The following is a 57,671-nucleotide window of genomic DNA, read 5'->3' on the forward strand; positions in this document are numbered from 1 at the left end:
AATTGTTGTTGAGAATAACTCRCTAAGYGGTGATMRGGCCCGMGAAGCGGCRAAACRGGCTGCTGAATCCCTGAAAAATCAGGTCAGGGAAAAGCTGGGTGAAGGCGGAACTGTCCTGCGCTGATTACGTTCGCAGGTGAATACTTGCCGTACCTGTCAGCCTACTGTGCCGAGGGAAAGCGGTTTTTTGCGTAGTAACTCGTGGTTTTACGGGGCATCTGGTGAAACACCTGAATATGCCTGGGCAACGGCGGGTTCTGGCATAAAATTTGTGTCAGCGATAATCAGCTTCTTGTAAGTTGTCATGTATTAAGCGGAATAAAGGTGTTTGTGCCCCTTTGCTACTACACTATTTAACCTATGGCTATCACACCGTACTTAATAAAACTGTCGTCATTTAAAAATGGCATATTTATTAAATGCGAAGCGGCTCCAGAAAATAGTGTTGATATATGTAATGTGTAACAGCCAATAAAACAGATCGCGAACTATGAAATAAGAATGCTATCATTCACATCAGACGCGGCAGACAACTGCTGGCACACGCATTCACCCCGGAGCACCTCATGAATAACGACATTCCGCTAAAATATTATGATATCGCCGACGAGTACGCGACCGAAGCCGCAAAGCCGGTAAACGATGCCGAACGCGATGCGCTGGCGCACTACTTCCAGCAACTGATCACCCGTTTAATGAACAACGAAGAGATTAGCGAAGAAGCGCAGCAGGAGATGGCAACCGTGGCCGGTGTCGACGCGCAGCGTATCGACGATATCGCGGAGTTCCTCAATCGCTGGGGTAACGAGTAGCCAAAGACGTGGTCTGTGTTTTACACTGCGCGCAAATTCAGTAGATATACTCTGCGAGTATTAGATTTAATCAGGTGGAAACAGCAATGAACGGAACAATCACAACGTGGTTTAAAGATAAAGGCTTTGGATTTATCAAAGATGAAAATGGCGATAACCGCTATTTTCATGTGATTAAGGTTGCTAATCCTGAGCTAATCAAGAAAGACGCGGCGGTAACCTTTGAACCGACCACCAACAACAAAGGTCTGTCTGCCTATGCGGTGAAAGTCATACCAGACAGCAAATACATCTATATCGCGGGCGAGCGTCTGAAGCTCACGGCGATCAAGTCGTACCTGGTATACAGTGAAGAAGTTCCTGTCGAAACCCGTATTGATAAAGAAAACGCGGTGCTGTCTGTCGGCGTACTGATGAACAGCATCCGGCCGAAATCAGAGGTGAAGCCAGGCGAAATGCGTAAGCTGAAAAAACTGGCTATCACCACTTTCCAGGGCACGACGCTGATCTTCTCCGAAGATGAAATCGACATCGATGCGACAGTAAAATTGCTTAAGGTCTGAAGCTCTTCAGACTGATAAGTGCCGCAACTCTGTTATTCATTGCCCCATGCGGATAGTGTTGCTCTGAGCGCTGAGGATGCAAGAAACCGCTCGCCCAGAGCAGAACACTTTATGTAATTGCTGAAGCCGCCGCTGGCTTCGCGTCCTTATTATTACTGTGGTCCAATTAGTTAGGATAAAAACAAAAGAACCAGCAGGGAGTCTGGTAATAACCTATTCATAATGTTAATTATTAATTAAATAAAAGTAGCAGCTCATGAAGTTTTGATATTTTCATTTCTCATAGACGAGAATTTACACATCATGATATAATATGGTGGAGAAAACTCGCGGTTTATTAATCTGCGCGTAATGTAAATAAATTTTCGGGGAGTGTATTCCAGTGGGACGTAAATGGGCCAATATTGTTGGTAAAAAAACGGCTAAAGACGGTGCAACGTCTAAAGTATATTCAAAATTCGGTGTGGAAATCTATGCTGCCGCTAAACAAGGTGATCCAGACCCAGAATTAAACACAGCTTTAAAATTCGTTATTGAACGTGCGAAACAAGCCCAGGTTCCCAAGCACGTTATTGATAAAGCTATTGATAAAGCCAAAGGTGGCAGCGACGAAACGTTCATGCAAGGGCGTTATGAAGGTTTTGGCCCAAGCGGTTCCATGATTATCGCTGAAACCCTGACATCAAACGTTAACCGCACGATTGCTAATATTCGCTCAATCTTCAATAAAAAAGGCGGGAATATCGGGGCGGCAGGTTCTGTCAGCTACATGTTTGACAATACTGGTGTAATCGTATTTAAAGGCACTGACCCTGACCATGTTTTTGAAATTTTGCTTGAAGCTGAAGTTGATGTTCGTGATGTCACCGAAGACGAAGGAAATATCATTATTTATACTGAGTCTACCGACCTTCACAAAGGCATTGCAGCGTTAAAAGCAGCGGGAATTACAGAGTTTTCAACAACAGAATTAGAAATGATTGCTCAATCAGAAATTGAACTGTCGCCAGAAGATTTAGAAATCTTTGCAGGGCTTGTTGATGCTCTTGAAGATGACGACGATGTTCAAAAAGTATATCATAACGTTGCAAATCTCTAATTCTAAATTAAAGAAATCTGTCATTGTGGCAGATTTTTTTAACGATTAGATTTGTTATAAAAAGTATATCTGGCCTGACAGTACGGCAGAAAATAAAATTAAATATCTGCTGGCTCAATTCTGGCTCTGTCTCGCCAGCCACTGACCGACGATAGGCCATAATTTATCCGCACTCCGCGTTCGAAAAAAGCCCATGTGTCCAACTGAAGAAAGACCATAATCTGCGTGCCGAATTTCGCGATGTTCGATTTTTGCGTTTTGCACTGGCTCCATCAGGGATGCAATGGCTTCAGGGTTAGCCCACGGGTCGTCATCAAAACCCATCACCAGTAAAGGCAAGGTTATCTCACTTGCCCGTTGGCGTGCATCCCAGTCGGGATCGTCGTAGAAATAACCCGGCATTGCGCTCCAGCGTCCCCACTGAAGCATCACTGGAGCTGGCAAATCTTCGCCCAGCCCAAGGCGCCTGGCAGGCATATACCCGAAGATACGGCAAAGAACCGGGGCCAGAACACGCAGCAGGCACCAGACCCGCACTTTCTCTGCCGTTTGTTTTATTGTGCTCGTTACCCCGGCATGGGAGGCCACAATGACGGCCGCGTGCAGGGCGGAAGTGGCCGTGGAAAGCAGAACCGCATGCCCGCCGACACTGTGTCCTACCGCCAGCAGGTTAAGTCCGGGAAAACGCGTTTTAGCCCAGGCAGTAATGCAGCCCACGTCCTGCTCGATCCAGTCTGACATTGAGATGCTGTAGCTACGGAGCTTCCCGGATTTCGAGCGGCCCGTTCCCCGATAATCGTAAGTGACGACACTGAATCCCTGGTTAAAAAGGTACTCTGCGAACCCCTTATAAAACGCCTGTACAACCGCCGTGGCTGGATGAAGAATAACGATCGCTTTGGCATCGCTTCTTTCCCAAATCGTGGCGGACAGAAATCCGCCTTCATTTACGGGTATTATTATTGAATTCATTCATTGAGCCTTATCTGTGTGGTCATACCAGTTGGTTCTGAATTCAATGTAGCTTTAACTAGCGAATCTGGCGATTTTTTTGTTCTGTATCCCGGTCTCGTTAAAGGAGACCGGGAATGCGGAAGGTTATTTAAGCTTTGGATAATCCGCCAACAAATGTGATCTACTTCACCTCCCGGTAACCAAAATCTCTTGTGACTCCACGCCGTCCTCTATCTGTTTCGCCACTTTTTGTAAGGCCGGAAGATGCTTTTCCGCTGCCTGCTCGATGGTCATGGCGCTGGCCATATACACCAGGTTCAGGCAACCAATAACCCGCTGTTCGCTGCGGATGGGAACGGCGATGGAGGCGATTTTTTCTTCCTGATCCCACCCGCGATAGTTCTGTCCAAAGCCGTCTTTACGTGCGCGGGCCAGAATAGCGTCGAGCTTTAGCGGTTCGCGGGCTAACTGGAACTCTTCTCCTGGTCTTGAGGCCAGCATTTCAATCAGTTGCTGACGTTCATTCTCCGGGCAAAATGCCAGCCAGGTCAGGCCGGATGCGGTTTTTAATAGCGGTAAACGACGTCCGACCATTGCCCGGTGAAACGACAGGCGGCTGAAGCGGTGGGTGGTTTCACGCACTACCATCGCGTCAACGTCCAGCGTGGACACGTCGGTCGGCCAGATGACTTCGCGCAGCAAATCCCCCAACAGCGGGGCGGCGAGCGCAGAAATCCACTGCTCGTCACGAAATCCCTCACTGAGCTGACGGACTTTTATGGTTAAGCGAAAGCTGTCATCGGACAGGCTGCGCCGGACGTAACCCTCATCCTGCAACGTTTCCAGCAGACGTCTGACCGTGGTGCGGTGCAGGCCGCTCAGCTCTGCCAGCAGGCCAACGCTGGCCCCGCCGTCAAGCCGATTTAACATATTTAATAACATTAACCCGCGCGTTAACCCGCGCACGGTTTTGTATTCGGTACCGTCGTCACTTTTCATATTCATTGACAAATATATAGGTAAAACAACGTTGTGCACTTAGTGCACATCCAGGCATGTTTTGATTGTAGCGCAAAAACTCACTTCTATACTGACCGCACAATAAAAATTATTCACATATTTTTAACAAAACAAATTGCGCCTCACCAGGGCCTGCAATTGCGTTTTGTCCGAGTAGTGAGGTTCTGAAATGACAACTATAAATCCTGATATCCAACCCGCAGTGCAGCACACCGCGCAGGTAGCGATTGCTGGAGCCGGCCCGGTAGGGCTGATGATGGCGAACTATCTTGGCCAGATGGGCATTGAGGTGCTGGTGGTAGAGAAGCTCGACACGCTGATCGACTATCCCCGCGCCATCGGTATTGACGATGAAGCGCTGCGCACCATGCAGTCCGTTGGTCTGGTCGAGAACGTTTTGCCACATACCACGCCGTGGCACGCGATGCGCTTTCTTACCCCGAAAGGCCGCTGCTTTGCCGATATCCAGCCGATGACCGACGAATTTGGCTGGTCGCGCCGCAATGCGTTCATTCAGCCGCAGGTGGATGCGGTGATGCTGGAAGGGCTGTCGCGTTTCCCCAACGTGCGTTGCCTGTTTTCTCGCGAACTGGAAGCCTTCAGCCAGCAAAATGGTGAAGTGACGCTGAACCTGAAAGCGCCGGACGGCCAGCGGGAAACGGTGAAGGCCCAGTGGCTGGTGGCCTGCGACGGTGGCGCCAGCAACGTCAGGCGCTCGCTGAATGTGCCATTTGAAGGTAAAACCGCGCCGAATCAGTGGATTGTAGTGGATATCGCCAACGATCCGCTGAGTACGCCGCATGTGTACCTGTGCTGCGATCCGGTGCGCCCGTATGTTTCTGCCGCGCTGCCGCATGCGGTGCGCCGCTTTGAATTTATGGTGATGCCGGGGGAAACCGAAGCCCAGCTTAGCGAGCCGCAGAATATGCGCCAACTCTTGAGCAAAGTGCTGCCGAACCCGGATAACGTCGAGCTGATCCGCCAGCGCGTGTACACCCATAACGCCCGGCTGGCCGAACGCTTTCGTATTGACCGTGTGCTGCTGGCGGGCGACGCGGCGCACATTATGCCGGTCTGGCAGGGGCAGGGGTACAACAGCGGTATGCGCGATGCCTTCAATCTGGCGTGGAAACTGGCGCTGGTGATTAATGGCAAAGCCGGTGATGCGCTGCTGGATACCTACCAGCAGGAGCGCCGCGATCATGCCAAAGCGATGATCGATTTGTCGGTTACCGCAGGCAACGTGCTGGCGCCGCCAAAACGCTGGCACGGCGCGGTGCGCGACGGAGTTTCCTGGCTGTTGAACTACATTCCGCCGGTCAAACGTTACTTCCTTGAAATGCGATTTAAGCCGATGCCGCAGTACCACATCGGGGCGTTGGTGCGTGAAGGTGACGCGAAAACCTCGCCAGTCGGCAAGATGTTTATCCAGCCGAAGGTCACGCTGGAAACCGGCGAAGTGACGTTGCTCGATAACGTCATTGGCCCGAATTTCGCGGTGATTGGCTGGGGCTGTAATCCGCTATGGGGCATGAGTGAAGCGCAGATCCAGCAGTGGCAGGCGCTGGGGACGCGGTTTATCCAGGTGGTGCCGGATACGCAGATACATATCGATCAGGATAACCATGACGGCGTTACCCGCATTGGCGATACGCAAAACCGTCTGCGCGCGTGGTTTGCCCAACACAATGCCGCGCTGGTGGTGATGCGCCCGGACCGCTTTGTCGCCGCCATCGCTATTCCGCAAACCCTGGGCAACACCCTGAATAAACTGGCGTCGGTGATGACGCTCACCCGCGTAAATACCGATCTTCCTGTTGAAAAGGTAGCCTGATATGCACGCTTATCTTCACTGTCTTTCCCACTCGCCGCTGGTGGGCTATGTCGACCCGGCGCAGGCCGTGCTCGATGAAGTTAACGGCGTGATCGCCAGCGCCCGCGCACGTATTGCGGCGTTCGATCCTGAGCTGGTGGTGCTGTTTGCCCCCGATCACTACAACGGTTTTTTCTACGATGTGATGCCGCCGTTTTGTTTAGGCGTAGGAGCCACCGCAATCGGCGATTTCGGCAGCGCGGCCGGGGAACTGCCGGTGCCCACCGATCTCGCTGAGGCCTGCGCCCATGCGGTGATGAAAAGCGGTATCGATCTTGCCGTTTCCTACAACATGCAGGTCGATCACGGCTTTGCGCAGCCGCTGGAGTTTTTGCTCGGCGGTCTGGATAAGGTCCCGGTGTTACCGGTGTTTATTAACGGCGTTGCCACGCCGCTGCCGGGCTTTCAGCGTACCCGCATGCTCGGTGAAGCCATTGGTCGTTTCGCCAGTTCGCTGAATAAACGCGTGTTGTTTTTAGGTTCCGGCGGCCTGTCGCATCAGCCACCGGTGCCGGAGCTGGCGAAGGCCGATGCCCATATGCGCGACCGCCTGCTCGGCAGCGGCAAACAGTTACCCGAAAACGAGCGTGAATTGCGCCAGCAGCGAGTGATCAGTGCCGCCGAGAAATTTGTGCAAGACCAGCACACGTTGCACCCGCTTAACCCCGTCTGGGATAACCGCTTTATGACCCTGCTTGAGCAGGGGCGTTTGCAGGAGCTGGACGCGGTCAGCAATGAAGAGCTATCCGCGATGGCGGGCAAATCAACGCACGAAGTGAAAACCTGGGTTGCCGCCTTCGCCGCCATTTCTGCCTTTGGCAACTGGCGCAGCGAAGGTCGTTATTATCGCCCGATCCCGGAGTGGATCGCCGGATTCGGCTCCCTGAGCGCCACCACACAGAACTGAAACAGAACTGAATATGCAGGAGAAGATCATGACTTACCAACCGCAAACCGAAGCCGCCACCAGCCGTTTTCTGGAGGTGCAGGAAGCAGGCGAAACCTTACGCGTGCATTTCAATGACTGTGGGCAGGGCGAAGAGACCGTGGTGCTACTGCACGGCTCAGGTCCTGGCGCGACGGGCTGGGCGAACTTCAGCCGCAACATCGATCCGCTGGTTGAGGCCGGATACCGGGTGATCCTGCTGGATTGTCCTGGCTGGGGGAAAAGCGATGGGATCGTTAACCGCGGGTCACGATCCGATCTCAACGCTCGCATTCTGAAAAGCGTGGTCGATCAACTGGATATTCAGAAAATTCACTTGCTGGGCAACTCAATGGGTGGCCACAGTGCAGTGGCGTTTACTTTGAGCTGGCCGGAGCGCGTGGGCAAGCTGGTGCTGATGGGCGGTGGAACGGGCGGCATGAGCCTGTTTACCCCAATGCCGACCGAAGGCATCAAGCGTCTGAATCAGCTATATCGTGAGCCGACCATCGAAAATCTGAAGCTGATGATGGAGATTTTTGTCTTCGACACCAGTGACCTGACTGAAGCGCTGTTTGAGGCGCGCCTGAATAACATGCTGTCGCGCCGCGATCACTTGGACAACTTTGTCCAGAGTCTGGAAGCCAACCCGAAACAGTTCCCTGACTTCAGCCCGCGTCTGGGTGAAATCAAGGCCCAGACCCTGATTGTCTGGGGCCGCAACGACCGGTTCGTGCCGATGGACGCCGGTCTGCGCCTGCTCTCCGGGATTGCCGGTTCTGAACTGCACATCTACCGCGACTGCGGGCACTGGGCGCAGTGGGAACATGCGGATGCCTTTAACCAACTGGTGCTGAACTTCCTCGCACGCCCTTAAGGAACGGACATGACGAATCTTAATCTTGAGCAGTTAGCCGCCGATTTACGCCTGGCAGAGGAAAAAGGAGAAGCTATCGCCCCGCTGCGTGAACTGATTGGCGTGGACAATGCCGAAGCGGCCTATGCCATTCAGCGCATCAACGTGCAGGACAACGTGGCGCGCGGGCGGCGCGTGGTTGGGCGCAAAGTGGGGCTGACGCACCCGAAAGTGCAACAGCAATTGGGGGTCGATCAGCCGGATTTCGGCACGCTGTTTGCCGACATGTGCTACGGCGATAACGACACCATTCCGTTTTCACGTGTACTGCAACCGCGTATTGAAGCGGAAATTGCGCTGGTGCTGAACCGCGATCTACCCAATGCCGACACCACTTTTGATGAGCTATATAACGCCATCGAGTGGGTGCTGCCCGCGCTCGAAGTGGTCGGCAGTCGTATCCGCGACTGGTCAATAAAGTTTGTTGATACCGTGGCGGATAATGCCTCCTGCGGTGTGTATGTGGTCGGCGGGCCGGCGCAGCGTCCGGCCGGGTTAGATCTGAAAAATTGCGCAATGAAAATGACGCGCAATAACGAAGAGGTCTCCAGTGGGCGCGGCAGCGAATGTCTGGGGCATCCGATCAACGCCGCCGTCTGGCTGGCGCGCAAAATGGCCAGCCTCGGCGAGCCTCTGCGTGCGGGGGACATCATTCTCACCGGGGCGTTAGGCCCGATGGTGGCGGTGAATGCGGGCGATCGTTTTGAAGCCCATATCGACGGTATTGGTTCAGTTGCCGCCACTTTTTCAGCGGCGGTTACAAAAGGAAGTCAGTCATGAGTAAGCGTAAAGTCGCCATTATCGGCTCCGGCAACATCGGCACCGATTTGATGATTAAAATTCTGCGCCACGGCGTGCATCTGGAGATGGCGGTGATGGTCGGTATTGACCCGCAATCCGATGGTCTGGCGCGCGCCAGACGTATGGGTGTTGCCACCACCCATGAAGGGGTGACAGGGCTTATCGCCATGCCGGAATTTGCCGATATCGACATCGTGTTTGATGCCACCAGCGCGGGCGCACATGTGAAGAACGACGCCGCGCTGCGCGCCATTAAACCGGGGATCCGCCTGATCGACCTGACGCCCGCGGCGATCGGTCCATACTGCGTGCCGGTGGTGAATCTGGAGGCTAACGTTGATCAGCAGAACGTCAATATGGTGACTTGCGGCGGGCAGGCGACCATCCCGATGGTGGCGGCTGTCTCTCGCGTGGCAAAAGTCCATTACGCCGAAATTATTGCCTCTATCGCCAGTAAATCTGCGGGACCGGGCACTCGCGCCAATATTGATGAGTTCACCGAAACCACCTCAAAGGCGATTGAAGTGGTCGGCGGCACCGAAAAAGGTAAAGCCATCATTGTGCTCAACCCGGCCGAACCGCCGCTGATGATGCGTGACACGGTGTATGTGCTAAGCGAAGCGGCCTCCGAGATTGAAGTTGAAGCGTCTATCAACGAGATGGCGGCGGCGGTACAGGCCTATGTGCCGGGTTATCGCCTGAAACAGCGCGTACAGTTTGAAGTTATCCCGCAGGATAAACCGGTGAATCTGCCGGGTATCGGCCAGTTTTCCGGGCTCAAAACCGCGGTATATCTGGAAGTGGAAGGCGCGGCGCACTATTTACCTGCCTATGCGGGCAACCTCGATATAATGACCTCCAGCGCGCTGGCGACCGCTGAGAAGATGGCGCAGTCACTCACCCGTCAGTCAGGAGAAGCAGCATGAACGGTAAAAAACTCTATATCTCTGACGTGACCCTGCGTGACGGTATGCACGCCATTCGTCACCAGTATTCGCTGGAAAACGTGCGCCAGATTGCGAAAGCGCTGGACGATGCGCGGGTCGATTCTATTGAAGTGGCGCATGGCGACGGTTTACAAGGTTCCAGCTTTAACTACGGCTTTGGCGCGCACAGCGATCTCGAGTGGATTGAAGCGGCGGCAGACGTGGTGCAGCACGCTAAGATCGCCACGCTGTTACTGCCGGGGATCGGTACTATTCACGACCTGAAAAATGCATATCAGGCCGGGGCGCGGGTGGTTCGCGTGGCGACCCACTGCACCGAAGCGGACGTGTCGGCCCAGCATATTCAGTATGCGCGCGAGCTGGGTATGGATACCGTCGGCTTTCTGATGATGAGCCACATGACCACGCCGGAAAATCTGGCGCAGCAGGCGAAGCTGATGGAAAGCTACGGCGCGACTTGTATCTACGTGGTCGATTCCGGCGGGGCGATGAACATGAGTGATATTCGCGCCCGCTTCCGCGCCCTGAAAGCGGTACTGAAGCCGGAGACGGAAACCGGAATGCATGCGCACCACAACCTCAGTCTCGGTGTGGCGAACTCGATTGCTGCGGTGGAAGAGGGCTGCGATCGTATCGACGCCAGCCTGGCGGGGATGGGCGCAGGCGCGGGCAATGCGCCGCTGGAAGTGTTTATCGCTGCAGCGGATAAGCTCGGCTGGCAGCATGGCACCGATCTGTATGCGCTGATGGATGCTGCCGACGATCTGGTGCGTCCGCTGCAGGACCGCCCGGTGCGGGTGGATCGCGAAACGCTGGCGCTGGGCTATGCCGGGGTGTACTCCAGCTTCCTGCGTCATTGTGAAGTGGCGGCGGCGCGTTATGGCCTGAGCGCGGTTGATATTCTGGTTGAACTGGGCAAGCGCCGAATGGTGGGTGGCCAGGAAGATATGATCGTCGACGTGGCGCTGGATCTGCGCCACAGCAAATAAAAATGATTACGCGGCTGGCAACGTATCAGCCGCGATTCACCTGCATCGTGACCTCAGAGGTACATCTTATGACTACCCGTACCCCCGCATCCTGGCGCCTGACGTTGACCGTCGGGCTGTGTTTTTTAGTCGCCCTGATGGAAGGGCTGGATCTCCAGGCCGCCGGGATCGCTGCCGTCGGTATCGCTCAGGCGTTTGCGCTGGATAAAATGCAGATGGGCTGGATCTTCAGCGCCGGTATTCTCGGGCTGCTGCCCGGCGCGTTGGTGGGCGGTATGCTGGCCGATCGCTATGGCCGCAAGCGCATTCTCATTGCCTCCGTGGCGCTGTTCGGCCTGTTCTCGCTGGCGACGGCGATTTCCTGGGATTTCTCGTCGCTGGTATTTGCCCGTCTGATGACCGGCGTCGGGCTGGGCGCGGCATTGCCGAATCTGATCGCGCTGACCTCCGAAGCGGCGGGGCCACGTTTTCGCGGCACGGCGGTGAGCCTGATGTACTGCGGCGTGCCGATTGGCGCGGCGTTAGCGGCGGCGCTTGGGTTTAGCGGTCTCGCCTCCGCCTGGCAAACGGTGTTCTGGGTTGGCGGGGTGATCCCGCTGCTGCTGGTTCCGCTGTTGATGCGCTGGTTGCCGGAATCGCAGGTTTATACCCAACAAACGCAGGTAGCTGCCGCGCCGTTGCGCGCCCTGTTTGCGCCAGCAGCAGCGAGCGCTACGCTGCTGCTGTGGCTGTGCTATTTCTTCACCCTGCTGGTGGTGTATATGCTGATCAACTGGCTGCCGATGCTGCTGGTGGAGCAGGGATTTCAACCCTCGCAGGCGGCAGGCGTGATGTTTGCTCTGCAAATCGGCGCAGCCAGCGGGACGTTAATTCTCGGGGCGTTGATGGACAAACTGCGTCCGGTGGTGATGTCGCTGCTGATCTACACCGGGATGTTGGCTTCGCTGCTGGCGCTGGGGACGGTGTCGACATTCAGCGGCATGCTGATGGCGGGATTTGTGGCGGGGATGTTTGCCACTGGTGGGCAAAGCGTGTTGTATGCGCTGGCGCCGTTATTTTACAACACGCAGATTCGCGCCACAGGTGTGGGCACCGCCGTCGCTGTCGGACGTTTGGGCGCGATGAGCGGCCCGCTGCTGGCCGGGAAAATGTTAGCGCTGGGCACTGGAACGGTGGGCGTGATGGCGGCGTCTGCGCCGGGGATTTTGCTGGCGGGCCTGGCGGTATTTATTCTGATGAGCCGTAAATCGCAGATGTCGATCCCGGCTAACGGTGCTTAAGCGACCGTCTGGTGCAGAGTTGACGCATCGCCATAATTGCGGGTGAGCGCGGAGCCTTGCGGGTATGGCTGTGATAGTGTGAGGGCTTATTTCCATCAAAACAGGAGCCAGAACATGTCGCAGAATAATCCGTTAAGCGCCATCCTCGACAAACAGGATTTCCTGTTACTGGATGGTGCGATGGCGACGGAGCTGGAAGCGCGCGGTTGTGATTTAGCAGACAGCCTCTGGTCAGCCAAAGTGCTGGTCGAAAATCCGCAGCTTATCCGCGAAGTGCATCTTGATTATTTCCGGGCGGGGGCGCAATGCGCGATCACCGCCAGCTATCAGGCCACGCCGGCAGGTTTTGCCGCGCGCGGCCTGAATGAAGCGCAGTCGAAAGCGCTGATTGGCAAAAGCGTGGAGCTGGCGCGTAAAGCGCGTGAAGCCTGGCTGGCTGAGAACCCGCAGGCGGGTACGCTGCTGGTGGCAGGCTCCGTTGGGCCTTATGGCGCGTATCTGGCGGATGGATCAGAGTATCGTGGCGATTACCAACGTAGCGCTGAGGAATTTCAGGCGTTTCACCGTCCGCGCGTGGAAGCGTTGCTGGATGCCGGGGCCGATCTGCTGGCCTGTGAAACCCTGCCGAATTTTACCGAGATTGGCGCGCTGGCTGAGCTGTTGACCGCGTATCCGCGTGCCAGGGCGTGGTTCTCGTTTACTCTGCGCGACAGCGAGCACCTGAGCGACGGTACGCCGCTGCGTGACGTGGTGTCGTTGCTGGCGGGTTATCCGCAGGTGGTGGCGTTAGGCATCAACTGTATTGCGCTGGAAAAGACCACCGCCGCATTGCAGCATCTGCACGGCTTAACGGCGCTGCCGCTGGTGGTGTATCCAAACTCAGGCGAGCATTATGATGCGGCAAGCAAAACCTGGCATCATCACAGTGAGCATTGTGCGCAGTTGGCGGATTATTTGCCGCAGTGGCAGGCCGCTGGCGCACGGTTGATCGGCGGGTGTTGTCGCACCACGCCGAAGGATATTGCCGCGCTAAAAGGGTGAAGCTGAGAATTTATCAGGCCTACATCGTTCACTGTAGGCCTGATAAGCGCAGCGCATCAGGCATTGCCGGATGGCGGCATAAGCGCCTTATCCGACCTAGAAAGCAACAAAACCTTATGCCGCATCTGCCAGCACAAACATGCCGTACGGGTGGATTTCGAGGTAATACTGCTCGCCGACGTCTGGCTGCAGGCGCGTGGCGTTGACCTGTAACAAGATCTCCTGTCCATGCCACTCCACCGTGACTTCATACTGAGGGCCCATATAGGCGACGTGGCGGATCGCGCAGCGCTGGCTCTCCTCGCCGCGATCGCTGAGCGTGATCGCTTCCGGGCGCACGCCGACCATCCCTTCTCCGTGATCGTTAAAGTGCGGCGGTCGCGGCAAACGATAGCCGTAGATATCAACGTATCCTGCGCTAAAGGTGGCCGGAAACAGGTTGGCATCGCCCATAAAGCTCGCCATAAAACGTGAGGCCGGCTGACGATAGAGATCCTGCGGCGAACCGATCTGCATGATGTGTCCTTTATTCATCACCAGTACGGTATCGGAAACCGCAAAGGCTTCGCTCTGATCGTGGGTAACGTACAGCGAGGTGATATCAAACTGCTTTTGAAGCTCGCGGATCTTGTCGCGCATACTGCGACGCAGGTTGGCGTCCAGGTTGCTCAGCGGCTCATCAAACAGCAGCACCTTTGGTTTGAGGATCAACGCGCGGGCCAGTGCCACGCGCTGCTGCTGACCGCCGGAGATCTGATCGACATAGCGCTCTTCGAACCCCTCCAGATCGACCATCGCCAGCGCTTCTTTCACCCGCGTCTTCACTTCGCTGCGCGACACGCCAAGCATCTTCAGGCCATAGCCGACGTTCTCTCCCAGCGACATGTGCGGAAACAGAGCATACGACTGAAACACCATGCAGATATCGCGTTGCTGAATGGAACGATGGGTGACGTCTTCGCCATCAATAAAAATCTGGCCTTCACTCGGTTTCTCCAGCCCGGCGACAAGGCGCAAAATGGTGGTTTTGCCACAGCCGGAGGGGCCGAGCAGCGTCACCATTTGCCCCTGCGGAATGGTGAGGTTGATGTTGTCGATAACCGTGTTGCTGCCAAATCGTTTAGTGACGTTGCGCAGTTCAACGAAATTTTTCTGAGTCATAGTGCGCTCCATTACGCCTGGTTTTTAGCTTTTGAACGGGAGGTACGTGATTCGCCGATCAGCCAGTCAAAGATGAAAATAATCGCCAGCATCACCACGATCAGAATCGAACCGTAGGCAATCGCCACCCCGTACTCGCCGTCTTCTACGCGGTTGAGGATGTAGGCCGTCGCCACGCGGGTATCCGGCGTCACAAGGAACACAATGGCGCTGACGGTGGTAATGGCGCGCACAAAGCTGTAGATCAGCGCCGAGAGGATCGCCGGGCGCAGCAGCGGCAGCAGGATATGCGTAATGGTCCGCAGGGAACCAGCACGCAGGCTAAGCGAGGCTTCATCCAGCGATTTATCGATTTGGCCTAAGCCCGCGATGCCCGCCCGAATTCCGACCGGCACGTTACGCATCACCATTGAGATAATCACGATGGCGGCGGTGCCGGTGAGGTACACCGGGGCGCTGTTAAAGGCCAGAATGTACGACACGCCCGCTACGGTGCCAGGAACGGCAAAGCACAGCATGGTGGTGAACTCGATGGTTTTTTTACCTTTAAACTGCTGGCGCACCACAATCCACGCGATCAGCAGACCAAAGATTGCGGTGATCGGCGCGGCAATCCCGGCGTAGAGCAGAGTGTCGAGCAGTGAAGGCCACGCGCCGTCGCTCATCCCCTGACCGAACAGTTTGGTAAAGTTCGCCAGCGTCAGGGTGTAGTCCACGCCCCAGTTAACGGTGAAACTGCCGTAGAAAATGCTGCCGTAGAGCAGGGCGTTAAAGGCAATCCACACCGCCAGCAGCGCAACCACGCTCCACACCAGCGTCACTGGCAGCGGCTGGACGTCGCCCCGGTAGGATTTACCGGAGACCGTCACGTAGGAGCGCTTGCCGATCCACATGTACTGCACACAGAATACCAGCAGCGAGAACAGCAGCAGGAACGCGCCCAGCGTACTGGCGGCCTGATAATCGAGCTGCGAGCCGGTGATGTAGAAGTAAATTTGCGTTGCCAGCACGTCGAAGTTACCGCCGAGCACCAGCGGGTTACTGAAGTCGGCCAGCGACTGTACCACCACAATTAAAAAGGCGTTCGCCAGCGCCGGTTTCAGTAGCGGGACAAACACGCCGTTAAAGGTCTGCCAGCGGCTGGCACGCAGGGTGTATGACGCTTCTTCCAGCGACGGATGAATGGTCTTGATGGCCCCGTCGAGGATCATAAACGCCATCGGCGTAAAGGCCAGCACCTGCGCCAGCCAGATGCCGGTAAAACCGTACAGCCAGTTGGTGTTGGTTAAGCCGAACCAGTCGACCATAAATTCGGTGATGTAACCAGAGCGACCCATCATCAGCGTAACGCCTAAACCGACGACAAACGGCGGGGTAACGATCGGCAGAATCGAGAAGATACGTCCGATGATGGCGCTACGTCTGGCGATACGGGTCGTGTAGATAGCCAGCACCAGGCCAAAGAAGGTACAGCCGACGCCGACGGCAATCGACAGCATAATCGAGTTGAGGATCACCTGAATGATATGCGCCTGCGACAGCACATTCATAAACGCCAGTGGCGCAAATTCCCCGGCGTCGTTGGTGAACATCGGAATGAAAATAGCGATGCTCGGCCAGACGATAAAAATACCGATCAGCGCGACAATCGCGGTCAGCGAGCCGATGACAAAACTGTCGCCGCCCAGCCATTCCAGACGGGTAAGCGCCAGGGTCATAATTGCGCCCAGCGCCACAAACAGCACGATGGTGGCATAGCCTAAGCCGCGACCTTCAAGCGTGGCGCTGGCGACGATAAAGGCCATGCAGAAGAATGCCCAGCCTGCGTCAAGATAATGGCGGCCGCGCTGTTCGCGTCTGGCTTCATGGAACGGGCGTACCAGCAGCAGGCTCGGTAGCAGATACCATAACCAACTGATATTGAATTGTGACCAGCCGTAGGCGGCGAGAATTTCTTCGCCCGTCGACTCCAGCAGACCGTAGTCCAGGCTCCAGCTTGGCAGCAGGGCAAACGCCAGCCAGCCGAGCAAAACCCAAAGAAATATCGCATCCCGTTTTTTCACGGGATGGAGTGCAAGTGTGTGTGACATAGCGGTTCCGGTATTTCAGGCCGGGCGGGCGCTTACGCCGCACCCGGCAAATGAACGCAACGTGGGCTTATTTACCCATCTTCACTTCGCTAACCCACTTATTGATCAGGGCTTTACGTACGTCGGTCGAGCCGTACTTATCCATGTCGTAGTTGATAAGCTTCAGGTCGTCGAGCTTCAGCGAGTTCGGCGAGGTCTCGGCGGTGGTGTTGGTCAGGATCTGATAGGATTTACCTTTCTTCCATGCCAACTCCTGGGCGTCTTTCGACAGCACCCAATCAACGAACAGTTTGGCGTTGTCGAGGTTACGCGCGCCTTTCAGGATGCTGACGCCGCCAATTTCATAGCCGGTGCCTTCGCACGGGGAGATCAGCTCCAGCGGGGCGCCCTGTTCTTTTTCCAGCGAGTAGTCGTGCAGGAAGCCAATGCCGATCGCCGTTTCGCCACGGGCGGCATTACGCGCCGGAGCAATGCCGGATTTGGTGTACTGGGAGACGTTGGCGTTGAGCTGTTTCAGGTAATCAAAAGCCTGATCCTCACCCCAAAGCTGAGCGAAGGTCGCCAGCGCGGTGTAGGCGGTGCCTGAACTCTGTGGGTCAGCAATCTGGATTTCCCCTTTGTATTCTGGTTTGGTCAGATCCTTCCAGCATTTCGGTACCGGCAGGTTTTTCTCTTTCAGGCGTTGAGTATTAACGCCAAAGCCCAGAATACCGACATACACCGCCGAGGAGAGGTTACCCTTTACTTTTGCCGGATCGCGGAACTTCTCCATGATCTGCGCGAGGTTAGGTGATTTGTACGGCTGCAGCAGGCCCATTTCGCCGGCCTGGGATTGTGGATCCAGCGTACCGCCGTACCACACATCCGCCTGCGGGTTTTTCTTCTCGGCATCGACCTTCGCCAGCGTGCTGCCGGAGCCGTTACGAATAAATGAGGTTTTCACATCATATTTGTCGCCGAAGGCTTTGGTTTCGGTTTCGCACATCTCGTTGGTGGCGCTGCAATACACCACCAGACGTCCTTGAGCTTGTGCCGCACTGCTGAAGGCCGCCAGCGTCAGAGCGGAGGCAATCAGGGTAGAGGTAAGCGTCAGTTTCATTGTTTTATCCTTTGACTGAGAGAAGGGGTAATGCCCGCAATGAGCAATGGCATCAGCAATAAACCCATAAAAACAGCGGCAACCGAGAGCAAACTGAACATTCCCGACCAGCCGTAGTGTTCTATGACCAGCGACAGCGGCCAACCCGCCAGCGCGGCCCCCAGATAGGCGAACAGCCCGAGAAAACCGGTGATTGAACCTGCCGCCGCTTTGTGTCCGCATTCGACAGCAGCCAGACCAATCAACATCTGCGGGCCAAACACAAAAAAGCCCACGGTAAAGAAACAGACTGCCAGCAGCGCATAGTGGTGCACCGGGGCCAGCCACAGGGCGGCGACGGAGACCATCAGCCCCAGCGTGAACAGCAATATCATCGGCGCGCGCTGACCGCTGAACAGCAGATCCGAGCCCCATCCGGCAAATAGCGCGCCGAGCAAGCCGCCGACTTCAAACAACATCACCGTGGCATTGGCGCTGAGTAGATTCACGCCGTGGCTTTCCGTCAGCCAGATGTTGCCCCAGTCGTTGAGCGCAATGCGGATCAAATAGACCAGTACATACGACACGCCAAGCAGCCAGATCATCGGATTTTTCAGCATGGTGGTGCGTAACATTTGCCACAGCCCCATCGGCGGGCTCTGCTGCTCCTGACGTAGCTCCAGCGGATCGTGCCGCCACTCTCCAACCGTCGGTAATCCCTCTTCCTGGGGCGTGCCTTTCAGTTGCAGGGTGAGCCAGATACCTAACGCCATGCTGATTATCCCTGGTGCCAGCATCGCTGCCTGCCAGCCCCACCAGAGGGCGGCAAAGGCGCTAATCAGCGGGATGATGGCCCCGCCGATGTTGATCGACATATTCCAGCACCCCCACCAGAAGCCGCGTTCGTTGCGCGAGTACCAGTGGGTCAGCAGGCGGGCGCAGGGCGGCCAGCCCCAGCCCTGGAAAAATCCGTTCAACGTCCAGACCGCCAGCAGCAGCGTCAGCGATTCACCAAAGGCGAACACCACGTTCAAAACACCAGTGGCGAACAGGCCTATTCCCATGAATGCGCGCTGCCCATGGCTGTCGTGCCACAATCCGGCGGCGAATTTCGACAGGCCGTAGGTCAGATAAAACAGCGATCCCAGCAGACCGATATCGCCTTTATCCAGCCCCAGATCCGTTTGCAGCGCCGGGAGTACATAGTTGACGCTTTTGCGCGTCAGATAAAACGCGGCGTAGCCAATCACCATGCACATCAGCAATTGTGGACGTAGCGTCCGGTATTGTTGGTCTGTTTCGCGTGCGTGCATGGCGGTCTCCGTTTGTGCTGACTATAGGAAAGTGAAGGCAAAAGGGGATGAGAGAAAGTCCGCAGTGACTAAGACTTTTTCCTGGTTAGCGGCTGGTTTGTTGCAAATTTGTGGGCAGGTTAACAATTACCCGCGTGCCGTGGTTCGATTCCAGCGTGAGTTCGCCACCGAGGGCGCTTACCCGCTCACGCATCCCCTGGATACCGAAACCGGGGATTTTTTCCGGGAGGATACCCACGCCGTTGTCATCGACTTCCAGTGACAGGCGGTGTTCCCGCTGGCGTAGCGTAATCGATACCTCGCTGGCATCGGCATGCTTACAGATGTTATTGAGCAGTTCCTGCATCAGGCGATACAGCGTGAAGCGCACCGTTTCATTTTCTGGCGTATTTTCCAGATGGTAATTAAATCGGCAGCGGATGCCCCGCTCGGCAAAGGCAAATTCATTCACCAGATGATACAGCGCATCTTTGAAAGACAGTTCATCAAGCGCGGGCGGGCGCAACTGGCGCAGAAGCTGGCGGGTGGAGTGGTGAATGCGCCGGGCAAGATCGTTGATCTGATTCGCCGCCTCAAGCGTTTGCTCGCGACCCGGCGCGCGTTTGACCAGTTGCGTCTGAATCTGGATGGCGGTGATGTTCTGGCCTATTTCGTCATGCAGTTCACGCGCTAAACTTTTTCGCGTGTCTTCCTCGGTACGAATCAGCTGTTCGGTCAGCGCACGGCGTGCCGCCAGTTCGGCTTCCAGACGCTGGCGATAATGGTGCAAGTTTTGCGCCAGATGCTGCTGGCGGCTGATGGCGATGCCAAGACCAATACCCAGCAACGCCTGCGTCGCGAGAAAAATCTCCAGTTCAAGAAGATTACTGAACCCCACGCCTATCTGCCGGGCGATGGTGATCATCATGCTGCCGAGCAATCCGGACAACACGCCGCCCTGCCAGCCAAATTTCCATGCCATCACCACGTTTGGTAAAAACACCACGATCAGCAGCAGGCGCTCGATATCCGGCGACAGTACCATCTGCGTGCCAATGCCAATAATAAAAAACAGGCTGCACCAGATGATAAGCGAGGTGCGCAGCGGGGGATTGGTGGTATCCAACCCGAGCAAATGATAACGGTGCTGCTGGCGCAGAAATTCATAGATCAGATAGACAAACGGCGTCAGCAGCACGCCGCCGGTAAACGACGCCAGGCCAATTAACGTTGCCGGGCTTGCGATAAACGGTGACAGCAGGGCGGTATTAAGCAATGAGGTAATTGTTACCGCGGCCAGCAGCAGCGTTAAGCGCTGCCAGTACAGGGGGAAGCGGTGCCAGTATGACTGACCGATGCTTGCCGGAAGAAGGCTAATTAATGGGGCTACCAGCAAAATATAGCCATTCAATAATTGCTCGCTGTGCAGCCAGAACAGCATCAGTACAGGCGGCAGCACCAGCGCGGGCCAGTAGCGGCGAGAAAGCAGAATCAACAGCGCAAGATAGACCCCGTGTGGCAGGAATAATGCCGCCTGCTGACCGTTGTGGGTCAGGTAAAACCCCAGCGTCCACAGCATCAACCAGCCCGATCCCCAGGCCAGCAGAATAAACAGGGAGATTACCCAATGACGAAGGTTACGCGACATTAATGCCCCGTCAGTAGCTGGTGGTCGAGGGCAAAATGCACCAGCTCGATAGTGCTGTGGCATTGCAGTTTGCCCAGCACGTTCGCGCGATGGACATGAACCGTTTTGTGGCTGAGATCGAGCTTAAAGGCAATTTCTTTCACGCTGTCGCCTTTGACCAATAGATCAAACACTTCGCGCTCGCGCGGGGTCAGTACCTCCAGAACCTGCGCGGGCTGCTCGCCGCCGCGTAACGCCCGCAGCGCATCGGCGCACAGATAATGCCCGCCCATACCCACCGATCGTACCGCTTGCACCAGTTCTTCGGGTCCGCAGCGTTTGGTCAGATAGCCGCTGGCGCCAGCATCCAATGCACTTTGTACAAACGTCGGCGAGTCATAAATGCTGAGAATAATGGCGCGAAAACCGGGCTTCTGCGCCCGCAGTCGTTTAAGCAGGCTCAGGCCATTTTCATCCGGCATGGCGATGTCCATCACCGCGACGTTGACGTCATCATGCAGTAATGCAGGCCAGGCCTCCGCCGCGCTACTGAACTGACCGGTGACGTTGAGATCGTCTTCGAGACTGAGTAATTGCGCAAAGCCGGAACGCACCACCACATGGTCATCCACCAGCACAACATGAATCATGATATTGCTCTCTTGCCTGACAATAGCGTCTATGATGCCTGCCAGCGCAGCGCTGGCAATCATCCCGGCGCAGTTATGTAACGAATGTAACAAAATCGCAATAATTTACAGGCTGTGCAGCGAGAGTAGGCCTGATAAGCGTAGCGCATCAGGCATTGATTGCCGGATGGCGGCGCAAGCACCTTATCCGGCCTACGATTACATGCATTTTTGAGCTAACTATTGCCGCTTTTTTTCTAAAAACGCTTTGTTCTTAGCCAGAATTTTTAATTCCTTTATCAAAGTGGGCCGCAACGAAATACTGCCTCCTATAACAAGACAGGGGAGCAGACAATCATGGCTAATTCATCGCGTAACGCACTTCTTGCCGCACTGGCATTCATCGCATTTCAGGCGCAGGCGGTGAACGTCACCGTCGCGTATCAAACTTCCGCCGAACCCGCCAAAGTGGCGCAGGCGGATAACACCTTTGCTAAAGAGAGCGGAGCCACCGTTGACTGGCGCAAGTTTGACAGCGGCGCGAGTATTGTCCGCGCGTTGGCATCCGGCGACGTACAGATCGGTAACCTCGGCTCCAGCCCGCTGGCGGTAGCGGCCAGTCAGCAGGTGCCGATTGAGGTTTTCCTGCTGGCATCAAAGCTCGGCAATTCTGAAGCGCTGGTGGTGAAGAAAAACATCAGTAAACCGGAAGATTTGATTGGTAAGCGCATTGCCGTGCCGTTTATCTCCACCACCCACTACAGCCTGCTGGCAGCGCTGAAACATTGGGGGATTAAACCCGGCCAGGTAGAGATTGTGAACCTTCAGCCACCGGCGATTATTGCCGCCTGGCAGCGCGGAGATATTGACGGCGCGTACGTCTGGGCGCCCGCAGTCAATGCGCTGGAAAAAGACGGCAAGGTACTGACTGACTCGGAAAAAGTCGGTGAATGGGGGGCGCCAACGCTGGACGTGTGGGTGGTACGCAAAGATTTTGCCGAGAAATACCCTGAGGTAGTGAAAGCATTTGCGAAAAGCGCCATCGATGCGCAGCAGCCCTATATCGCCAACCCGGATGCCTGGCTCAAACAACCGGAGAATATCAGCAAGCTGGCGCGCTTAAGCGGTGTGCCAGAGGCGGATGTGCCGGGGCTGGTGAAAGGTAACACCTATCTGACTCCGCAGCAGCAAACCGCCGAGCTTACCGGACCGGTAAATAAAGCGATTATCGACACCGCGCAGTTCCTTAAAGAGCAGGGCAAAGTGCCCGCCGTAGCGACGGATTATAGCCAGTACGTGACCGATCGTTTCGTGCAATAAAGGGGACGCTGATGCTGCAAATCTCTCATCTTAATGCCAGTTACGGCGGCAAACCGGTGCTTGAGGATATCAACCTGACGCTCGATAGCGGTGAACTGCTGGTGGTGCTGGGACCTTCCGGTTGTGGGAAAACCACATTGTTAAATCTGATTGCCGGATTTGTACCGTATCAACACGGCAGCATTATGCTGGCGGGCAGTAAGGTCGAAGGACCTGGCGCAGAACGTGGAGTGGTGTTTCAGAATGAAGGTCTGTTGCCCTGGCGCAACGTGCAGGACAACGTCACCTTCGGTCTGCAACTGACGGGCATGGAGAAGCCGCAGCGTCAGCGTATTGCTCAGGAAATGTTGCAGAAAGTGGGGCTGGAGGGCGCGGAAAAACGCTTTATCTGGCAGCTTTCCGGTGGGCAGCGTCAGCGCGTCGGCATTGCCCGGGCGCTGGCGGCCAACCCGCAGTTGTTGCTGCTGGATGAGCCGTTTGGCGCGCTCGACGCCTTTACCCGCGAGCAGATGCAAACCCTGCTGCTGAAACTTTGGCATGAAACGGGGAAACAGGTGCTGTTGATTACCCATGATATCGAAGAAGCGGTGTTTATGGCCACAGAACTGGTATTGCTGTCGCCAGGTCCTGGCCGGGTGCTGGAACGACTGCCGCTTAATTTCGCCCGGCGTTTTGTGGCCGGAGAGGCGAGTCGCAGCATTAAGTCCGATCCGCAGTTTATCGCCATGCGCGAGTATGTGTTAAGTCGCGTCTTTGAACAACGGGAGGCCTTCTCATGAGCGTGGTGATTAATGACAAACCTCGCCGCCCGCGGGCGCTGAACTGGCGCTGGCCATTCTCGCGCCAGATGACTTTAAGCCTCGGTACGCTGGCCGTCATTTTGGCGCTGTGGTGGACGGTGGCGGCGCTGCAGTTAATCAGCCCGTTGTTTCTGCCGCCGCCGGGCCAGGTTTTGCAAAAACTCATCAGTATTGCCGGGCCGCAGGGGTTTATGGATGCCACGCTGTGGCAGCATCTGGCGGCGAGTTTGACGCGTATTGTTATCGCGCTGCTGGCGGCGGTGCTGTTGGGGATTCCGGTCGGTATCGCCATGGGGCTGAGTCCGACGATTCGCGGCATTCTCGATCCAATCATTGAATTGTATCGTCCGGTTCCGCCATTGGCCTATTTGCCGCTGATGGTTATCTGGTTTGGTATTGGTGAAACCTCCAAGATCCTGCTGATTTACCTGGCGATTTTCGCCCCTGTGGCGATGTCGGCGCTGGCGGGCGTAAAAAGTGCGCAGCAGGTGAGAATCCGGGCCGCGCAGTCGCTGGGGGCCAGCCGTGCGCAGGTGCTGTGGTTTGTGATTTTACCAGGTGCCTTGCCGGAGATTTTGACCGGACTGCGCATTGGACTGGGCGTGGGGTGGTCGACCCTGGTGGCGGCGGAGCTGATTGCCGCGACGCGAGGTTTAGGATTCATGGTGCAATCAGCCGGTGAGTTTCTGGCAACGGATGTTGTGCTGGCGGGGATCGCGGTAATTGCCGTTATCGCGTTTATTTTAGAGCTGGGTCTGCGCGCGCTTCAGCGCCGTCTGACACCCTGGCATGGAGAAGTACAATGAGTGAACGTCTGAGCATTACCCCGCTGGGGCCATACATTGGCGCACAAATTACCGGCGCGGATTTAACGCGCCCATTAAGCGATAACCAGTTTGAACAGCTTTATCATGCTGTATTGCGCCATCAGGTGGTGTTCCTGCGCGAGCAGGTGATTACGCCACAGCAGCAGCGCGCGCTGGCGCTACGTTTTGGCGACCTGCATATTCACCCGGTCTATCCACATGCCGAAGGGGTGGACGAAATAATCGTGCTGGATACCCACAACGATAATCCGCCCGATAACGACAACTGGCACACTGATGTGACGTTTATCGACACGCCGCCCGCCGGTGCGATTCTGGCGGCGAAAGAGCTGCCATCGACAGGCGGAGACACCCTGTGGACCAGCGGGATTGCCGCTTATGATGCTCTTTCACAGCCGTTTCGCCAGTTGCTGAGCGGCCTGCGGGCAGAGCATGATTTTCGTAAATCATTTCAGGAATATAAATATCGCCAGACGCCAGAGGAGCATCAGCGCTGGCTGGAGGCGGTCGCCAAACATCCACCGTTATTGCATCCGGTGGTGCGTACCCATCCTGTGAGTGGCAAGCAAGCGCTGTTTGTGAATGAAGGGTTTACTACGCGAATTGTCGATGTGACGGAAAAAGAGAGCGAGGCGCTGCTGGGCTTTTTGTTCGCGCATATCACCAAACCGGAGTTCCAGGTGCGCTGGCGCTGGCAGCCTAACGATGTGGCGATTTGGGATAATCGCGTGACGCAGCACTATGCTAACGCGGATTATCTGCCGCAGCGGCGCATTATGCACCGGGCGACAATTCTTGGAGACAAGCCGTTTTATCGGGCCGGGTGAATAACCGCTGGCGCTTCGCTGACCGGACCTGGCGATAACAGGCCGGATAAGGCGAAGCCGCCATCCGGCACAAGGTCAATTAACGCAGGATTTTTTTCTCAGCCAGATCCAGCGCAAAGTAGCTGAAGATCAGATCCGCGCCCGCGCGTTTGATCGAACCTAAGCTTTCCAGCACCACTTTCTCTTCATCGATAGCACCCGCCATCGCCGCGAACTTGATCATCGCGTATTCACCGCTGACCTGATAAGCGCCAATTGGCAATTCGGTGCGTTCGCGGATATCGCGCAGAATATCGAGGTACGCGCCGGCCGGTTTCACCATCAGGCAGTCTGCACCCTGGGCTTCATCCAGCAGTGATTCGCGAATCGCCTCGCGGCGGTTCATCGGGTTCATCTGATAGGTTTTACGATCGCCCTTCAGCGCTGTACCTGCCGCTTCACGGAACGGGCCATAGAAAGAAGAGGCAAACTTAGTTGAGTAGGACATTATCGCGGTATCGGTGAAGCCCGCAGCATCCAGCGCCTGGCGAATCGCCTGCACCTGACCATCCATTGCGGCGGAAGGGGCGATGAAATCTGCACCCGCAGCGGCAGCAACGACTGCCTGTTTGCCGAGGTTGGCAAGGGTTAAATCATTATCGACGCCGTGATCGCACAACACGCCGCAGTGACCATGCGAGGTGTACTCACAGAAGCAGGTGTCGGACATGACGATCATTTCCGGTACGGTCTGCTTACAGATACGCGACATGCGCGCCACCAGACCATCTTCTTTCCAGGCATCACTGCCGGTGTCGTCGGTGTGGTGGGAAATGCCGAAGGTCATGACCGAACGGATACCTGCGGTGGCAATGCGTTCAATTTCGCGCGCCAGGTGTTTCTCTGGAATGCGCATCACGCCCGGCATGGCGTCGATGGCTTTGTAATCGTCGAGTTCTTCTTCAACAAAGATCGGCAACACCAGGTCATTTAAGCTGAGTGTTGTCTCTTCAAACATAGCGCGTAGCGCAGGAGATTTGCGCAGGCGGCGAGGGCGATGGATTAGGTCTGTCATGGTATGCCTGATGTTTGTGGAATTGAAGGTCGCAGTATACCTGAACCTGAGGGCGGGTGGTTTACGAAAGTTGGCGTTATGCGAGTGAGGTTCCACTCTTAATAACCTCTTTTACATATATGCTATTTATATTTTTGCGATGTTAATTATTTTAGATATCGATTGGTTTTAATCTTGGTTCCGCTTTGTTTAATGTTTAATTAAGTTGCGAGGGGGTGGCGGTATTTATTGCTTGCGTTTTTTATTTCTTTTTAAATGATAGGGTAAGTGTATGTGTTGGAGGTTTTTATTATTTTAATGCTCTGAATTTAAAGGTGTTTTAATTCTTCTTATAGAATTTTCTTAATTGTCTTATTTATGGTCTGCTTTCGGACTTAAGGCAAAGAATAATTGAACCTTTCATCCATGACGCCGCATAATCCTTCCTGCGAAACATAAAATGTTTTCTTTGCATTGATAATTGATGGATCAACAATATTACGTCCCTGAGGAGGGATGACAAATGCACACCTGGAAAAAGAAACTCGTAGTCTCACAATTAGCATTAGCCTGCACTTTGGCAATCACTTCTCAGGCAAATGCTACCACTTACGATACCTTTGGTTTTCACGACGATACGACCACATATAACACGTCAGATGCTGACTACATGACCTACAGTGGTTATGTTTATAACAACGCAGCAACCGATAGCAGCTATTTCGACACCTCATTCTCTGGCGATACGGTGAATGGCGTTGTTTCGACGTATTATCTGAACCGCGATTATGCAGACGATACGGCAAATACCGTGAATGTAACCAATTCCACGATTCACGGTATGATTACCTCTAAGCAGGTATCTGGCTTTAATGATGCGATTGCGCATGACTGGGTTGACGGTGATATCTTCACATTAAATATCAATAACTCGACGATTGATGATGACTATGAAGCATTTTATTACACCGATACCTATCTGGATGGCACAACATCGAAGTCAGTCTACGAAACATATTCTGTAGCTGGACTGGGAACGGCGGTAACGCTGGATGTCGAAAGCGCTATCAATATTAGTAATAATTCACATGTTGCAGGTATTAGCCTGGAGCAGGGTGATACCACCAATGCGGCGTATACCACTGGCGCAACTCAGTGGGATAACACCATTACGGTAAATGACTCAACCGTCACGTCGGGTTCTTATACTGCTGATGAATCAACGGGGCACTTTGGTAACTCTGCAGAGCCGAGTGATTACAGTAATTCTTCAACTCAGGATGATGCTGCACTATCGTTCACAGATAACAGCGCTTCTGCTAATCGTATGGTAAACACCGTCACGCTGAACAATTCTCAGTTGTTAGGCGATGTTATGTTTACGAGTACCTGGAACAGCAATTTTGATTCCGCTGGCCATCTGGTTGATGGTTCTACTTCAGATTATACCCACGGCGGCTGGGATGATGACGATCAAAACGTCGATCACCTGACTCTGACGCTGAATAATAGCAGTTGGACGGGGGCAGCCAATATTGACTATGACACCGTGACCCCTTCACAGTTCTATGATATTGCAGCTAACAGCTTAGATCCAAATGCGACAAGTTCTGATAACTGGAACCGTGTTAACAGTGCAAACTCCTTCCAGAGCGGTATATTTGATATCGCACTGAATAATGGATCTGTATGGAATACCACGAAAACGTCTCTGATTGATACCCTGGCTATCAACAGCGGTTCTCAGGTTAATGTTGCCGACGGTTCCAGCGTAACGTCTGATTCCATTACCCTGAACGGTGCTTCTACGATGAATATCGGCGAAGACGGCGCGGTTGATACCGATCACCTGACGATTGACACTAACAGTACCGTGACGTTGTCTGATGACGTTAGCTCTGCATGGTCAGGGGCTGCTTTGTATGCCAACACCATTACCGCAACCAACGGCGGTATGCTGAATGTCGAAACCAGCAATAATGGCGCTTCCAGTCTGTTTACCGCCGGTACGCTGGAACTGACCAGCGGAAATGTGGCTGATAACAACGGCAACGTGTACGCCGGTGTATTCAATATTAACAGCAACAACTACGTACTGAATTCAGATCTCGTCAACGATCGTACCTGGGACACCACTCAGGCTAATTATGGTTACGGTATCATCGCGATGAATTCTGATGGTCACCTGACCGTCAACGGGAATGGTGATATCAATAGCGGCGACGAAGCTGATGCCAGCAGCACCAGCGATAACGTTGTTGCTGCAACCGGTAACTACAAAGTTCGCATTGATAACGCAACGGGTGCAGGTTCTGTTGCTGATTATAAAGGCAAAGAGCTGATTTACGTTGATGACGTAAACACCAACGCCACCTTCTCTGCAGCCAATAAAGCTGACCTGGGCGCTTACACCTATCAGGCACAGCAGCAGGGGAACACCGTTGTTCTGCAGCAGATGGAGCTGACGGACTACGCTAACATGGCGCTGAGCATCCCCTCTGCCAACACCAATATCTGGAACCTGGAACAAGATACCGTGGGTACTCGTCTGACCAACGCACGTCATGGTCTGGTCGATAACGGTGGCGCATGGGTCAGTTACTTCGGTGGTAGCTTCGACGCGGATAACGGCATCATTAACTACGATCAGGATGTTAACGGCATCATGGTCGGTGTTGATTCCAAAATTGATGGTAACAACGCGAAGTGGATTGTCGGTGCCGCGGCAGGCTTTGCCAAAGGAGATATGAGCGACCGTACCGGTCAAGTGGATCAGGACAGCCAGACTGCCTATATCTACTCTTCTGCTCGTTTTGCCAACAATCTCTTTGTTGACGGTAACTTAAGCTACTCTCACTTCAACAACGATTTGTCTGCCAGCATGAGCAACGGTCAGTATGTTGATGGTAGCACTTCTTCTGATGCCTGGGGCTTTGGCTTGAAACTGGGTTATGACCTGACGCTGGGTGACGCTGGCTACGTAACCCCTTATGGTAGTGTATCCGGCCTGTTCCAGTCTGGTGATGACTATAAGCTGAGCAACGACATGAAAGTTGACGGTCAGTCTTATGACAGCATGCGCTATGAACTGGGGGTTGATACAGGTTATACCTTCGCGTACAGCGATGACCAGGCGCTGACCCCGTTCTTCAAACTGGCCTATGTTTACGATGACTCGAACAACGATTCTGACATAAACGGCGACTCTATCGACAATGGCGTAGAAGGTTCTGCGGTACGTGTCGGACTGGGTACGCAGTTCAGCTTTACCAAAAACTTCAGCGCGTACACCGATGCTAATTATCTCGGTGGTGGCGATGTCGATCAAGACTGGTCTGCCAATGTTGGTGTTAAATATACCTGGTAAGAAATCTATCGCAGAGAAAAAATAATTTAATCTGGAAAATGCCCGTCACGGATTTGACGGGCATTTATTGCAAGGAACGAGCAATGTTATCTACGAATAAACCTCTTCCTGAATTTAGTAAGCTTGATAAATGTTTATCGAAATATGGCAAGCACTTTGAATGTGATAACGATAAAGAAACTATATATTCCAGTGAGGTAAATAACGATGATACCGTTATTATTTTAAGCGGTGTAGTTTCCCTGAGACGCGGAGAGAATGTACTCGTCGGCATTGCGCAGGCACCATTTATTATGGGGCTTTCAGATGGTGTGATGAAAACCGATGTACAATACAGATTAATGACCGAAAGTTATTGTACGGGATATCATCTTCCTGCCTTACAAACGATTAATATAATTGAACAATGCCAGCTTTGGCGCGAAGCATTCTGCTGGTTGGCCTGGCAGAACCGCATGCTTGAAATGCGCGATCTGCAGCTGATTGGTAATAACTCCTACGATCAGATCCGCGCGACGTTGATATCCATGACGAAATGGGACGAAGGCCTGCGTTCGCGTATCGGCGTTATGAACTATATTCACCAACGCACACGAATTTCACGCTCAGTTGTCGCTGAGGTCCTCGCGGCATTGCGTAAGGGTGGTTACATTGAAATGAATAAAGGCAAACTGGTGAGCATTAAACGTTTGCCTTTTGAGTATTGAATCAGGATGCGGGAATAACCTGCGGTTTGTTTCCGCTCAACTCTGTGACCAGATCGTTAATACCGTCACTCATATTGGTAAAGCGCGTCAGCGGAGAACGGGTCACCACGACAAATGCCCCAACGTTTTTCTGCGGGATCATTGCCATATAGGTAATAAAACCACCGCCACCACCGGTTTTTTGAATAATTCCCGGGCGGCCATTCTTCGGTGCCATATACACCCAGCCCAAACCAAGCGCATCGGCTTTGCCCGGAACGTCCATCCCTATCACTTTGGTTAACTGCGTACGCTGATAAATCAGCGTCTGCATACGGTCGGCTTGCTGGCTGCGATGATAAAAATCAGAAGAGAGATACTGTTGCATCCAGCGCATCATATCGCCGGGCGTTGAATAGACGCCGCCGCTACCCATTGCCGCCAGGGTATTGTTACAAGGGCTGGCGCCTTTTTCCGCGACCATCAGACGTCTGCACTGATCCGGGGATGGGGTAAAGGTGGTGTCTTTCATTCCCAGCGGTCGGGTGATTTTTTCTTCAAACACCTGTGGATAAGGCTTACCGGCGGCTGTCCCCAGCGCGTCGGCCAGCAGGTCGAATGCCAGATTTGAATAAGAAGCCTGCGATCCTGGCGCGGCTTTAAGCGTGGCGGTTGAGAGATAGCTCCAGCGTTGTTCGCGGGTTGGCCAGACAAACACCGGGCGATGTGCTGCGCCGCCAGGCTGTTCGCGCGGCAGCGCGCTGGTATGCGTCGCCAGATTCACCAACGTGATTGGCGTTCCCTGATAAGTCGGCACGCGTGCGCCAGGTGGTGCATATTTACTCAAGGGATCGTTGAGTTTAACCGTGCCCTGATCGAGTAATTTCACCAGCACTTCGCTGGTCATTAATTTAGTGATAGAGGCAATGCGAATCACGGAATCCAGTTGTGGATGAACATTATTGCCGGGGCGCGTTTCGCCGAAGCTACGAAATACGCGTTGATTACCATCAATCACCACGAGCGCCATCCCCGTAGCACCACTGCCGTAAAATATATGGTCGGCATAACGATCGACGATATCTGAGGCGAAGACCGGATCGGTTATAGGCTGTGCCGCCTGGACAGATGTCAATGACGCCGCACACAGCGCGGCAGAAAAAAGCAGACTACGTTTCAACGGTGGTGTCCATGAGTTAGAAAAAGTGAAAAAGGATGACGTGCGTATGCGTATTTATACTACTCAACGGCGTATTGCAAAGCGCTTATCAGCCAATAATAGTGTGAAAAACGTAACGATGAGTAAACGTGAGTGTTTCCCGGATTGTGGATGTTCGCTTTTGTGATCTCACGCTGTGATAATCTGCACATGCTGGAACGTTGTCGAGTGTGAAAACCACAGAAACAATTCTTCATCGCCGTGGGGCGAACTATGTGCCACGGTTTTGGTCACAATTGTCGGTTTCAGCTTGTGTTTTTTGGCGTAAGCCGTCTCGCCGCCGCATTTCCCGGTGGCAAACGCACAGCAGTCGTCATAACGATAAGAAGTTAGCAGGAGAGCACTATGTTTAAGTCTTTTTTCCCAAAGCCGGGACCGTTCTTTATTTCGGCATTTATTTGGGCACTGGTCGCTGTTGTATTCTGGCAAGCAGGTGGGGGAGCCTGGGTGGCGCGCATTACCGGCGCGTCGGGGGATGTACCGATTAGCGCGGCGCGTTTCTGGTCGCTGGATTACCTGATTTTTTATGCTTACTACATTCTTTGCGTTGGGGTGTTCGCGCTGTTCTGGTTTCTCTACAGCCCGCACCGCTGGCAGTATTGGTCCATTCTCGGTACCTCGCTGATAATTTTTGTGACCTGGTTTCTGGTTGAGGTCGGCGTCGCCGTCAACGCCTGGTATGCGCCATTCTACGATCTCATTCAAACCGCGCTCAGTGCACCGCATAAGGTGAAAATTGAGCAGTTCTATAATGAAGTGGGGATCTTTCTCGGCATTGCGCTGATTGCCGTGGTCATTGGCGTGATGAACAATTTCTTCGTCAGTCACTATGTGTTCCGCTGGCGTACCGCGATGAACGAACACTATATGGCGCACTGGCAGCATCTGCGTCATATCGAAGGCGCAGCACAGCGTGTGCAGGAAGACACCATGCGTTTTGCCTCCACGCTGGAAAATATGGGCGTCAGCTTTATCAACGCCATTATGACGCTGATTGCCTTCTTGCCGGTACTGGTTACGCTGTCGGCGCATGTTCCTGATCTGCCGATTATTGGACATGTTCCTTATGGGCTGGTGATTGCCGCGATTGTCTGGTCGCTGATGGGAACCGGCTTGCTGGCGGTAGTCGGGATCAAACTTCCGGGTCTGGAGTTTAAAAACCAGCGTGTGGAAGCGGCTTACCGTAAAGAACTGGTATACGGTGAAGATGATGCCAGTCGTGCAACGCCGCCGACGGTGCGTGAACTGTTCCATGCGGTGCGGCAAAACTATTTCCGTCTCTATTTTCACTACATGTATTTTAATATCGCCCGTATTCTGTACCTGCAGGTTGATAACGTTTTCGGTTTGTTCCTGCTGTTTCCGTCAATTGTTGCCGGTACGATTACGCTCGGTTTGATGACGCAAATTACCAACGTGTTTGGCCAGGTGCGCGGCTCGTTCCAGTATCTGATTAACTCCTGGACAACCTTAGTTGAACTGATGTCTATCTATAAGCGTCTGCGCAGCTTTGAACGTGAGCTTGATGGCCAGGATATTCAGGAAGTTACCCATACGCTTAGCTAACAAAAGGAGATGTTATGTCGACGGTTTCCCGTCTTTACCCCTGGTCCGGACTGGCAGCATTGGTTCTGGTGGGATGTAGTAGCCAACCCGCGCAGCCGTTAAAAAAAGGGGAGAAAGCCGTCGATGTGGCGAGCGTGGTGCGCCAGAAAATGCCCGCCAGCGTGAAAGACCGGGATGCGTGGGCGCAGGATCTGGCGAAGACGTTTGAAAGTCAGAAGCTGGCGCCAACGGTTGAAAACATCTGTTCGGTGCTGGCGGTCGCGCAACAGGAGTCAAACTACCAGGCTGACCCGGCGGTTCCTGGCTTAAGTAAAATCGCCTGGAAAGAGATCGACCGTCGCGCCGAGCGCATGCATATTCCGCTGTTTGTGGTGCACACTGCGCTGAAGATTAACTCCCCAACGGGGAAAAGCTACAGTGAGCGTCTGGATACGGTGAAGACGGAAAAACAGCTTAGCGCCATCTTTGATGATTTCATCAATATGGTACCGATGGGGCAGACGCTGTTTGGTTCACTGAATCCGGTGCATACCGGCGGACCGATGCAGGTCAGTATTGCGTTTGCCGAGCAGCACGCCAGCGGCTATCCATGGAAAATGGCAGGGACGGTCCGTCAGGAAGTGTTCAGCCGACGCGGCGGACTGTGGTTTGGCACTTATCATCTGCTCAATTATCCGGCGAATTACAGTGCGCCCATCTTCCGCTTTGCAGATTTTAATGCCGGCTGGTACGCCAGCCGCAATGCGGCTTTCCAGAATGCAGTCAGTAAAGCCAGCGGAGTGAAGCTGGCGCTGGACGGGGATTTGATTCTCTACGGCAGCAGCGAGCCGGGGAAAACGGAGCTGGCGGTACGCAAGCTGGCCGGGAAGCTGGGGATGAGCGAGAGTGAGATCCACCGACAACTGCAAAAGGGCGATAGCCTGGCCTTTGAAGAGACTGCGCTGTACGAGAAGGTCTATAAGCTGGCTGAAGCGAAGAGTGGTAAATCGCTACCTCGTGAAATGCTGCCTGGCATTCAGTTGGAAAGCCCGAAGATCACGCGTAATCTGACGACCGCGTGGTTTGCTAAACGCGTGGACGATCGTCGGGCGAAGTGTATGGCTCAGTCATCGTTATGATGACGGCGGCGCCAGCGGATAATTGTTGCGACGGCGCCAAGAATCAGGCTACCGACCAGGAAAGGGATCAGCCCAAACAGGGTACCGACGCCTAAACCAATTTCAACGCGCGGGCGTCCTGTTTCTTGCATTTGCAACTGCATCAGCTGCTCATAGATGCCGGGTGCGTGGGCCAGCAAATTTAAAATCTGCGCGCCTGCCCAAAAGCAAAACAGCACAAATATGGCATACGCAATGTTGCCGGGCAGGGAGGAGGTATCCCGATGCTTGCCCTTAAACAGGGATTTTGAGAGCGTAAAATCAGCCATAAAGACCTCCGGAAATAACCTGCTTTTTGTGGCGTAATGCCTGTAACTGAGTGTGAGTCTGACAGGTGATTAGGAATGTCAATATCAGAATGTTGGTAATTTCAGGTGGAGATTATTCCTGGATTTCGGTTTTTTGTGGTGTGTCACAATTATTTAACCTTAAGTTAAATTGAGTTACATTTCAGAAATTACGCCTATGCCACAGACGCCCATGGGGAAATGTGCGAGGATGCTTTCCCATGTTGTATATCCACCGGAGCCGTTATGAACCTGCCTGTAAAAATCCGCCGAGACTGGCACTACTATGCCTTCGCTATTGGGCTTATCTTTATTCTGAATGGCGTGGTCGGGTTATTAGGCTTTGAAGCGCAGGGATGGCAAACCTATGCGGTGGGGCTGGTTACCTGGATAATCAGCTTTTGGCTGGCCGGATTAATTATCCGTCGCCGCGTGGAAAATGAAGATGATGAAGCGAAGGATGCCCAATAGTTATCAGGCATCCTGGCGGGTTTACATACTGGTTTTCAGCGCGCTATCCGCAGCGTGGCGCTCCAGCGCCAGTTCGATCAGACGCGTGATTAAATCGGTATAGCCTAAGCCGCTCGCCTGCCACAGTTTTGGATACATACTGATGTTGGTGAAGCCCGGCAGGGTGTTGATCTCATTGATCACAACGTCGTTGTCTGCGGTTAAGAATACATCTACACGCGCCATGCCGGCACATCCCAGTGTCTGGTACGCCTGAATGGCGATCTGGCGGATCTTGTCGTTAATCTCTGGCGCGATCGCTGCCGGAACAACTACTTTGGCGCCATTATCGTCAATGTATTTGGTGTCGTAAGCGTAAAAATCACTGTTCAGCACGATCTCACCACAGGTGCTGGCCTGCGGATGATCGTTGCCCAGTACCGCGCATTCGATCTCACGGCCTTTGATCCCTTGCTCTACCACGACTTTATGATCGAACTCAAATGCCAGCGCGACAGCCTGGTTGTATTGCGCTTCACTGGTCACTTTGCTAACGCCAACGGACGATCCCTGGTTGGCGGGTTTCACGAACAACGGCAGACCCAGGCGGGATTGCACCTCAGCAAAGCTAATATTGTTGCGGTTCGCGCGAGTGAGTGTAATAAATGGCGCGATATTTAATCCGGCATCGCGCAGCAGACGTTTGGTTACGTCTTTATCCATACAGGCTGCGGAACCCAGGACATCAGAACCGACGAACGGCAGATTCGCCACGCGCAGCATACCCTGCAAAGAGCCATCTTCACCCAGCGTACCGTGGACGATCGGGAAAATAACATCGACCGTCGGCAGCGGCTGACCGTTTTGCGCATCGATCAACTGGTGCTCTTGTTTACCCGGAACCTGAGCCAGGCTGGTCGCGGAAGGACGCAGCGCAATGTGCGCCGGATCGTCTGAATTGAGCAGATAGTTACTGGCATCGCTAACGTGCCATTGCCCTTGTTTATCAATACCTAACAGCACAACGTCAAAGCGAGTCTTGTCGATGGCATCGACAATATTTTTTGCCGATTGCAATGACACTTCATGTTCCGCTGATTTACCACCAAATACGATTCCTACCCGCAACTTTGCCATCTTAAAAACCCATTCCATGAATGCAAAGCACATACATTACCACGACAAAACGCAGGTTTCCTCGGCTTATGGCAGATTGTTTGTCTGGGCAACAGGGGAATAGATACGCGCAAACGCATTGATCTCGCATCAAGCATAATTCCCTGCTTGTATTGTGGGTTTGATGTGAGGTGTATCACAAATATGATGAGCGGGAAGATAAAATTCTAAACTGTGATATATCGCACCTGTGGATCCTTATTTGGCTAAGTAATTTGTTAAGCTGCTCGCAGTTTTCAGCTACTTATCGTTATGAGCCCTTATGGAATCCTGGAGAGTAAACCTTATTTCCGTCTGGTTCGGATGCTTTTTTACCGGACTGGCGATTAGCCAAATCCTGCCTTTTTTACCGCTCTATATCTCCCAATTGGGCGTCACCTCGCACGAAGCGCTCTCTATGTGGTCCGGATTAACGTTCAGCGTCACCTTCCTTATTTCAGCCATTGTTTCACCAATGTGGGGCAGTTTAGCTGACCGTAAAGGGCGCAAGCTGATGTTGTTACGAGCTTCGCTGGGGATGGCGATTGCGATTTTACTGCAGGCATTTGCCACTAACGTCTGGCAGCTTTTTCTGCTGCGCGGGGTGATGGGGTTAACCTCAGGCTATATTCCGAACGCAATGGCGCTGGTAGCATCACAGGTTCCGCGTGAACGCAGCGGATGGGCATTGAGCACGCTTTCTACAGCGCAAATCAGCGGCGTTATTGGCGGTCCGTTAATGGGCGGTTTTATTGCCGACCATATTGGCTTACGGGCGGTGTTCTGTATTACTGCTGCTTTGTTGGTGGTCAGTTTCCTTGTCACGCTGTTTTTGATCAAAGAGGGTGTGCGCCCGACGACCAAAAAAAGCGAACGCCTGAGCGGGAAGGCCGTCTTTGCCTCGCTGCCTTATCCGGCGCTGGTGATCAGTCTGTTTTTTACGACGATGGTGATTCAGCTGTGTAACGGCTCTATCGGGCCAATTCTGGCGCTGTTTATCAAATCAATGGTGCCAGACAGTTCGAATATTGCCTTTCTCAGCGGGCTAATCGCCTCAGTACCTGGCATCTCGGCCCTGATTTCCGCGCCCCGGCTTGGCAAATTAGGCGACCGTATTGGTACTGAGCGGATTTTAATGGCGACGTTGATGTTCGCTGTCGTGCTGTTTTTTGCCATGTCGTGGGTCACCACGCCATTACAGTTGGGGGTATTACGTTTTCTGCTCGGCTTTGCCGACGGCGCGATGTTGCCAGCGGTACAGACGCTACTGGTGAAATACTCCAGCGACCAGATAACCGGGCGTATCTTTGGTTATAACCAGTCATTTATGTACCTGGGCAATGTCGCCGGGCCATTGATGGGAGCAACAGTATCAGCCATGGCGGGATTCCGCTGGGTGTTTATTGCTACGGCGAGTATTGTACTGATTAACATCTGGCAGTTGGCCATCGCGTTGCGACGTCGGCGTCACGCGCGCTGACTTCCTGATAAACAACGCTGCCAGTCGGCGTTGTTTATCGATAATTCTGCATTATATCTCTATGTGATTATTCATAATCTTACCTTTTGATATTGAATGATTCTGCTGTACGTCTCGTCTCTCCCTTATTTTGTGATGTGATTGTTTTCGCAAATAGTTTAATTTCTTCTAAAAATAAAACTTTTATCACCTAGGCAGTTATGAGCCTTAATGTTAACGTGGCTTATATTTTGTTAAGGGAATACGCAAATGAAAAATCTCGTCACTGAGTTGTTGCTTAAGCTCGCCCAAAAAGAAGAAGAGTCACAAAACCTGGCCGCGCAGGTTGAAATGTTAGAGCAGGTAATCACCGAAATGCTGCGCAATATGGCGTGGAGCGATCGGCAAATATTGCTGCGTCAAATTGAAGGGGCTCTGGCAGGCGTCAACCCCGTGCCAGCGTTTATGACGACCCTGCATAACGCTGGCGAAAGCGTGTCAAAACGTTTTGATTAATCTGTGGGACGTCCCCACTAATTATCATAAAAGTGTCACATCAAATACTTATAGTCGCTTTGTTTTAATTTTACCGTATTTATACATGGAGAAAATAAAGTGAAACAAAGCGCACTCGCTATTGCCCTGTTACCTTTGCTGTTTACCCCGATTATTAATGCAGAAACATCTACCGTAGCGGTTATGGATAATCGTGCCGCTCAGGGTGATATCACCACGCCAGGCGGCGCCCGCCGATTGTCAGCCGATCAAACGGCGGCTTTACGCGAATCTCTGAACGATAAACCTGCCAAAAATATCATTTTACTTATTGGCGATGGGATGGGCGATTCTGAAATAACGGCAGCGCGAAATTATGCCGAAGGCGCGGGCGGTTTTTTTAAAGGTATTGATGCCTTACCGTTGACCGGACAATACACGCACTATGCGTTAGATAAGAAAACGGGCAAGCCGGATTATGTGACGGACTCAGCGGCCTCAGCGACGGCGTGGACCACCGGGGTTAAAACTTACAATGGCGCGCTGGGCGTTGATATACATGAAAAAGATCACGCAACAATTTTGGAAATGGCAAAAGCGGCAGGTCTGGCGACGGGCAACGTTTCTACCGCTGAATTGCAGGATGCAACCCCAGCGGCACTGGTTGCTCATGTGACTTCACGTAAGTGCTATGGCCCTGACGTGACCCGTGAAAAATGCCCAACCAATGCCCTGGAAAAAGGCGGCAAAGGGTCAATTACAGAACAATTGCTGAATGCCCGGGCTGACGTCACGTTGGGCGGTGGGGCAAAAACGTTTGCCGAAACCGCTGCGGCAGGGGAGTGGCAGGGTAAAACGTTGCGTGAACAAGCCCTGGCGCGCGGTTATCAGATGGTAAGTGATGCCGCGACGCTGGCTGCGATTACCGAAGCTAACCAGGATAAGCCGTTGCTGGGCTTGTTCTCCGACGGCAACATGCCGGTACGCTGGGAAGGTCCGAAAGCGTCCTATCATGGGAATCTGGATAAACCAGCGGTGACCTGTACGCCAAATCCAAAGCGTGATGACACCGTACCGACGCTGGCGCAGATGACGGATAAAGCGATTGAACTGTTAAGCAAAAATGAGAAAGGTTTCTTCCTGCAAGTTGAAGGGGCATCCATCGATAAACAGGATCACGCCGCCAACCCGTGCGGACAGATTGGTGAAACGGTTGATCTGGACGAAGCGGTACAGCGCGCGCTTGCCTTTGCGAAGCAAGACGGCAACACCCTGGTGGTGGTAACCGCTGACCACGCGCATGCCAGCCAGATTGTCGCGCCTGATACTAAAGCGCCTGGTCTGACTCAGGCACTGAACACCAAAGATGGCGCGGTGATGGTCATCAGCTACGGCAATTCTGAAGAGGAATCTCAGGAGCACACCGGTAGCCAGTTGCGCATCGCCGCTTATGGCCCGCATGCGGCGAATGTGGTCGGTCTGACCGATCAAACTGATCTGTTTTACACCATGAAAGCGGCGTTAGGACTGAAATAATCCGACACCCGGTGACAATAGTTTTGCCACCGGGTGGTATTTTTATCGTTAGCAGCCAAACTTAGCTGTGTGTCGTCGTTCAGAAAAGGATGGTGCTATGAAAATTACATTATTAATGACGCTGCTCTTTGGATTGATTTTTTTAACTACCGTCGGTGCTGCCGAGAAGACGTTAACCCCGCAACAACAGCGTATGACCACCTGCAATCAGCAGGCAACGGCGCAGGCCTTAAAAGGGGATGCGCGAAAGACGTATATGAGTGATTGCCTGAAAAACAGCAAATCTGCGCCTGAGGAAAAGAGTTTAACCCCACAGCAGCAGAAGATGCGTGAATGCAACGTCAAGGCGACGGAGCAGTCACTGAAAGGCGACGATCGTAACAAGTTTATGAGCGCTTGCCTGAAAAAAGCTGCGTAGCACTTACGGGTGAGCAGGTAAAAACGCTCACCCGAAATTTCATACTCCCGCCAGCAGACCCCTACCTATAATTTGGGAAATTTGTTTCAGAATGTTCCCAAATACGATGAATGATGAAAACTTTTTCCAAAAGAAGGTCGTCGCGGATGAAGCGTTTATATCACTTCATCAAAACGACCACCAACGTTCCGGTCTGCGATTTGCCCGACGGATCAGGCTGCCGCGAGCGGTGGGATTGGGGGGGATGTTTTTCCCTATCGCGTCGGTATTAGTTTCCCAGCCTATTACTGGCGGCTGGTGGCTGTTACTGGTGGGATGGGCATTTGTCTGGCCACATCTGGCCTGGCAGTTGGCAAGTAAAGCAGACGATCCTCTGCATAGTGAATTTACCAATTTAAAAGCCGATGCCATCCTCGCCGGTATGTGGCTGGGAATTATGGGGGCAAACCTGTTGCCGTCCACGGCGCTGCTCATGATTACTTGCATCAACCTGATGGGCGCAGGGGGAATGCGAGTATTCCTCGCGGGCGTCGTGTTGATGGCGGTGTCATGCCTGGTGACGTTACAGTTAACCGATATTCCCGTCGCTGTTAGCAGCAGTCAACTGAGCGTGATGTTATCACTGCCGGTACTGGTGATGTACCCGCTGCTGTTTGCCTGGGTCAGCTATCAGACGATCATCAAGCTGGCGGAACATAAACGCCGCTTACAGGTGATGAGTACGCGAGATGGGATGACCGGCGTTTATAACCGACGTCATTGGGAGTTATTGCTACGCAATGAATTTGATAATTGCCGCCGCTATCAGCGTGATGCCACGTTGCTTATTATTGATATCGACCATTTCAAGAGCATCAATGATACCTGGGGTCATGACGTCGGGGATCAGGCTATTGTCGCGCTGACCCGCCAGTTGCAGATGACTTTACGCGGTAGCGATGTGATTGGCCGTTTTGGTGGTGATGAATTTGCGGTGATTATGTGTGGTACGCCCGCAACCAGCGCAATTGCGGCCATGTCGCGCGTGCATGAACGACTTAGTCAGTTGCGTTTATCCTGCGCTCCGCAGGTCGCCTTACGTATTAGCGTTGGCGTAGCGCCGCTGACTTCTGAAACTGAGCATTATCGGGAATGGTTAAAATCGGCGGATATGGCGCTTTATAAAGCAAAGAATTCCGGACGTAACCGCACCGAAGCGGCGGCCTGACGTCCGGTGATATTAACTCAGGATCGGCTGAGTTTTTCTGACTGTTCCATGCATTTAACCATCGCTTCAATCACTGATGAACGAAAACCGCGTTCTTCCAGGACGCGTACCGCTTCGATAGTGGTGCCGCCTGGCGAGCACACCATATCCTTCAGTTCCCCAGGATGTTTACCCGTTTCCAACACCATTTTTGCCGAGCCCATTACCGCTTGCGCTGCGAATTTATATGCCTGCGCACGGGGCATACCGCCTTGCACGGCGGCGTCCGCCATCGCTTCGATAAACATAAAGACATAGGCCGGTGCAGAACCGCTGACGCCGACAACCGGGTGAATCATCGATTCTGCAATCACTTCTGCTTCGCCAAAGCAGCGGAAGATATTCAGTACGTCGGCCGTATCTTCCGGCGTTACTAAGGCGTTCGGCGTGACGGAGGTCATTCCGGCATTAACCAGTGACGGGGTATTAGGCATTGCGCGAATGATTTTGCGATCATGACCCAGCGCACGGGCGAGCTGATCGAGGGTAACACCAGCGGCAATCGAGACAACCAGAGAGTCTTTGTTCAGGCTGGAGGTGATTTCACTCAGTACCTTAATCATGATGCCTGGTTTTACGGCCCCAAAAACAATGTCGGCGATTTGCGCGACTTCTTGCGCAGACTGCGCTGCATTAATGCCATACTGGTCGTGCAACGCAGCGACTTTATCGGGGGAAGGGGTATAAACCCAGATTTGTCCCGGGAGAACCTGGCCGCTGGCGATCATGCCGCCAAGAATTGCTTTGCCCATATTACCGCAGCCGATAAAACCAATTTTTTTGTCCATCTTGTCACTCCCTATGGATGATATTCATTGTTTTACCTGGGAAAGCTAAGCTTAGCGCGGAATGAATATGTGCAGAAGGAGAAACAGCACTTTGCCTGCAAGTAAAAGCACGAGACAATGCGCGATTACACACGATTGGGGAGAGATTATGACAATATGGGTGGATGCCGACGCGTGTCCGAACGTGATTAAAGAAATTTTATACCGCGCCTCTGAGCGCATGCAGATGCCGCTTATTCTGGTAGCGAACCAGAATTTGCGCGTCCCGTCTTCGCGTTTTATCCGTACATTACGCGTTCCCGCCGGGTTTGACGTTGCTGATAACGAGATTGTACGACAATGTAGCGCCGGTGATTTAGTGATCACGGCGGATATTCCGCTGGCTGCTGAAGCCATTGAAAAAGGGGCGGCAGCGCTTAATCCACGCGGCGAACGTTATACCGAAGCGACGATCCGAGAACGTCTGATGATGCGTGATTTTATGGATACGCTACGCGCCAGCGGCATCCAGACCGGGGGACCGGATAGCCTTTCTCCCCGTGACCGACAGCATTTTGCGGCTGAGCTGGATAAGTGGTGGCTGGAAGTTCAGCGCAGAAAATAGTACCTGTAATTTATTTTTTACACTTTCATCCATGTGAATTCTTGTTATAGTAGGGTTTAATTGACACCATCACTGTTTGTGTAATTTTTTCTTTACGATTTGGTGGTGTACTAGTTTGATGATATGATTATATCTTTAATTGCATCAGATCCCGCTCGTCGGCGGTTCTCTGGGGAAATTCTGTGATGACGCAACCTCTTTTTCTTGTGGGCCCCCGGGGGTGTGGTAAAACGACAATCGGTATGGCGCTGGCGAAGGCTGTCGATTACCAGTTCGTTGATACCGATCGCTGGTTGCAGTCGCACGTGCAGATGACCGTAGCGGAAATCGTCGAAAGAGAAGGATGGGAAGGGTTTCGTGCCCAGGAAACGACCGCTCTGCAGGCCGTCACGGCTCCGACAACGGTTGTTGCGACCGGTGGCGGCATCATTCTGACCGAATTTAATCGTCATTATATGCGTAGCCACGGTGTGGTTATCTATTTAAGCGCGCCGGTATCGGTACTGGTTGATCGTCTGGAGGCTACGCCTGAAGAGGGGTTGCGCCCAACCTTAACCGGCAAGCCGCTGACTGAAGAAGTAGAGGAAGTGCTTGCCCAGCGTGATGTTCTGTACCGTGCAGCGGCGCATTATATTGTTGATGCGACCAATCCGCCTTCGCAGGTGGTGGACGACATTCTTGGGATACTGTCGCAGGCAGCGCCACGCTTACAGGGTGGTGTCTATACTTAAAGCTCATTCAGACAAAAGGAAGAGCTATGCCGACAAAACCACCTTATCCGCGTCAAGCAACCATTGTTACCGTTGAAAAGGGGACGCCAGGCCAGACGGTAACCTGGTATCAACTTCGCGCCGATCACCCAGAACCGAATTCGCTGATCAGTGAGCATCCTTCCGCTCAGGAAGCCATGGATGCTAAAAAACGCTACGAAGATCCCGATAAAGACTGATATTAAGCACCGTCCTGGCACGAGTCTGAAAAGTGCCAGGACGGGCGTACATCACATTTTTTTAAATATCGCCGTATACAGTAAAAATTGAAAATTAAACAATAACAATACAGTACTGGAATGATTTGGAATCTTTACAAAATAGACCGCCGATCTGCTGCTACGCTTTTGAGCGTTTGTAGCACAGGTCAGCGCCCGGCAATTATTCGGGAATTCACAGCAAAGTAAGAAGACGGTGGAGCAAAAAATGGGTACGTCGTTGGCTATCCTCACGATTGGCGTGGTGCCGATGCGTGAGGTGTTACCGCTCCTGACGGAATATATTGATGAGCAGCACATCACTCACCACAGTCTGCTGGGGCAGATGCGGCGAGAGGATGTGATGGCCGAGTACGGCGTCTCTCCCGGTGACGAGCCGCTTTTAACGCTGCTCAGCGACCATCAGCTTGCCCATGTTTCGCGCCAGAAAGTGGAACGATCACTCCAAGGTATCGTAGAAGTACTCGATAATCAGGGCTTTGACGTGATCCTGCTGATGAGTACGGCCTCAATTGCCCGCCTGACCGCCCGCAAGAGTATGTTACTGGAACCTTTACGTATAATTCCTCCACTGGTCGCCTCGATTGTGGAAGGGCATCAGGTCGGGGTTCTTGTCCCCGTCACGGAATTGCTTAAAGCCCAGACGCAAAAATGGCAGGTGTTGCAAACGCCGCCAGTGTATGCCGTGGCGAATCCGATTCACGGTTCCGAACAACAACTGATTGATGCCGGTAAAGAATTGCTTGAGCAAGGCGCGGATGTGATCATGCTGGATTGTCTGGGTTTTAATCAACGTCATCGCGATTTACTGCAAAAATCGCTGGATGTCCCGGTTCTGCTGTCCAATGTGCTGATCGCCCGGCTGGCTTCGGAATTGCTTGCGTAATTTTGCGTGACAGGTGGAACGCCAGCCCCCTATATTGGTTATTAACTTAATCACAAGATAGGGCCAGTTGTATGCTTCAAAGTAATGAATACTTTTCCGGCAAAGTAAAATCCATCGGTTTTACCAGCAGCAGTACTGGCCGTGCCAGTGTTGGCGTGATGGCTGAAGGCGAATACACCTTTGGTACTGCGGCGCCTGAAGAGATGACGGTCGTCAGCGGCGCACTGAACGTGCTGCTGCCGGGGGAAACTGAGTGGAAAGTCTATGCCGCAGGGGACGTGTTTAACGTACCAGGCAGCAGCGAGTTTCATCTGCAGGTGGCAGAGCCAACATCCTATCTTTGCCGCTACCTGTAAGCGTAAAAATGACGAATGGCGACATTGAGCCGCCATTCGGTAAACACGGCTTAACGTTGCGCTTCTCCGCCTAATCCTTCTACCAGACTTTTAATCAGCGCCGCCAGTTCGCCCGTCATCAGGATGAAATCGGCATCAAAACGCTGAGCGTAGTCCTCGCGGTCAATATCTTCGTTCTGATCGCGCAATTCGTCGCTAAACTTCAGACGCTTAATCGAGCCGTCGTCACACATAACGAACTGAATGCGCTGCTGCCAGTCGAGCGCCAACTTGGTGACCAGTTTGCCCGCTTCGATATGTACGGCGATTTCGTCGCAGACCAGATCCTGTTTTTTCGCGCGGATCACGCCGCCGTCTTCAAGGATCGCTTTCAGTTCTGCTTCATCCAGCAACTGGAAGCCCTGCGCCGTTGTGCCGGAGCGAACCCATTCGGTTAGCGTCAGCTCAATAGGGTTTTCCATCGTCAGCGGAACGACCGGCAGCGAGCCGAGGCTCTTACGCAGCAGCGCCAGCGTATCTTCCGCTTTCTTCGCGCTCGCACAATCAACCATGATCAGATCGTTAACGGTGTCAATCCACATCATCGTTTGGCTGAAGCGGCTAAAGGCGCGCGGCAGCAATGAGTGCAGAACTTCATCTTTCAGCGAGTCTTTTTCGGTCTTCTTAAGCTTGCGACCTTGCTCAGCTTCCAGTTTGAATATTTTGGCTTCCAGCGCCTGTTTGATAACCGGCGACGGCAGAATTTTTTCTTCTTTGCGGGCGCAGATAATAATTTGGCCATTGGCGGTATGCGTTAATGCATCGCTGTGCGATCCCATCGGCGGAACCCAGCCCATTTTTGCCATATCCTGGCTACCGCAAGGGGTGAACGTCATTGATGCCAGCTGTTTTTCCATCTCTTCGGCACGCAAAGAAACATCGCGGCTAAGACGGTAAACCATTAAATTTTTGAACCACAGCATGATAATTTCCACGGCCTTGTCGTTAAATCCAGCGGGCATGATAGCGAATTGTCGCTATGCTTGCATTGTTAATCGGGAAGAGGAGCAAACAGTGCGTATAGGTATCGATTTGGGCGGTACAAAAACGGAAGTTATTGCGCTTGGCGATGCAGGCGAGCAGCTTTTTCGCCATCGCCTGCCCACACCGCGTGAGGATTATCAGCAAACGATAGAAACCATTGCCGCGCTGGTGGAGATGGCGGAACAGGCTACCGGGCAAACGGGAACCGTGGGGATGGGGATCCCTGGTTCAATTTCGCCTTACACTGGGGTAGTCAAGAATGCCAACTCAACCTGGCTTAACGGGCAACCCTTTGATAAAGACTTAAGTATGCGTTTGAACCGTGAAGTGCGCCTGGCGAATGATGCCAATTGCCTGGCGGTTTCTGAAGCGGTGGATGGCGCGGCGGCAGGGGCGCAAACCGTGTTTGCGGTAATTATTGGCACCGGATGCGGCGCGGGTGTGGCGTTGAATGGTCGGGCGCACACGGGTGGCAACGGTACCGCGGGCGAGTGGGGGCATAATCCGCTGCCGTGGATGGACGAAGATGAGCTGCGTTATCGCCAGGAAGTACCCTGCTATTGCGGCAAGCAAGGCTGCATTGAAACCTTTATTTCCGGGACCGGTTTTGCCACCGACTACCAGCGTCTGAGCGGTAAGTCGCTCAAGGGCAGCGACATTATCGATCTGGTTAACGTGCGGGATGCGGTGGCGGAGCAGGCATTGAGCCGCTATGAGTTGCGTCTGGCAAAATCGCTGGCGCATGTGGTGAATATTCTCGATCCGGACGTCATTGTACTGGGTGGGGGAATGAGTAATGTCGACAGGCTATATCAAAACGTTCCCACGTTGATGAAGCAATTTGTCTTTGGCGGCGAGTGTGAAACGCCCCTACGCAAGGCGCTGCATGGTGACTCCAGCGGCGTACGCGGTGCGGCCTGGCTGTGGCCGCAGGCGTAATCTGTTTTACGTCGCGGCTGCAACTTGTTGCACGCCGCGCTTCAGGTAGCCGTAAATCAGCAGCGATGACATGGCGGAGAACGACAGCAACGCAGCCGGCAGCGTCACATAGTTGTAGGCAAAGCCCAGCGTCAGCATCATACCGCCGCACCAGGCGCCAATTGCGCTACCGAGGTTAAAGGCAATTTGTCCGCCTGCCGCGCCCAGTAGTTCACCTCCTTTGGCATTTTGCAGCAGCAAAATTTGCAGCGGCGCCGACAGGGCGAACAGGCCCGCGCAGCAAATAAAGGCGAAGGTCAGCGATGCGGCTTTGATACCGCCAAAAACAAAAAGCAGCAGCAGAACCAGTACAATGATGAAGTCGGTTATTACCGCAATGCGCAGCGGCGTATAGCGGCCAGAAAGCCGACCGCTCAACAGATTCCCTAATACCATCCCCAATCCCACCAGCATCATGATGAAGGTCATCAGCGCTTCGGAAAAGCCGGAGATGTACATCATGTACGGCTTGACGTAGCTGAACCAGGCGAAAACCCCGGCGTTGCCAAACATGGTGGCGGAAAAGATCAGCCACGGGGCGGGGCTTTTCAAAAAGTGAAATTGCTCGCGCAGATTCCCTTTCGCTTCATCGCTGATGTTGGGCACCCAAAAAGCTATCGAGACAATAACGGCGATATTAAAGACGGCAATCAGCAGGAACGTATAGCGCCAGCTAAATTCCTGGCTCAGCCAGGTACCGACGGGAATGCCAATCAGATTGGCAACGGTCATCCCTGAAACCATGCCCGCGACGGCGGCGGTGACTTTTCCTGGGCGCGCCAGCTTCGACAGAATAATAGCTCCAACGCCAAAAAATGCGCCGTGCGGGAAGCCGGAAACCAGCCTGCCCACCGCCAACATAAAATACGAGGAGGAAAGGGTGAAGATGGCGTTGCCAATCACGCAGAGCGTGACCAGAAACAGCAGAATATGCTTAAGCGAAAAGCGGCTGGAAAAGAGCGCAATAATCGGCGCGCCCAGCACTACGCCAAAGGCGTAAAACGAAATCATATGACCAGCGGCCGGGATAGAAATGCCCACGTCCCGCGCCAGCTCGGTGAGTACCCCCATGATGCCGAATTCGGCCATGCCCAGCCCAAATGTCCCCAGCGCTAAAGAGAAAACGACTTTTTTCATACCACCTGCCAACAAGAAAGACGCCGGATGTGCGTCATAGCGGCGAACGTTCGCCGCCAACAGAGATAGCTTGCGGATAAGCGAAGTGGAATGCCATTTCATATCCGTCTTTGAGTATGCAATATTGTGCTACATATTGTGCCGGATGGCTCCGGCCTGGAGATTTATGCTGATCCCACCGCAAACAGCTTGTCGAGTTTGCTGTAGCCCAGCCCGTTGATTTTTTTAACCTTGATCTGCACCGGAATGCGTTCTTTCATCGCTTCAACGTGGCTGATTACTCCAATGGTTTTGCCGGTGGCGTTCAGCGCATCCAGCGCGTCCAGCGCGGTATCCAGCGTTTCGCTGTCCAGCGTGCCGAAACCTTCATCGAGGAACAGGGAGTCAATTCGCGTTTTGTGGCTGACCAAATCGGATAACGCCAGCGCCAGCGCCAGACTCACGAGGAAGCTCTCGCCGCCGGAAAGCGTACGGGTGTCGCGCACGGCATCGGCCTGCCAGGTATCAACCACTTCCAGCTCCAGCGCTTCGCTGGCCTTACGCTGTAACAGATAGCGACCATGCAGACGAGTGAGTTGGTTGTTGGCAAGCCACACCAGGTTATCGAGTGTCAGTCCCTGGGCAAACTTGCGGAATTTATCTCCCTCTTTCGAGCCGATTAGCGCATTCAGATAGCCCCAGTCTTCAACCTGCAGCGTGACGTTTTCAATCTCCTGCATCAGCGCCTGCTGCTGCTGGCGATGTTCAGTATCCTGTTTCAGTTGCTGGCGAATTTCGCCCTGACGCGTGGTATTTTCCCGTAGCTGCTGGGTGAGCTGCGCCAGCGTGTCGCGAAGCTGTTGTGCCGAGAGCGTGAGATCCGCCCCGGTTGGCAACTGCTGGTGATGGCTCGCCAGCGCCTGCTGAGCCTGATTAAGCAGCGTTTGTGCCTGCTGCTGCTGCTTTTCCAGCGATTGCTTTAACTGCTCCAGACGGCTAAAGGTTTCTTCATCCAGCAGTGCGGCAACAAAGGCTTCACGATCGGCAAAGATGCTGGCCTGCAGTGCGGCATCAAACTGTGCCTGAATTTCAGCGGCGCGCTGTAGGTCCTGCGCCTCCTGCTGTTGCAAGGTTTGCCACTGGCCTTGTAAAGACAGGCAATCGTCATGCACCTGTCGCCAGTTTTCCAGCGACAGATTCTCAGTACTTGCAGACAGCGTATCGCTCTCAGGCAGCGTTTCCAGCAACGGCGTGAGCTGAGCTATTCGCGCCTGTAACTCGGAGAGTTCGTTCTGGCGCTGCTGCCACATTTGCGCTTCTCTCGCCCGCTCACTCAGCCACGAATTAGCGTCATCTTCAGCAGGAAGGGACAGTCCATGGCGGGCCAGCTCGGCGGTTAACGTCGCCTGGCGCTGGTCAATTTGCTGCTGGAGCTGGGTAATCTGCCCGGTATGCGCCGTGATTTGCGCCTGCAGGGTATGACGCAGGCTCAACTGGTGAAGTTGTTGTTCGTATTCTTCCTGGGCGGCAAGCCACGGGGCGATATCATCCTGCGGTTGCAGCGTCACGTTAAGGCTGGTAGTGACTGTCTGCCACTCTTGAGTAAGCGCTTGCTCCTCTTGAGAAAGCGTCTGTGCTTCACGTTCATCCCGTTGGAGTTGCTGGGTTATGGCCTCAAGCTGACCGCGTAACGTTGAGCCCTCATCAGCCAGGGTTTTAACCTCTTTTTCCAGTGCTTCACGTCGTGCCTGATTAACACTCAGTTCGAGCGTTTGATAGCGCTCAATCGCCGGATGTGTGGTGGAGCCGCACAGCGGACAAGGCATGCCGGATTGCAATAATGCCCGCTGGCTTTCCAAATCTTTGATGCGGGCTTCCTGCTCGCAAATGATCCTCACATCGGCAAGCTGCTGATTTTTATCTTTATAGCGCTGACGTTTTTCGGCAAGCACCGCGTTGCGCTGCGTTAGCTCTTGCTGACGTTGCACCAGCGTCGCGCGTAACTGCGCCAGCTGCTTTTGCTTAGGGGCGATTTGCCCATGCAGATTGCTCAGACGCTGGCGTAACGGACGGAGCTGCACATGTTGCGCCAGCGCCGCCGTGACCTCCTGCGGTGAAAGAGTCAGCGTGGGAAGCGCCAGCGCATCCAGTTTACGCGTGTCGTTTTCCCGTAACTGCTGCCACTGGTGTAGCTGGGCGCTGGCGTCGGAGTGTTGCGCCAGCAGGGCCTTCCACCCAGCCAGTTCGCTGCCCCACAAGCGGAAGCGATCGTGTTCGTTCAGCCAGTCGATTAACGTCTGCTGTCCAGCGAGCAAGGCGGTCGACTGCGTGTGCGCCTGCTGACGGATGCGCTCGCGCAGCGCTAAGCTGCTTTGTAAGCGAGTATTCACTTCCTGAATATTCTGCCGCGTACGCGCTATCGTAGCCGTTTGTTCCTGGATTCGCTCCCAGTGCGGGCGTAACGCTCTGGCCGGTTGTGCCAGACTCAGCGCCGCCAGCTGTGGCTGCGCGTCTTCTTGCACCTGTTTAGCGGCCCGTAACGCCTGTTGGTGACGGTTGATTTCTGCCTGTAGCTCATTTTGCCGAATGAGCCAGTTGAGATGCTGTTGCTGAGTCTGCTGGCTTGCAAGGTATTGTTTTTCCTCGTCAGTAAGTACCTGCAAACTCTCTGTCAAGGACTGCACCTGCTCCGCAGCGAGCAGAGCCACGCCGTTGGCCTGCGCCTGCAGTTTTTCCAGCTCTGTACGCGCTGCTTTATGCTTTTCAAACACCATGGCGGAAATTTGGCCGTAGATCTCAGTCCCCGTCAGCTCTTCCAGCAGTTCGGCACGCTCTTTCGGTTTGGCATTGAGAAATGCGGCAAATTGCCCCTGAGACAGCAGCATCGAACGGGTGAAACGACCATAATCCAGGCCGGTAAGTTCGGCGGTCATTTCCAACTTGTCTTTGACTTTATCGGCGAGGATTTTACCGTCGGCGCAGCGGGCAAGTTCTACGCGCGGAGCCTGTAGGTTGCCTTCAGGCTGATTGCGCGCGCGGTTCTGGCTCCAGAATGCGCGATAGGCTTCGCCCCGGACTTCGAACTCGACCTCGGCCAGACACTCGGCGGTGTCGCGGGTCATCAGATCGTTTTGCGACTGAGACACGGTATTGAGCCGCGGCGTTTCGTGGTACAGCGCGAGACAAATGGCGTCCAGCAGGGTGGTTTTTCCCGCGCCCGTTGGACCCGTGATGGCGAACAGCCCATTGCTGGCAAAGGGCTCAGCCGTGAAATCGACTTTCCATTCTCCTTTCAGAGAATTGAGGTTTTTCAAACGCAGGCTGAGAATTTTCATGCTTCGGTCTCCCCGGCAAGCGTGTGTAAGGTGGTGCTAAACAGTTGATTCAGGCGCTCGCGTTGCGATTCTTCGAGTTCTTCCAGCGCCAGGCGACGGGCAAAAACGTCCGTCACGCTCAGCTCGCTTAGCGTTTCACGTCGTTCATTCGCCATAATACGTTCGCGCTGTTCCCGGCTACGGCGCACCAATAACACCTCTACCGGTAAATCTTCGGTTAATGCCTGGATCTTACGCTGCATGTCGTGCAGATAGTCATCGGTGGTGATTTCGATATCTAACCAGACTGGCGGTTCCTGCTGCACACCGCGCCACTGCTCTAGTTGGGCGGTAATCGCGGCTAAATCACCTTTCAGCACCGCCAACGGCTGGGTGACCGGTACGGTGAGGTGTTCAACAGCGCTCAGCTTGCCGTTTTCGAAGCTCACCAGATGGACGCACTTGCTTTTGCCGCACTCGTCAAAACTGAGCGCAATTGGCGAGCCGCAGTAGCGAATATGCTCTGTTCCGCCGATAACCTGCGCCCGATGAATATGTCCCAGCGCGATGTAATCGGCTGGTGGAAAGTTTTGCGCCGGAAAGGCGTCCAGCGTACCAATATAAATGTCACGTACAGCGTCACTTTTACTCGCGCCAACGGTGGTCAGATGCCCGGTCGCAATGATGGGTAGATTCTGGTCGCCGCGCAGCGTACAGGCGTCATGATATTGCTGTTGGTAATAGTCGGTGATAGCCGATAGCAAATGCTGCTGTTTCTCTTGTCCCGTTAGCCCGGCCTGGCTGGTAATGATGTCACGCGGGCGTAAAAAAGGCACCGGACACAGGATCGCGCCCGGCGTGCCGTCGCGTTGAGACAGTACCTGCGGCGCATGGCCAGCGCTGGCGATCACTGTGGTGTTGAGAAACGCCAGAATATCGCGGGATTCGTTGAGCGTGGCGACGGAGTCGTGGTTACCTGCCAACACCACCAGATGACAGCCGGTTTGCTGCAGATTAACGACAAAACGGTTATACAGCTCACGGGCATAGCTTGGCGGTGAGCCGGTATCGAAAATATCGCCCGCCACAATAATGGCATCCACCTGCTGGGATTGTGCCGTTTCCAGCAGCCAGTCGAGAAAGGCCTGATGTTCAGCGGCGCGGCTCTTGCTGTAGAAATTTTGGCCCAGATGCCAGTCAGACGTGTGAAGGATGCGCATAAGAGTTCCATGACGATAAAACAGTGGCGGGGATTATAACCCTGCAAGGACGGTAATATCTTGTTTAAGGGCTGTCATAATTCGCGGGGCTGCGTTAAACCTGGACTATCTTTTCATAAATCTGTCATAAAACTGACGCATAATGGCACCGTATTGATGGCAAACGATTTAATTATAAACAGGGCAAATCATGGCGAGACGTATTCTGGTCGTAGAAGATGAAGCTCCAATTCGTGAAATGGTCTGCTTCGTGCTCGAGCAAAACGGTTTTCAACCCGTAGAAGCCGAAGACTATGACAGTGCTGTGAATCAGCTCAATGAACCCTGGCCGGATCTCGTCCTGCTTGACTGGATGCTACCCGGCGGCTCGGGCCTACAGTTTATTAAACATCTCAAGCGCGAAGCGATGACGCGGGATATTCCCGTCATGATGCTGACGGCGAGGGGAGAAGAGGAAGATCGCGTCCGGGGTCTGGAAACTGGCGCGGATGATTATATTACCAAGCCGTTTTCTCCCAAGGAACTGGTGGCGCGTATTAAAGCTGTTCTGCGTCGTATTTCCCCCATGGCGGTGGAAGAGGTTATTGAGATGCAGGGGCTGAGCCTTGACCCAACCTCGCATCGCGTGATGACCGGCGAGGATCCATTGGATATGGGGCCGACAGAATTCAAACTGTTGCACTTCTTTATGACCCACCCTGAACGCGTCTATAGCCGTGAGCAATTACTCAATCATGTCTGGGGTACCAATGTGTACGTGGAAGACAGGACAGTGGATGTGCATATCCGCCGCTTGCGTAAAGCGCTGGAGCACAGTGGACACGATCGTATGGTGCAGACAGTTCGTGGGACGGGATATCGTTTTTCGACCCGCTTCTGACTGACATGAATAGGGGCCTGACGGATTAGGCTGTTAATGGAGTAAGACGTTTGCTAGAACGATTGTCATGGAAAAGGCTGGTACTGGAGCTGATCCTCTGCTGCATACCGGCGTTTATCCTTAGCGCTTTTTTTGGTTACCTGCCCTGGTTTTTGCTGGCGTCGGTAACCGGCCTGCTTGTCTGGCATTTCTGGAATTTATTACGCTTGTCCTGGTGGTTATGGGTCGACAGAAGCATGACCCCGCCGCCGGGGCGCGGAAGTTGGGAGCCGTTGCTGTATGGGCTGCATCAAATGCAACTGCGCAACAAAAAGCGCCGTCGGGAACTGGGTAATCTGATTAAACGTTTTCGCAGTGGGGCGGAATCGCTACCCGACGCGGTGGTGTTGACGACTGAAGAGGGCGGCATTTTCTGGTGTAACGGCCTGGCCCAGCAGGTTCTGGGACTGCGCTGGCCGGACGATAGCGGGCAAAATATACTTAACCTGCTGCGCTACCCGGAATTCACGCAATATCTGAAAACGCGTGATTTTAGTCGGCCAATCAATCTGGTGCTCAATACCGGACGGCATCTGGAGATTCGCGTGATGCCCTATACCGATAAGCAATTGCTGATGGTTGCGCGCGATGTTACCCAGATGCACCAACTGGAAGGTTCGCGGCGTAACTTTTTCGCCAACGCCAGCCATGAGTTGCGTACGCCGCTGACGGTGCTACAAGGTTATCTGGAAATGATGCAGGAGCATCCGCTGGAAGGAACGACGCGTGAAAAAGCGCTGCATACCATGCGTGAGCAAACGTACCGCATGGAAGGGCTGGTGAAGCAGTTGCTGACGTTGTCGAAAATAGAGGCCGCGCCAGCGCTACTGCTTAATGAGAAGGTGGACGTGCCGATGATGCTGCGCGTGGTTGAACATGAGGCGCACACGCTGAGTCAGAATAATCATACGTTTACTTTTGATATTGATAGCCACCTGAGCGTGCGGGGAAATGAGGAGCAACTGCGTAGCGCGATTTCGAATCTTGTGTATAACGCGGTGAACCATACCCCCGCGGGTACGCACATCACCGTGCGCTGGCAGCATGTTGCCTCCGGGGCGGAATTTAGCGTCGAGGACAATGGGCCTGGTATTGCTGCGGAGCATATTCCTCGTTTGACCGAACGCTTCTATCGCGTGGACAAAGCGCGATCCCGACAAACGGGCGGGAGTGGACTGGGTCTGGCCATCGTGAAACATGCTCTGCAACATCACGATAGCCGCCTGAATATCGAAAGTACGCCAGGCAAAGGGACGCGATTTAGTTTCGTCATCCCGGAACGTTTAATGGCCAAAAGTAACGATTAAAGCGTATTCGTAAGATAATCTTTCCAAAAGCCAGCGCGAGCTGGTTTTTTTATGTGGTCAATAGTTACATCCTGAATTTTGCGACGTTTGATTGTTTTTTGTTCGAACTATTACCCATACCTTTTTCCATGAAATGGTTTTTTGTGCTAACTGCATTTTTCATATCGCTATATTGTTCTGGTTTTTGGATCCCACCTTGCTTTAAAACGTTATAAGCGTTTAAATTGCGCTCCAGATGCTGTCATACCGACTGCATTTACGCGGTAAATCGAAAAACTATTCTTCGCCGCGCCAGGTCGGGAGTGTTTCCCGCTGGAATTGAGCAAAAATGCCGCTGTATTGTCCCCCAGGGAAAGGCAAAAATTTATTATTTTCAACACCACATCCACAGGCAGTAAGACTTTATGACCCATCAGTTAAAATCGCGCGATATTATCGCTTTGGGATTTATGACATTTGCACTGTTCGTTGGTGCAGGTAACATCATCTTCCCCCCAATGGTTGGTTTGCAGGCAGGCGAACACGTCTGGACTGCGGCTTTTGGCTTTTTGATTACCGCCGTTGGTCTTCCGGTACTTACCGTTGTCGCGCTGGCGAAAGTCGGTGGCGGTGTGGACAGCCTGAGTACGCCTATCGGTAAGGTTGCTGGGTTGCTGCTGGCTACCGTCTGCTATCTGGCGGTTGGTCCATTGTTCGCGACGCCGCGTACCGCAACGGTCTCTTTCGAAGTCGGGATTGCGCCGCTGACCGGTGACTCTGCACTGCCGCTGTTCATCTACAGCGTGGTCTATTTTGCGATTGTTATTTTGGTGTCGCTGTATCCAGGCAAACTGCTGGATACCGTCGGCAACTTCCTTGCTCCGCTGAAAATCCTTGCGCTGGTGGTACTGTCTGTCGCCGCGATTGTCTGGCCGGCAGGCCCGATCAGCAATGCGATGGAAGCCTATCAAACCGCAGCATTTTCGAATGGTTTCGTAAATGGTTATCTGACCATGGATACGCTGGGCGCGATGGTATTTGGTATTGTTATCGTTAACGCCGCCCGCTCGCGTGGTGTTACCGAGTCGCGTCTGCTGACCCGTTACACCGTTTGGGCTGGTTTGATGGCGGGTGTGGGCTTAACGCTGCTGTACCTTGCGTTGTTCCGTCTGGGCTCCGATAGCGCAATTCTGGTCGATCAGTCAGCTAACGGCGCGGCGATTCTGCATGCGTATGTTCAGCACACCTTTGGCGGCGCAGGAAGCTTCCTGCTGGCGGCGCTGATTTTCATCGCCTGTCTGGTGACTGCGGTTGGCCTGACCTGCGCGTGCGCAGAGTTCTTTGCCCAGTACGTTCCACTGTCTTATCGTACGCTGGTATTTATCCTCGGCGGCTTCTCAATGGTGGTCTCTAACCTGGGGCTGAGCCATCTGATTCAGATCTCTATTCCGGTGCTGACGGCTATCTATCCGCCATGTATCGCACTGGTTGTATTAAGTTTTACCCGCTCATGGTGGCATAATTCTTCCCGCGTCATTGCACCTGCGATGTTTATCAGCCTGATTTTTGGTATCCTTGATGGCATTAAAGCTTCTGCAATTGGCGACGTGTTACCGGCCTGGACCCAGCGTTTACCGCTGGCGGAACAAGGGCTGGCGTGGTTGATGCCAACAGTCGTGATGGTGATCCTGGCAATTATCTGGGATCGCGCCGCGGGTCGACAAGTGACCTCCAGCGCGCACTAATCACTGACAATAAGTTTTAACCACGGGGCTATTAATATGGCCCCGTGGTTTTTTTATTGTGTTAACAGGTTAGGAATCGATGGAAAGTAATAACAAGCTAAAGCGTGGGCTGAGCACCCGGCACATTCGCTTTATGGCATTAGGTTCGGCAATTGGCACCGGGCTGTTTTACGGCTCTGCCGACGCGATCAAAATGGCGGGGCCGAGCGTGTTGCTTGCCTATATTATCGGTGGCGCTGCGGCATATATCATCATGCGCGCGCTGGGCGAAATGTCTGTGCATAATCCTGCAGCCAGCTCTTTCTCGCGCTATGCGCAGGAAAACCTCGGGCCGTTGGCGGGTTACATTACCGGCTGGACCTACTGTTTTGAAATCCTGATTGTCGCTATTGCCGACGTTACTGCCTTCGGCATTTACATGGGGGTCTGGTTCCCGGCGGTACCGCACTGGATATGGGTACTCAGCGTGGTGCTGATTATTTGCGCCATCAACCTGATGAGCGTGAAGGTGTTTGGCGAGCTGGAGTTCTGGTTCTCGTTCTTTAAAGTCGCCACTATTATCATCATGATTGTCGCCGGGTTCGGCATCATCATTTGGGGCATTGGCAACGGCGGTCAACCTACCGGTATCCATAACCTGTGGAGTAACGGCGGCTTCTTTAGCAACGGCTGGCTCGGCATGGTGATGTCGCTACAAATGGTGATGTTCGCTTACGGCGGGATAGAGATTATCGGTATTACTGCAGGTGAAGCGAAAGACCCGGAAAAATCTATTCCGCGTGCTATCAATTCCGTACCGATGCGTATCCTGGTATTTTACGTGGGGACGCTGTTCGTCATTATGTCTATTTACCCGTGGAACCAGGTTGGCACCGACGGGAGTCCGTTCGTCCTGACGTTCCAGCATATGGGCATTACCTTTGCCGCCGGGATCCTCAACTTTGTGGTTCTCACTGCATCGCTGTCGGCTATCAACTCTGACGTCTTCGGCGTGGGGCGTATGCTGCACGGTATGGCGGAGCAGGGCAGTGCGCCAAAAATGTTCGCCAAGACGTCGCGTCGCGGTGTGCCATGGGTCACGGTGATGGTGATGACTATCGCGCTGCTGTTTGCGGTTTATCTTAACTACATCATGCCGGAAAACGTCTTCCTGGTGATCGCCTCACTGGCGACCTTCGCCACGGTGTGGGTGTGGATTATGATCCTGCTGTCGCAGATTGCCTTCCGCCGCCGTCTGCCGCCGGAAGAGGTCAAGGCGCTGAAATTTAAAGTACCTGGTGGGGTAACAACGACCATTGTTGGCCTGATTTTCCTCGTCTTTATCATCGCGCTTATCGGCTACCATCCGGATACCCGCATTTCACTGTATGTTGGTTTCGCGTGGATTGCCCTGCTGCTGGTGGGGTGGGTATTTAAACGCCGCCGCGAGCGTCAACTGGCTGAAGCACAGTAATTTTTTGCCGGGTAACGCGTCGCGTCGCCCGGCAATTTTCTCCTCCCCCG

At 53.6% G+C, this 57,671-nt stretch carries 52 protein-coding genes; 35 read left to right on the forward strand and 17 right to left on the reverse strand.

Features of this window, described 5'->3' with window-relative positions; genetic code table 11:
- Positions 1–566: 566 nt before the first annotated feature.
- From JSN25_RS10340 to JSN25_RS10350, 3 genes are all read left to right on the forward strand, one after another.
- Positions 567–812, forward strand: coding sequence for a YmjA family protein (locus JSN25_RS10340; RefSeq protein ID WP_069323914.1), 246 nt, complete (start codon positions 567–569; stop codon positions 810–812).
- Positions 813–898: 86 nt separating this feature from the next.
- Positions 899–1,375, forward strand: coding sequence for a cold-shock protein (locus JSN25_RS10345; RefSeq protein ID WP_038638021.1), 477 nt, complete (start codon positions 899–901; stop codon positions 1,373–1,375).
- 382 nt (positions 1,376–1,757) lie between these two features.
- Complete coding sequence (locus JSN25_RS10350; protein ID WP_038638023.1) at positions 1,758–2,474, forward strand: YebC/PmpR family DNA-binding transcriptional regulator; 717 nt, start codon at positions 1,758–1,760, stop codon at positions 2,472–2,474.
- A gap of 114 nt (positions 2,475–2,588) precedes the next feature.
- Here the strand turns inward: JSN25_RS10350 and JSN25_RS10355 are convergent, their stop codons facing one another.
- Both JSN25_RS10355 and JSN25_RS10360 read right to left on the reverse strand, forming a co-directional pair.
- The gene (locus tag JSN25_RS10355; protein WP_069323915.1) at positions 2,589–3,446 is read right to left on the reverse strand and encodes an alpha/beta hydrolase family protein; all 858 of its coding nucleotides are present in this window, start codon (positions 3,444–3,446) and stop codon (positions 2,589–2,591) included.
- A gap of 168 nt (positions 3,447–3,614) precedes the next feature.
- Positions 3,615–4,427, reverse strand: a complete 813-nt coding sequence (locus JSN25_RS10360) for a DNA-binding transcriptional regulator (RefSeq protein ID WP_159121184.1) — start codon at positions 4,425–4,427, stop codon at positions 3,615–3,617.
- Between the two features lie 190 nt (positions 4,428–4,617).
- Between JSN25_RS10360 and JSN25_RS10365 the strand changes: the two genes are divergently transcribed.
- The 8 genes from JSN25_RS10365 to mmuM all read left to right on the forward strand — a co-directional run bounded on the left by JSN25_RS10365 (position 4,618) and on the right by mmuM (position 13,220).
- On the forward strand, positions 4,618–6,282 hold the full coding sequence (locus JSN25_RS10365) for a bifunctional 3-(3-hydroxy-phenyl)propionate/3-hydroxycinnamic acid hydroxylase (RefSeq protein ID WP_160955600.1): 1,665 nt from the start codon (positions 4,618–4,620) through the stop codon (positions 6,280–6,282).
- A gap of 1 nt (position 6,283) precedes the next feature.
- The gene (gene mhpB / locus JSN25_RS10370; RefSeq protein WP_038638031.1) at positions 6,284–7,228 is read left to right on the forward strand and encodes a 2,3-dihydroxyphenylpropionate/2,3-dihydroxicinnamic acid 1,2-dioxygenase; all 945 of its coding nucleotides are present in this window, start codon (positions 6,284–6,286) and stop codon (positions 7,226–7,228) included.
- A gap of 28 nt (positions 7,229–7,256) precedes the next feature.
- Complete coding sequence (mhpC, locus tag JSN25_RS10375; RefSeq protein ID WP_069323918.1) at positions 7,257–8,123, forward strand: 2-hydroxy-6-oxonona-2,4-dienedioate hydrolase; 867 nt, start codon at positions 7,257–7,259, stop codon at positions 8,121–8,123.
- Between the two features lie 9 nt (positions 8,124–8,132).
- Positions 8,133–8,942, forward strand: a complete 810-nt coding sequence (mhpD, locus tag JSN25_RS10380) for a 2-keto-4-pentenoate hydratase (protein WP_204525695.1) — start codon at positions 8,133–8,135, stop codon at positions 8,940–8,942.
- Complete coding sequence (mhpF, locus tag JSN25_RS10385; protein WP_204525696.1) at positions 8,939–9,889, forward strand: acetaldehyde dehydrogenase; 951 nt, start codon at positions 8,939–8,941, stop codon at positions 9,887–9,889. The genes mhpD and mhpF overlap by 4 nt, the downstream gene beginning before the upstream one ends.
- Entirely contained in the window at positions 9,886–10,899 is a 1,014-nt protein-coding gene (gene mhpE / locus JSN25_RS10390; RefSeq protein ID WP_160955597.1) for a 4-hydroxy-2-oxovalerate aldolase, read from the forward strand. Before mhpF ends, mhpE begins: the two co-directional genes overlap by 4 nt.
- Before the next feature lie 68 nt (positions 10,900–10,967).
- Complete coding sequence (mhpT, locus tag JSN25_RS10395) at positions 10,968–12,179, forward strand: 3-(3-hydroxy-phenyl)propionate transporter MhpT (RefSeq protein WP_038643046.1); 1,212 nt, start codon at positions 10,968–10,970, stop codon at positions 12,177–12,179.
- 114 nt (positions 12,180–12,293) lie between these two features.
- Positions 12,294–13,220, forward strand: a complete 927-nt coding sequence (gene mmuM, locus JSN25_RS10400) for a homocysteine S-methyltransferase (RefSeq protein WP_204525697.1) — start codon at positions 12,294–12,296, stop codon at positions 13,218–13,220.
- A 114-nt stretch (positions 13,221–13,334) separates the two neighbouring features.
- Here mmuM and fbpC read toward each other — a convergent pair whose 3' ends face one another.
- The 6 genes from fbpC to JSN25_RS10430 all read right to left on the reverse strand — a co-directional run bounded on the left by fbpC (position 13,335) and on the right by JSN25_RS10430 (position 21,118).
- Positions 13,335–14,381, reverse strand: a complete 1,047-nt coding sequence (fbpC, locus tag JSN25_RS10405) for a ferric ABC transporter ATP-binding protein (protein WP_159121077.1) — start codon at positions 14,379–14,381, stop codon at positions 13,335–13,337.
- Positions 14,382–14,392: 11 nt separating this feature from the next.
- Positions 14,393–16,471, reverse strand: a complete 2,079-nt coding sequence (locus JSN25_RS10410) for an ABC transporter permease (RefSeq protein ID WP_204525698.1) — start codon at positions 16,469–16,471, stop codon at positions 14,393–14,395.
- A gap of 67 nt (positions 16,472–16,538) precedes the next feature.
- Positions 16,539–17,570: an ABC transporter substrate-binding protein gene (locus JSN25_RS10415; protein WP_069323924.1), complete on the reverse strand. Its 1,032-nt coding sequence runs from the start codon at positions 17,568–17,570 to the stop codon at positions 16,539–16,541.
- Positions 17,567–18,862 carry an MFS transporter family glucose-6-phosphate receptor UhpC gene (gene uhpC / locus JSN25_RS10420; protein ID WP_038638059.1) on the reverse strand — a complete coding sequence of 432 codons (1,296 nt, stop codon included), beginning with the start codon at positions 18,860–18,862 and terminating at the stop codon, positions 17,567–17,569. The genes JSN25_RS10415 and uhpC overlap by 4 nt, the downstream gene beginning before the upstream one ends.
- An 85-nt stretch (positions 18,863–18,947) precedes the next feature.
- Complete coding sequence (locus JSN25_RS10425) at positions 18,948–20,489, reverse strand: MASE1 domain-containing sensor histidine kinase (RefSeq protein ID WP_069323925.1); 1,542 nt, start codon at positions 20,487–20,489, stop codon at positions 18,948–18,950.
- Positions 20,489–21,118, reverse strand: a complete 630-nt coding sequence (locus tag JSN25_RS10430; protein ID WP_038638064.1) for a response regulator transcription factor — start codon at positions 21,116–21,118, stop codon at positions 20,489–20,491. Before JSN25_RS10430 ends, JSN25_RS10425 begins: the two co-directional genes overlap by 1 nt.
- A 336-nt stretch (positions 21,119–21,454) precedes the next feature.
- Between JSN25_RS10430 and tauA the strand changes: the two genes are divergently transcribed.
- From tauA to tauD, 4 genes are read left to right on the forward strand one after another with little or no spacing between them, the layout of a single operon-like run.
- On the forward strand, positions 21,455–22,417 hold the full coding sequence (gene tauA / locus JSN25_RS10435; RefSeq protein ID WP_069323926.1) for a taurine ABC transporter substrate-binding protein: 963 nt from the start codon (positions 21,455–21,457) through the stop codon (positions 22,415–22,417).
- Positions 22,418–22,428: 11 nt separating this feature from the next.
- On the forward strand, positions 22,429–23,196 hold the full coding sequence (gene tauB / locus JSN25_RS10440; RefSeq protein ID WP_069323927.1) for a taurine ABC transporter ATP-binding subunit: 768 nt from the start codon (positions 22,429–22,431) through the stop codon (positions 23,194–23,196).
- A complete protein-coding gene (gene tauC, locus JSN25_RS10445; protein WP_079225266.1) occupies positions 23,193–24,023 on the forward strand; it encodes a taurine ABC transporter permease TauC in 831 nt (276 codons plus the stop codon). Before tauB ends, tauC begins: the two co-directional genes overlap by 4 nt.
- Positions 24,020–24,871 (forward strand): taurine dioxygenase, encoded by an 852-nt coding sequence (gene tauD, locus JSN25_RS10450; protein ID WP_038638080.1) that lies wholly within the window; start codon positions 24,020–24,022, stop codon positions 24,869–24,871. The genes tauC and tauD overlap by 4 nt, the downstream gene beginning before the upstream one ends.
- Before the next feature lie 79 nt (positions 24,872–24,950).
- Here the strand turns inward: tauD and hemB are convergent, their stop codons facing one another.
- Positions 24,951–25,925 carry a porphobilinogen synthase gene (gene hemB / locus JSN25_RS10455; RefSeq protein ID WP_087857024.1) on the reverse strand — a complete coding sequence of 325 codons (975 nt, stop codon included), beginning with the start codon at positions 25,923–25,925 and terminating at the stop codon, positions 24,951–24,953.
- A gap of 502 nt (positions 25,926–26,427) precedes the next feature.
- Between hemB and JSN25_RS10460 the strand changes: the two genes are divergently transcribed.
- Both JSN25_RS10460 and iprA read left to right on the forward strand, forming a co-directional pair.
- The gene (locus JSN25_RS10460; protein ID WP_204525699.1) at positions 26,428–29,271 is read left to right on the forward strand and encodes an autotransporter outer membrane beta-barrel domain-containing protein; all 2,844 of its coding nucleotides are present in this window, start codon (positions 26,428–26,430) and stop codon (positions 29,269–29,271) included.
- Between the two features lie 83 nt (positions 29,272–29,354).
- On the forward strand, positions 29,355–29,978 hold the full coding sequence (gene iprA, locus JSN25_RS10465) for a hydrogen peroxide resistance inhibitor IprA (RefSeq protein WP_069323929.1): 624 nt from the start codon (positions 29,355–29,357) through the stop codon (positions 29,976–29,978).
- 1 nt (position 29,979) lies between these two features.
- Here the strand turns inward: iprA and ampH are convergent, their stop codons facing one another.
- A complete protein-coding gene (gene ampH, locus JSN25_RS10470) occupies positions 29,980–31,137 on the reverse strand; it encodes a D-alanyl-D-alanine-carboxypeptidase/endopeptidase AmpH (RefSeq protein ID WP_038638090.1) in 1,158 nt (385 codons plus the stop codon).
- A gap of 384 nt (positions 31,138–31,521) precedes the next feature.
- Between ampH and sbmA the strand changes: the two genes are divergently transcribed.
- Together sbmA and JSN25_RS10480 are read left to right on the forward strand one after the other, a co-directional pair.
- On the forward strand, positions 31,522–32,742 hold the full coding sequence (sbmA, locus tag JSN25_RS10475; protein ID WP_038638093.1) for a peptide antibiotic transporter SbmA: 1,221 nt from the start codon (positions 31,522–31,524) through the stop codon (positions 32,740–32,742).
- Between the two features lie 14 nt (positions 32,743–32,756).
- Positions 32,757–33,860, forward strand: coding sequence for a DUF1615 domain-containing protein (locus JSN25_RS10480; protein WP_069323930.1), 1,104 nt, complete (start codon positions 32,757–32,759; stop codon positions 33,858–33,860).
- On the opposite strand, the gene JSN25_RS10485 is transcribed toward JSN25_RS10480, so the two are convergent.
- Positions 33,845–34,168 carry a YaiY family protein gene (locus JSN25_RS10485; protein ID WP_069323931.1) on the reverse strand — a complete coding sequence of 108 codons (324 nt, stop codon included), beginning with the start codon at positions 34,166–34,168 and terminating at the stop codon, positions 33,845–33,847. The two genes, JSN25_RS10480 and JSN25_RS10485, sit on opposite strands and share 16 nt — an antisense overlap.
- 264 nt (positions 34,169–34,432) lie before the next feature.
- On the opposite strand from JSN25_RS10485, the gene JSN25_RS10490 reads away from it, so the two are divergent.
- Positions 34,433–34,657 (forward strand): DUF2754 domain-containing protein, encoded by a 225-nt coding sequence (locus JSN25_RS10490; RefSeq protein ID WP_038638102.1) that lies wholly within the window; start codon positions 34,433–34,435, stop codon positions 34,655–34,657.
- A 21-nt stretch (positions 34,658–34,678) separates the two neighbouring features.
- Here the strand turns inward: JSN25_RS10490 and ddlA are convergent, their stop codons facing one another.
- Positions 34,679–35,773, reverse strand: coding sequence for a D-alanine--D-alanine ligase (gene ddlA / locus JSN25_RS10495; protein ID WP_038643049.1), 1,095 nt, complete (start codon positions 35,771–35,773; stop codon positions 34,679–34,681).
- A gap of 301 nt (positions 35,774–36,074) precedes the next feature.
- Between ddlA and JSN25_RS10500 the strand changes: the two genes are divergently transcribed.
- The 5 genes from JSN25_RS10500 to adrA all read left to right on the forward strand — a co-directional run bounded on the left by JSN25_RS10500 (position 36,075) and on the right by adrA (position 40,906).
- A complete protein-coding gene (locus JSN25_RS10500; RefSeq protein WP_069323932.1) occupies positions 36,075–37,271 on the forward strand; it encodes a multidrug efflux MFS transporter in 1,197 nt (398 codons plus the stop codon).
- Between the two features lie 249 nt (positions 37,272–37,520).
- A complete protein-coding gene (locus JSN25_RS10505; RefSeq protein ID WP_038638107.1) occupies positions 37,521–37,766 on the forward strand; it encodes a sigma-S stabilization anti-adapter protein IraP in 246 nt (81 codons plus the stop codon).
- Between the two features lie 99 nt (positions 37,767–37,865).
- A complete protein-coding gene (gene phoA, locus JSN25_RS10510; protein ID WP_038638110.1) occupies positions 37,866–39,281 on the forward strand; it encodes an alkaline phosphatase in 1,416 nt (471 codons plus the stop codon).
- Positions 39,282–39,378: 97 nt separating this feature from the next.
- On the forward strand, positions 39,379–39,699 hold the full coding sequence (gene psiF, locus JSN25_RS10515) for a phosphate starvation-inducible protein PsiF (RefSeq protein ID WP_085047657.1): 321 nt from the start codon (positions 39,379–39,381) through the stop codon (positions 39,697–39,699).
- A gap of 91 nt (positions 39,700–39,790) precedes the next feature.
- Positions 39,791–40,906, forward strand: coding sequence for a diguanylate cyclase AdrA (gene adrA / locus JSN25_RS10520; protein ID WP_087857028.1), 1,116 nt, complete (start codon positions 39,791–39,793; stop codon positions 40,904–40,906).
- Between the two features lie 17 nt (positions 40,907–40,923).
- Here the strand turns inward: adrA and proC are convergent, their stop codons facing one another.
- Positions 40,924–41,733 (reverse strand): pyrroline-5-carboxylate reductase, encoded by an 810-nt coding sequence (gene proC / locus JSN25_RS10525; RefSeq protein WP_038638118.1) that lies wholly within the window; start codon positions 41,731–41,733, stop codon positions 40,924–40,926.
- A 148-nt stretch (positions 41,734–41,881) separates the two neighbouring features.
- On the opposite strand from proC, the gene JSN25_RS10530 reads away from it, so the two are divergent.
- From JSN25_RS10530 to ppnP, 5 genes are all read left to right on the forward strand, one after another.
- Positions 41,882–42,337, forward strand: coding sequence for a YaiI/YqxD family protein (locus JSN25_RS10530; RefSeq protein WP_038638120.1), 456 nt, complete (start codon positions 41,882–41,884; stop codon positions 42,335–42,337).
- A 185-nt stretch (positions 42,338–42,522) separates the two neighbouring features.
- The gene (gene aroL / locus JSN25_RS10535) at positions 42,523–43,068 is read left to right on the forward strand and encodes a shikimate kinase AroL (RefSeq protein ID WP_085047654.1); all 546 of its coding nucleotides are present in this window, start codon (positions 42,523–42,525) and stop codon (positions 43,066–43,068) included.
- Positions 43,069–43,094: 26 nt separating this feature from the next.
- On the forward strand, positions 43,095–43,286 hold the full coding sequence (yaiA, locus tag JSN25_RS10540) for a protein YaiA (protein ID WP_038638127.1): 192 nt from the start codon (positions 43,095–43,097) through the stop codon (positions 43,284–43,286).
- A gap of 247 nt (positions 43,287–43,533) precedes the next feature.
- Positions 43,534–44,211: an AroM family protein gene (locus tag JSN25_RS10545; protein WP_038638130.1), complete on the forward strand. Its 678-nt coding sequence runs from the start codon at positions 43,534–43,536 to the stop codon at positions 44,209–44,211.
- Positions 44,212–44,282: 71 nt separating this feature from the next.
- Positions 44,283–44,567: a pyrimidine/purine nucleoside phosphorylase gene (gene ppnP, locus JSN25_RS10550; RefSeq protein WP_038638136.1), complete on the forward strand. Its 285-nt coding sequence runs from the start codon at positions 44,283–44,285 to the stop codon at positions 44,565–44,567.
- A 50-nt stretch (positions 44,568–44,617) separates the two neighbouring features.
- Here the strand turns inward: ppnP and rdgC are convergent, their stop codons facing one another.
- Complete coding sequence (gene rdgC / locus JSN25_RS10555; protein WP_003021479.1) at positions 44,618–45,529, reverse strand: recombination-associated protein RdgC; 912 nt, start codon at positions 45,527–45,529, stop codon at positions 44,618–44,620.
- A 91-nt stretch (positions 45,530–45,620) separates the two neighbouring features.
- Here rdgC and mak point away from each other — a divergent pair, with 91 nt between their 5' ends.
- Positions 45,621–46,529: a fructokinase gene (gene mak, locus JSN25_RS10560; RefSeq protein WP_085047653.1), complete on the forward strand. Its 909-nt coding sequence runs from the start codon at positions 45,621–45,623 to the stop codon at positions 46,527–46,529.
- Positions 46,530–46,535: 6 nt separating this feature from the next.
- On the opposite strand, the gene araJ is transcribed toward mak, so the two are convergent.
- The 3 genes from araJ to sbcD form a co-directional block, all read right to left on the reverse strand.
- Positions 46,536–47,705: an MFS transporter AraJ gene (gene araJ, locus JSN25_RS10565; protein ID WP_038643051.1), complete on the reverse strand. Its 1,170-nt coding sequence runs from the start codon at positions 47,703–47,705 to the stop codon at positions 46,536–46,538.
- A gap of 164 nt (positions 47,706–47,869) precedes the next feature.
- Entirely contained in the window at positions 47,870–51,019 is a 3,150-nt protein-coding gene (gene sbcC, locus JSN25_RS10570) for an exonuclease subunit SbcC (protein WP_204525700.1), read from the reverse strand.
- Complete coding sequence (sbcD, locus tag JSN25_RS10575; protein ID WP_069323940.1) at positions 51,016–52,218, reverse strand: exonuclease subunit SbcD; 1,203 nt, start codon at positions 52,216–52,218, stop codon at positions 51,016–51,018. Before sbcD ends, sbcC begins: the two co-directional genes overlap by 4 nt.
- A gap of 190 nt (positions 52,219–52,408) precedes the next feature.
- Between sbcD and phoB the strand changes: the two genes are divergently transcribed.
- The 4 genes from phoB to proY all read left to right on the forward strand — a co-directional run bounded on the left by phoB (position 52,409) and on the right by proY (position 57,621).
- Positions 52,409–53,098 carry a phosphate response regulator transcription factor PhoB gene (gene phoB, locus JSN25_RS10580; RefSeq protein WP_003021496.1) on the forward strand — a complete coding sequence of 230 codons (690 nt, stop codon included), beginning with the start codon at positions 52,409–52,411 and terminating at the stop codon, positions 53,096–53,098.
- A 50-nt stretch (positions 53,099–53,148) separates the two neighbouring features.
- Complete coding sequence (gene phoR / locus JSN25_RS10585) at positions 53,149–54,444, forward strand: phosphate regulon sensor histidine kinase PhoR (RefSeq protein ID WP_069323942.1); 1,296 nt, start codon at positions 53,149–53,151, stop codon at positions 54,442–54,444.
- A 404-nt stretch (positions 54,445–54,848) separates the two neighbouring features.
- On the forward strand, positions 54,849–56,168 hold the full coding sequence (brnQ, locus tag JSN25_RS10590) for a branched-chain amino acid transporter carrier protein BrnQ (protein WP_038638153.1): 1,320 nt from the start codon (positions 54,849–54,851) through the stop codon (positions 56,166–56,168).
- A gap of 79 nt (positions 56,169–56,247) precedes the next feature.
- Entirely contained in the window at positions 56,248–57,621 is a 1,374-nt protein-coding gene (gene proY, locus JSN25_RS10595; protein ID WP_204525701.1) for a proline-specific permease ProY, read from the forward strand.
- Positions 57,622–57,671: the final 50 nt, after the last annotated feature.

This window comes from Citrobacter cronae (genome assembly GCF_016893685.1).
GTDB lineage: Bacteria > Pseudomonadota > Gammaproteobacteria > Enterobacterales > Enterobacteriaceae > Citrobacter > Citrobacter werkmanii.

Bases quoted from the DNA above. Each gene is read 5' to 3' on its own strand.
- sbmA (WP_038638093.1), top strand. From the start codon at position 31,522: ATGTTTAAGTCTTTTTTCCCAAAGCCGGGACCGTTCTTTATTTCGGCA.
- mhpD (WP_204525695.1), top strand. From the start codon at position 8,133: ATGACGAATCTTAATCTTGAGCAGTTAGCCGCCGATTTACGCCTGGCA.
- tauA (WP_069323926.1), top strand. From the start codon at position 21,455: ATGGCTAATTCATCGCGTAACGCACTTCTTGCCGCACTGGCATTCATC.
- adrA (WP_087857028.1), top strand. From the start codon at position 39,791: ATGTTCCCAAATACGATGAATGATGAAAACTTTTTCCAAAAGAAGGTC.
- JSN25_RS10425 (WP_069323925.1), bottom strand. From the start codon at position 20,489: ATGTCGCGTAACCTTCGTCATTGGGTAATCTCCCTGTTTATTCTGCTG.
- araJ (WP_038643051.1), bottom strand. From the start codon at position 47,705: ATGAAAAAAGTCGTTTTCTCTTTAGCGCTGGGGACATTTGGGCTGGGC.
- JSN25_RS10500 (WP_069323932.1), top strand. From the start codon at position 36,075: ATGGAATCCTGGAGAGTAAACCTTATTTCCGTCTGGTTCGGATGCTTT.
- JSN25_RS10340 (WP_069323914.1), top strand. From the start codon at position 567: ATGAATAACGACATTCCGCTAAAATATTATGATATCGCCGACGAGTAC.
- JSN25_RS10410 (WP_204525698.1), bottom strand. From the start codon at position 16,471: ATGTCACACACACTTGCACTCCATCCCGTGAAAAAACGGGATGCGATA.
- mhpT (WP_038643046.1), top strand. From the start codon at position 10,968: ATGACTACCCGTACCCCCGCATCCTGGCGCCTGACGTTGACCGTCGGG.
- psiF (WP_085047657.1), top strand. From the start codon at position 39,379: ATGAAAATTACATTATTAATGACGCTGCTCTTTGGATTGATTTTTTTA.
- JSN25_RS10530 (WP_038638120.1), top strand. From the start codon at position 41,882: ATGACAATATGGGTGGATGCCGACGCGTGTCCGAACGTGATTAAAGAA.
- uhpC (WP_038638059.1), bottom strand. From the start codon at position 18,862: ATGCACGCACGCGAAACAGACCAACAATACCGGACGCTACGTCCACAA.
- mhpE (WP_160955597.1), top strand. From the start codon at position 9,886: ATGAACGGTAAAAAACTCTATATCTCTGACGTGACCCTGCGTGACGGT.
- proC (WP_038638118.1), bottom strand. From the start codon at position 41,733: ATGGACAAAAAAATTGGTTTTATCGGCTGCGGTAATATGGGCAAAGCA.
- fbpC (WP_159121077.1), bottom strand. From the start codon at position 14,381: ATGACTCAGAAAAATTTCGTTGAACTGCGCAACGTCACTAAACGATTT.
- mhpF (WP_204525696.1), top strand. From the start codon at position 8,939: ATGAGTAAGCGTAAAGTCGCCATTATCGGCTCCGGCAACATCGGCACC.
- JSN25_RS10430 (WP_038638064.1), bottom strand. From the start codon at position 21,118: ATGATTCATGTTGTGCTGGTGGATGACCATGTGGTGGTGCGTTCCGGC.
- sbcD (WP_069323940.1), bottom strand. From the start codon at position 52,218: ATGCGCATCCTTCACACGTCTGACTGGCATCTGGGCCAAAATTTCTAC.
- JSN25_RS10545 (WP_038638130.1), top strand. From the start codon at position 43,534: ATGGGTACGTCGTTGGCTATCCTCACGATTGGCGTGGTGCCGATGCGT.
- iprA (WP_069323929.1), top strand. From the start codon at position 29,355: ATGTTATCTACGAATAAACCTCTTCCTGAATTTAGTAAGCTTGATAAA.
- JSN25_RS10480 (WP_069323930.1), top strand. From the start codon at position 32,757: ATGTCGACGGTTTCCCGTCTTTACCCCTGGTCCGGACTGGCAGCATTG.
- JSN25_RS10360 (WP_159121184.1), bottom strand. From the start codon at position 4,427: ATGAAAAGTGACGACGGTACCGAATACAAAACCGTGCGCGGGTTAACG.
- proY (WP_204525701.1), top strand. From the start codon at position 56,248: ATGGAAAGTAATAACAAGCTAAAGCGTGGGCTGAGCACCCGGCACATT.
- mmuM (WP_204525697.1), top strand. From the start codon at position 12,294: ATGTCGCAGAATAATCCGTTAAGCGCCATCCTCGACAAACAGGATTTC.
- mhpB (WP_038638031.1), top strand. From the start codon at position 6,284: ATGCACGCTTATCTTCACTGTCTTTCCCACTCGCCGCTGGTGGGCTAT.
- mhpC (WP_069323918.1), top strand. From the start codon at position 7,257: ATGACTTACCAACCGCAAACCGAAGCCGCCACCAGCCGTTTTCTGGAG.
- JSN25_RS10345 (WP_038638021.1), top strand. From the start codon at position 899: ATGAACGGAACAATCACAACGTGGTTTAAAGATAAAGGCTTTGGATTT.
- aroL (WP_085047654.1), top strand. From the start codon at position 42,523: ATGACGCAACCTCTTTTTCTTGTGGGCCCCCGGGGGTGTGGTAAAACG.
- JSN25_RS10490 (WP_038638102.1), top strand. From the start codon at position 34,433: ATGAACCTGCCTGTAAAAATCCGCCGAGACTGGCACTACTATGCCTTC.
- phoB (WP_003021496.1), top strand. From the start codon at position 52,409: ATGGCGAGACGTATTCTGGTCGTAGAAGATGAAGCTCCAATTCGTGAA.
- JSN25_RS10485 (WP_069323931.1), bottom strand. From the start codon at position 34,168: ATGGCTGATTTTACGCTCTCAAAATCCCTGTTTAAGGGCAAGCATCGG.
- tauB (WP_069323927.1), top strand. From the start codon at position 22,429: ATGCTGCAAATCTCTCATCTTAATGCCAGTTACGGCGGCAAACCGGTG.
- brnQ (WP_038638153.1), top strand. From the start codon at position 54,849: ATGACCCATCAGTTAAAATCGCGCGATATTATCGCTTTGGGATTTATG.
- yaiA (WP_038638127.1), top strand. From the start codon at position 43,095: ATGCCGACAAAACCACCTTATCCGCGTCAAGCAACCATTGTTACCGTT.
- ddlA (WP_038643049.1), bottom strand. From the start codon at position 35,773: ATGGCAAAGTTGCGGGTAGGAATCGTATTTGGTGGTAAATCAGCGGAA.
- JSN25_RS10355 (WP_069323915.1), bottom strand. From the start codon at position 3,446: ATGAATTCAATAATAATACCCGTAAATGAAGGCGGATTTCTGTCCGCC.
- JSN25_RS10460 (WP_204525699.1), top strand. From the start codon at position 26,428: ATGCACACCTGGAAAAAGAAACTCGTAGTCTCACAATTAGCATTAGCC.
- JSN25_RS10415 (WP_069323924.1), bottom strand. From the start codon at position 17,570: ATGAAACTGACGCTTACCTCTACCCTGATTGCCTCCGCTCTGACGCTG.
- tauD (WP_038638080.1), top strand. From the start codon at position 24,020: ATGAGTGAACGTCTGAGCATTACCCCGCTGGGGCCATACATTGGCGCA.
- sbcC (WP_204525700.1), bottom strand. From the start codon at position 51,019: ATGAAAATTCTCAGCCTGCGTTTGAAAAACCTCAATTCTCTGAAAGGA.
- hemB (WP_087857024.1), bottom strand. From the start codon at position 25,925: ATGACAGACCTAATCCATCGCCCTCGCCGCCTGCGCAAATCTCCTGCG.
- ppnP (WP_038638136.1), top strand. From the start codon at position 44,283: ATGCTTCAAAGTAATGAATACTTTTCCGGCAAAGTAAAATCCATCGGT.
- JSN25_RS10505 (WP_038638107.1), top strand. From the start codon at position 37,521: ATGAAAAATCTCGTCACTGAGTTGTTGCTTAAGCTCGCCCAAAAAGAA.
- JSN25_RS10365 (WP_160955600.1), top strand. From the start codon at position 4,618: ATGACAACTATAAATCCTGATATCCAACCCGCAGTGCAGCACACCGCG.
- tauC (WP_079225266.1), top strand. From the start codon at position 23,193: ATGAGCGTGGTGATTAATGACAAACCTCGCCGCCCGCGGGCGCTGAAC.
- rdgC (WP_003021479.1), bottom strand. From the start codon at position 45,529: ATGCTGTGGTTCAAAAATTTAATGGTTTACCGTCTTAGCCGCGATGTT.